Source organism: Laedolimicola intestinihominis (assembly GCF_040096155.1).
GTDB lineage: Bacteria > Bacillota > Clostridia > Lachnospirales > Lachnospiraceae > Laedolimicola > Laedolimicola intestinihominis.
In genome coordinates this window covers 1-57671 of the sequence record NZ_JBBMFE010000009.1, presented here as the reverse complement: position 1 = coordinate 57671, position 57671 = coordinate 1, and the positions used below count along the sequence as shown (strand labels likewise).

The following is a 57671-nucleotide window of genomic DNA, read 5'->3' as shown; positions in this document are numbered from 1 at the left end:
TCTGAAGGAGATGCGCAATTCCGTCAATCGACAGGTGAACTGTGAAACTGCGAACTTGAACAAGACCGTTTCAGCAGCGGTAAAACAGATAGAGGATATCCAATTTATTCAGAGAACCATTGGCTTTGATGAGTTGCCGGAGAATCTGGCAGAGATAGCAGTACTCCGTCTGGAGCAGCCGGAGACGACCTTAAAGGAGCTGGGTCAGATGCTGACGCCGCCCGTAGGGAAGTCCGGTGTGAATCACCGTCTCAGAAAGCTGAGTCTGATAGCAGAGGAGCTAAGGGATCACAAGGAGGAGAATTATTATGATGAAACAGGAAATCACGATTCAGATTCCGGAAGGGCTTGAAGCCAGACCGGTCGCATTGCTGGTACAGGTGGCGAGCCAGTACGGCAGCGAGATCTATGTGGAGAGTGATAACAAGAAGGTAAATGCCAAGAGCATTATGGGTATGATGACCCTTGGACTCTTCGCGGGCGAGACCGTTACCGTTTCTGCGGACGGCGAGGACGAAGAAGAGGCTATAGCCAATATCGAGAAGTTTTTAAGCAGCAAATAATCAGACGATTGTGAGGGACTGCCGGGATTTTCCGGCAGTCCTTGTTTTTTGTCCGGAAATTTGTTATGATGAAACGGATCATACAGTCTGGAAAATCAGACAATTGAAGGAGTTACAGCAGCGATGGACGCGTATACAGGCTTTGCGGAGGTTTACGATCTGTTTATGGACCAGGTTCCCTATGAGAAATGGAGCCGGCGGATCACAGAGATATTAAAAGAATACGGAATTCCGGACGGTCTGGTGTTGGATCTGGGCTGCGGAACCGGCAGCATGACGGAGCTTCTGGCGGATGCGGGCTACGATATGATCGGCGTGGACGCTTCCGAGGAAATGCTGGAGCTGGCCTGTGAGAAGCGCGCCGGATCGGGACACGATATTTTGTATCTTCTGCAAGATATGCGGGAGTTTGAACTTTATGGCACGGTGCGGGCCATCGTCAGCGTCTGCGATTCCCTGAATTATATTACGGAAGAGGAAGATTTACTGCAGGTGTTCCGGCTGGTGTGGAATTATCTGGATCCGGACGGCGTGTTCTTCTTCGACATGAATACCATTTACAAATACAAAGAGATGCTGGGCGAGACCACCATCGCGGAGAACCGGGAGGAGGGCAGCTTTATCTGGGAAAATTATTACGACCCGGAGGAACAGCTGAATCAGTACGACCTGACGCTTTATGTGCAGGATGAGGACGACCGGTATGTGCGGTTTGAAGAGACGCATATCCAGAAGGCCTATGCGCTGGAGCGGGTACTGGAGCTGCTTGAAAAGGCGGGACTGAAGGCGGAGCAGATCTTTGATTCCGACACAGGTGAAGCAGTCATGGAAACGACAGGTAAATTCTGTGTTGTGGCGCGGAAAGCGTAAGAAAAAGAGGAGTAAAATTATGGAAGATTATATTGTAAGAGCAACGGCTGCGGATCACCAGATTCGTGCCTTTGCCATCACATCCAGAGAAATGGTGGAGCAGGCGCGCTCCATTCACAACACCAGCCCGGTGGCTACAGCGGCCCTAGGACGTCTGCTGACAGCCGGAGCCATGATGGGTTCCATGATGAAAGGCGACGCGGATCTGCTGACCCTGCAGATCAAGGGAGCCGGGGCCATCGGCGGCATCACCGTGACAGCGGATTCCAAGGCAAGAGTAAAGGGCTATGTGGATGAACCCATGGTGCTGCTTCCGGCGAACGCAAAGGGAAAGCTGGACGTGTCCGGCGCCATCGGGCCTGGTACCCTGCGGGTGATCAAGGATCTGGGCCTTAAGGAGCCCTATGTGGGAACCGTTGAACTGCAGACTGGCGAGATTGCGGAGGATTTGACCTATTACTTTGCCACATCTGAGCAGGTTCCATCCTCGGTAGGGCTGGGCGTGTTGTTAAATAAGGATAATACGCTTCGCCAGGCAGGCGGCTTTATCATTCAGTTGATGCCCTTTACCGACGACAAGGTCATTGACGCACTGGAAGCAAAGCTGTCCACCATGGATTCAGTGACGAAGCTTCTGGATCAGGGCATGAGCCCGGAGCAGCTTCTGGAGTATCTGCTGGGTGATTTCGGTCTGGAGATTAACGACACCATTCCGGCTTCCTGGTACTGCAACTGCAGCCGGGAGCGGGTGGCAAAGGCCATCGTCAGCATCGGAAGCAAGGACATCCGGGAAATGATTCAGAACAACAAGCCCATCGAGGTGAAATGCCATTTCTGCAATCATGCCTACAAGTTTGATATTGAGGATTTAAAAGAGATTCTGAAAATAGCAAAACGCTAAATAAGGAGAAACTATGAGACACGGGTTTATCAGAACGGCGGCGGTGACGCCGAAGATTCATGTGGCGGACACGAAGGGAAATGGCGCGGAGACCATTAGGCTTGCCAGAGAGGCGGCGGAGCATGGCGCGAAGATCATCGTGTTTCCGGAGCTTGGCATTACCGGCTATACCTGTTCGGATTTATTTTTACAGGAGCTTCTGCTAAAGAGCGCCCGGGAGGAGTTGTTCCATATCGCCAGAGAGACGGCAGATCTGGACGCGCTGATCTTCGTGGGACTTCCCTGGGAGAAGGACGGCAAGCTTTACAATGTGGCGGCGGCTCTCTGCGGCGGACATCTGCTTGGCCTGGTGCCGAAGCTGCATCTGCCTAATTACGGGGAATTCTATGAGCTGCGTCATTTCACACCGGGAAATCAGGAAGTGGAGGACGTGTGGGTTCCCGAGGAGGGAGAGGACGGCGATTATATCAATTTTGGAACGAAGCTGCTGTTCACCTGTGAGGAGCTTCCGGGACTTAGTGTGGCTGCGGAGATCTGCGAGGACGTGTGGGTGCCGAACCCGCCAAGCATCGGTCATGCGCTGGCAGGCGCAACGGTCATCGTGAACTGCTCAGCCAGCGATGAGACCACAGGCAAGAATCTGTACCGGGAGTCTCTCATAGGCGGACAGTCGGCCCGCCTGGTATGCGGATATATCTATGCCAATGCAGGAGAGGGTGAGTCCAGCCAGGATCTGGTGTTTGGCGGTCATAATATCATTGCGGAAAATGGAACGATTCTGGCAGAATCGGAACGATTTACCAGTGAGACCATTTATGCGGAGCTGGATATCGCACGGCTGGTGGGTGAGCGCAGAAGAATGACCACCTTCCGGACGGATAATTCCAGACCCTATGTGGAGGTTGGCTTCCATCTGAAAAGGGAAGATACAGAACTGTCCCGTTATGTAGATCCGGCGCCCTTCGTGCCAGGCAGCGACAGTGACAGACAGCGGCGCTGTGAGGAGATTTTCGCCATTCAGTATATGGGCCTGAAGAAGCGGCTGGAGCATACCCACTGCAAGACGGCGGTGGTCGGTATCTCCGGCGGCCTGGATTCCACTCTGGCGCTTCTGGTTACGGTGAAGGCTTTTGACAGTCTGGGACTGGACCGTTCCGGTATTCTGGGCGTGACCATGCCCTGCTTTGGAACCACAGACCGGACTTACCGGAATGCCTGTGATATGGTAGAAAAGCTTGGAGCGACGCTGAAGGAGGTGGATATCCGCGAGGCGGTGACCATCCATTTCCGGGATATCGGACACGATCCGGATGTGCATGACGTGACCTACGAGAATTCCCAGGCGCGGGAGCGTACGGAGGTTTTGATGAATCTGGCCAACCAGGCGGGCGGCATGGTCATTGGTACCGGCGATATGTCGGAGTTGGCCCTGGGTTGGGCCACCTACAATGGCGACCACATGTCTATGTACGGTGTCAATGCGGGGGTGCCGAAGACGCTGGTGCGCCATCTGGTGCGATATTACGCAGATACCTGTGGGGATGAGAAGCTTTCCGGGGTGCTGCTGGACGTATTGGATACGCCGGTGAGCCCGGAGCTGCTGCCGCCGAAGGATGGGGAAATTGCCCAGAAGACAGAGGATTTGGTGGGTCCCTATGAGCTGCATGATTTTTATCTGTATTACATCTTACGTTTCGGCTTTGAACCGGCGAAGATTTACCGGCTGGCTCAGAAAGCCTTTGCGGACGTCTATGATAAGGAGACCATGCTGAAATGGCTGAAGGTATTCTACCGCAGATATTTTGCCCAGCAGTTTAAGCGGTCCTGTCTGCCGGACGGCCCGAAGGTGGGTTCTGTAGCGGTATCGCCGCGGGGAGATTTGCGGATGCCCAGCGATGCCTGCTCTGCGTTGTGGCTGGCGCAGCTTGAGACCTTAGAGTAGGAAATGAAATTTGAGTTATGTAAACCAAACGATGGGCCGGTATCATAGGCCGCAAATTAAATTCAGGGGAGAAGAACATGGCATTTAAGATTATTACGGATTCGGCAACGGATCTGCCCAAGGAGATTGTCGAGAAATACAAGCTTCATGTGATTCCGACGCCGGTAACCATTGATGGAACGGATTATTTTGACGGCAAGACCATTTTCCCGGAGGATTTCTACCGGATTCAGGCGCAAGGGACTGATATCAAGACCTACCACATCAATCAGTATATGTTCCGGGAGAATTTTGAACCTTACGCCAAGGCCGGGGACGAGGTGCTGTATATGTGCTTCTCTACCGGTATCGCGGGTACTTTCAATGCGGCAAATCTGGCAAAGGAAGAGCTTCTGGAGGAGTATCCGGAGTTTGATCTGACCATCATTGATACCAAGTGCGCCTCTCTGGGCTTTGGTCTGGCAGTGGAGAAAATCCTGCGGATGCAGGCAAATGGCGCGCCGAAGGATCTGATTATTGAGGCAGCGCAGTTTTTCTGTGAGCATATGGAGCATATTGTGACGGTGGAGACGCTGGAATATCTGTATAAGGGGGGCCGGTTGAGCAAAACCTCGGCTGTGCTGGGCGGCGTGCTGGATTTGAAGCCGATCATTGAGGTCAATGACGACGGCGCGCTGGTGGCCATCGAGAAGGTGCGCGGACGGCATAAGTCGCTGAAGCGGTGCGTGGAGCTTGTGGGCGAGCGTGGCGTAGAGCTGGATAAGCAGGTTATCGGCGTGGTGCATGGAAATGATCCGGAGACCTGCGAGAAGGTCAGTGCGATGCTGATGGAGAAGTATCATTGCCGTGGCATCATCAAGTCCTGGGTTGGATGCGCTATCGGTGCGCATACGGGCCCGGGTATCATCGGTATTGTGTTCCTCAGTGCCAGTGAAGAGAAGTATGCGGAATATTTGAAGTAAGACGGACAAAAAGAGAAAATATCCCCCTCGCCGGGGGGATATTTTCTCTTTTCTGGTAGTTTAAGCTCGGGAAATCCCAAGAAAATCTTAAGAATTATCAAACAGAGAACTTAAAAAAGCCTTGTTATAACTATGGATAGACAGTAAAATGTAAGAGTACCATTTTACTGTCTATTCACGTTTCAAGAACGATATGAGGGTGAGAACATGAACAAAAAGAAGAATACAATCCTGGTCTGTGATGATGACAGGGAGATTGTGGACGCGATAGAGATTTATCTGTCCCAGGAGGGGTACCGGATTTTGAAGGCCTACGACGGGGTGCAGGCGGTGGAAATGCTGGAGCAGGAGGATGTGCAGCTGCTGCTGATTGATATTATGATGCCGAAGCTGGACGGCCTGCGGGCGACGCTTAAGATTCGGGAGAAGAGTAGTATTCCGATTATTATTCTGTCAGCCAAGTCGGAGGACGCGGATAAGATTCTGGGGTTGAATATCGGTGCGGACGATTACGTGACGAAACCCTTTAATCCGCTGGAGCTGGTGGCCAGGGTGAAGTCACAGCTGCGCCGCTATACGAAGCTTGGCAATGCGATGGATGAGAATCAGAAGATCTATCAGACCGGCGGCCTGGTTATGAACGACGATCTGAAGGAAGTGACCGTGGACGGTGAGCAGGTGAAGCTGACGCCTATTGAGTATAATATTTTGCTGCTTCTGGTGAAGAATCAGGGTAAGGTGTTCTCCATTAATCAGATTTATGAGAGTATCTGGAATGAAGACGCCATCGGCGCGGATAATACGGTGGCGGTCCATATCCGTCACATCCGGGAAAAGATCGAGATTAACGCGAAGGAGCCCCGCTATCTGAAGGTGGTGTGGGGCATTGGATATAAGGTGGAGAAGCTGTAAATGAAGCGATGGGAATATTCGAAGCTGTGGAAGCTCACGGCGCTGCTATTGAATCAGATTTGCGCGATGGTGCTGGTGCTGTCCGTGGTTGTGTGTACGGTCTATGTGGGCGGCAGCGGCTTTGGATTCGTGGGAAAGGATCAGACCTTTGAGAGCACCGGTTATTATCAGGATGAGGTTTTGGAGCAGATCTACCGCTGCGTCCGGGCTGCCAGCCGGGAGAGTAAGTTTGAGAAAAATGGCGTCTACGACGGCAAGATTCTCGTAGATGTTCAGCAATACGCAGAAAACAGTACCATCGGAAGCGGCGACGTGAAGGACGGAGGCCTGTATTATGAACTGACGGATCTGCTGAACTGGTCTATGGATGGCATGGAGACCGGTACCCTGATGAAGATTACCTACGACGACGGTACCGTAGGCTATCTGTCCAAGGGTTTCACCAATTATACGGAGCAGTCTCTGTACGGTGAGGATGGAACAGAGGTGGCCTCGATCTCTACCGTAAATAAGGGGAACAGTGAAACGTCCATAACCTCCGTACCTGAGGGTGATACAGCGGATGAGACGGATGCGGAGGAATCATCCGCCACATCTGCGATGTCCGAAGAAAATATGGAAGGTTTTGTGGAGGAATTCATTACAGACGGAGAAAGCAGTCCTTTTGATATGATGCAGAGCACTGTCCGCAATGTGGAGCAGCTGGAGGCGGTAGAGGAGCGGTATGGACCGGTGGGCTACGACAGCATTACCGCCTATGCAGAGGCGAAGCGGCTGACCACCGCCCAGCTTCAGGAGATTTATTATGATCTGGAAAATGTACTCCCGGTCATTTACAATGATTATTACGCGTATACGGAGAATCTGGAGCTGTTCAGTCCCAGCATGACCAATATGCGCTATTTTGTCATTCCGAAATCAGTGGAGCAGGTTTCACCGGAGGATTTTTCCGAAAAGATTTCCACTAATATGAAAAGCTTTGGGAAAGAAAAATTTTCCAGCCAGGAGGGGCTGTTGAATTACATTCGTACCTCTTATAAGGATTATCTGATTTATGACAGCTCAGATATGAATTATGAAGCCAGTGGTATGCCGATTTCCTTAAGCGAGCTGAGCAGCTATGTGAAGAGCTATCCGCCTTCCGTGGAAGGGGATTATATTCTGGTGGTAGCTGTGGACTCCGGGTATAAGGCGAGCGATAAGCTGGCCCAGTATAAGAAGCAGTATGAGGAAATCGCGCCGGTGAGCCGGGTGGCAGTCTACGGTGTGATGCTGGGAGCGATTCTGTATCTGCTGAGCATGGTGTATCTGACTTTGGCAGCAGGACGCAGCACTGACGAGGACGGTGAGATTATATTGAACCGCTTTGACCGGATACGGTCGGAGCTGGCGGCGTTGATTCTGATTGTACCGGCCTGGATTATCCTGGTTCTGGTGTCTGTCGGCGTCTCGGTACGGAATCTGGAGATGCCGGAATTCGCCCTGGTGGGTGGGGGCGTGGCCTTTGTGTTGAATGGAATGTTTCTCACCGGTTATATCAGCCTAGTACGCAGAATCAAGGCCCATACCCTGTGGAAGAACAGTATTCTCTACCTGATCAGCAGTGTTTTCGGGGAGATGATGAAGAATCGGAAGACCACCACGAAGACCATGCTTTCCTATGCAGGCTTTCTGCTGGTAAACGTAGTGCTCCTGATAATGGGGGAAATTGGAATTATCCTGCTGGCGTTCTTTGACCTTGGTGTGGGAATTTTCCTGCTCCGGCAGGCGGCTCAGCGGCAGCGGATCCTGGACGGCATCAAACGGATCTCCGCAGGGGAGTTGAACGCGCAGATTCCCACCGACCAGATCAGCGGCGATAATCTGGCTTTTGCGGAGGCAGTGAACCAGATGGGCAGCGGCCTGTCTGCAGCGGTGGAAAAGAGCGTCAAGGACGAGCGTCTGAAATCCGACATGATCACCAATGTGTCCCATGATATCAAGACGCCGTTGACATCAATTATCAATTACGTGGATCTGCTGAAACGGGAGGATATCCAGAATGATCGGGCGAAGAATTATATCGCGATTTTGGAGGATAAGGCCATGCGCCTGAAGCATCTGACCGACGACCTGGTGGAAGCGTCGAAAATCAGCTCCGGCAATGTGAAGCTGGAGCTGAACCGCCTTAATTTCCAGGAGCTGATTCAGCAGACCAACGGCGAATTCAGTGAAAAATTTGAGAATAAAGGTCTGAAGCTGGTGGTGGATATGCCGGAGGAGCCGGTGGTGATCGTGGCGGACGGCCGGAGGCTCTGGCGCGTCATCGAGAACCTGTATAACAATACGGCCAAGTACGCTATGCCGAATACCCGGGTCTACGTGGAACTGACCACGGTGGGGCATATGGTGCGCTTCAGTATCAAAAATATCTCTGAGCAGCCACTGAATATCAACGCCGACGAGCTGACGGAGCGTTTTATCCGGGGAGATGTGGCCCGCAGCACCGAAGGCAGCGGCTTAGGACTTTCCATCGCCCGGAACCTGACGGAGCTTCAGAAAGGAAGCTTCAATATCTATCTGGACGGCGACCTGTTTAAGGCAACGATTATCTTTCCGGAGGCGGAAGAAAAAACGAATAGGGATAAAAGTGAGCGGCTAGTCTGAAAAGACTAGCCGTTTGGTTAGTGTACAAAGAACTTTATTTTCCTGTATAATAAAAAATATTTAGAGAATGCAGGAGGGGATAAAAGTGAAGAAACGAGGACTTTTAAAGAAACTGGGCGCATGGTTTTTGACACTTGTGTTGGCTTCAGGCGTGCTGCTCACGGGGATGACTGCGCAGGCAGAGACGGGATCACCTGCCATGAATGAGCCGGCGGGCGGCGCGGCGGATATTGTGCTGGTGCTGGATGTATCCGGCTCGATGAATGATCCGTTTGGCAGTGAAGACACGACAAAAAGAATAGATGGATTGAAGACAGCTGTAGCGGCGTTGGCGGATGAAATACAAAGTATCAATGGCACAGTGGGCGAAGGCGGTGAGAAGCATCGCGTGGCACTGATTAAGTTTGCCGGAGATAAAAGGGAGGAAATAGGAAATGATGAGTATCAACAGGGCCAATACAAGTATAATAATTCACAGATTGTAAAGCCGCTCACGGATGACATGCAGGCTATCAAAGACGGAGCAGGCGGATTAAAGTCATCCGGAGCAACGAGGGCAGATTACGGCCTGGAGCTGGCAGAGAGATATATTACGGTGCATTCCGACAGACGCCAGATTGTAATTTTTTTTACAGACGGAGGCCCGTCGAGCTTCAGCAATTATGATCCGATGGTTGCCAATGCAGGAGTAGCGGCTGCGAAAAGCATAAAGGACAAGGGAGCGGAGGTTTATACGATTGGGATTCAGAGCGGAGCGGATGCCGGAGAGGTAACGGAGGCAACTTCGGATTCAAATCGGTTTCTGCATGCGGTTTCCAGCAACTATCCCAACGCCACAGCGAATGACAGGGGCAGCTTGGGCGAGCGTACGGGGACGAAAGACTATTATAAGGCAGCAACGAGCACAGCCGGAGTAAAAGAGGCCATGCTGTCTGTTCTGGAGAGTATCGGGTCAGAAGCGTCTCCGGTTACACTCGCCCTGACCGGACAGAAAGACCTGTATGAGGAAAAGGAAAACGAGCTTGCGCCGAAGGAACTGACCGGTGGGGAGTTCCTGTTCCGGCTGGAAGAGGATGTGCCGGAGATCACAGTCCTTTCAGAGGAAAATGCGGAGACAGCCGGTCAGTCCATGCCGATGCCCGCGGCAGGCGGTACTGAGGTTCGAAATACGGCAGACGGAAGCTTTCGGTTTGGTGAAATTTCATTTACAAAGCCGGGAACCTATCGGTATAAGGTGACAGAGGCAAATGAAGGAGCTTCCGGGATAACCTATGACCTTTCTGTGCATCATGTGACAGTGAATGTCAGCTTCTTCGCCGGACAGCTTCAGCTGGAGACAGGCATCAGCAAAGATGGCAGCCAGGAAACGATAGAGAAAATGGTATTCGAAAACCGTTATAAACCGGTGGAAATCAAGCCTGTGGATGTGATCCTGGAAGCAACGAAGAAGCTGGATGGACGGAAACTGAATGCCGGAGAATTCCATTTTGTGGTGAAGGATGAGAGCGGAAACGTGGTGCGCAGGGCAGCCAGTGATGCAGACGGCAAAATCGTCTTTGAGCGGCTGACCTTTAAAGAACCGGGCAGCTATACCTACACTATCAGCGAGGAAAAAGAGCAGCTGGACTATGTGATCTACGACAATACGGTTTATACCTGTACCATAAAGGTTATCCAAAAGGATGACGGTGTACTGGTGGCGGAACTGGATACAGAAGGAAAAGAGCCTGTATTTCAAAACAGTTACAAGGAACCAGTGAAACCAGAGGAGACGAAGAAGACAGAAGAACCGAAGAAAACCGGATCTTCAGGCCATTCCGGCTCATCCGGCAATAAGACACAGACGGCTTCCGTGGCCACCGGTGACCAGAATCCGGTGGAACTGGCCGCAAGCTGTGGGTTCCTGGCTCTTGCGGGACTGGCAGCTGCGCTCGGATATATCCGCAAAAAACGGTACGAATAAGAAAGAATAAGTGAGAAGATAGCTTGCATTCTGTGCAAGCTATCTTTATAATGATAAGAAAATAGTAAGCGTATAATGCAGGAGGAGAAACATGGTTCAATTACTGGAAGGCGGAGCATATCTGCTGAACGGAACAGAGATTATTCCGGATACCAAGGACGCGCAGAGCGTGCTGGAGAGCCAGCTTGGCAGCGTGCCCTCTAAGGAAGAGGCCAGAAAGCAGACCATTGCCTATGGAATTCTGGAGTCACACAATACATCAGGCAACATGGACAAGCTGGAGATTAAATTTGACAAGCTTACGTCCCACGATATTACATTTGTAGGAATCATTCAGACAGCCCGCGCTTCAGGACTGGAGAAATTCCCGATTCCCTATGTGCTGACCAACTGTCACAACAGCCTTTGCGCCGTAGGCGGAACCATCAACGAGGATGACCACATGTTTGGCCTGACCTGCGCGAAAAAATATGGCGGTGTCTATGTACCGCCCCATCAGGCAGTAATCCACCAGTTTGCCCGGGAAATGCTGACAGAGGGCGGCAAGATGATTCTGGGATCTGACAGCCATACCCGCTACGGCGCCCTGGGAACCATGGCCATGGGCGAGGGCGGACCGGAGCTGGTAAAGCAGCTGCTGAACAAGACCTATGACATCAATATGCCCGGCGTGGTGGGCGTGTACCTGACCGGCGAGCCCCAGAAGGGCGTCGGCCCCCAGGACGTGGCGCTGGCCATCATCGGGGCAGTCTTTGAGAAGGGTTATGTCAATAATAAGGTTATGGAGTTCGTTGGAGACGGCGTAGAGAACTTAAGCGCAGATTTCCGTATCGGTATTGACGTTATGACCACCGAGACCACCTGCCTGTCCTCTATTTGGAAGACTGACGACACTATCAAAGAGTTCTACGAAATTCATGGCAGAGCCGGAGCCTATAAAGAGCTGAAGCCCGGCCCGGTGGCATACTACGACGGCATGATTTATGTAGATTTGAGCGCTGTAAAGCCTATGATCGCCATGCCCTTCCATCCCAGCAATGTCTATACCATCGAGGAGGTAAAGGCGAATCTGGGTGATATCCTGCGGGATGTGGAGAAAAAGGCCTTGGTATCCCTGGGCGGCGCGGTGGATTATCATCTGACCGACAAGATCCGCGACGGCAAGCTCTACGTGGATCAGGGTATCATCGCAGGCTGTGCAGGCGGCGGCTTTGAAAATATCTGTGCGGCAGCGGATATCTTAAAGGGCGCAAGCATCGGCCCGGATGAATTTACCTTAAGCGTATACCCGGCAAGTATGCCGATTTACATGGAACTGGTAAAAAATGGATCTGCCGCTGCATTGATGGAGACCGGAGCGGTCCTGAAGACAGCCTTCTGCGGCCCCTGCTTCGGCGCAGGCGATACGCCGTCCAACAACGGCTTCAGTATCCGTCACTCCACCCGCAACTTCCCGAACCGGGAGGGCTCCAAGCTCCAGAGCGGGCAGATTGCGTCTGTGGCGCTGATGGATGCCCGTTCCATTGCGGCCACCGCAGCCAACAAGGGTTACCTGACTGCTGCCACTGAACTGGATGTGAACTTCAGCAGCCCGCGTTACTTCTTTGACGGCAAGATTTACGAGAACCGCGTTTTTGACAGCAAGGGCGTGGCAGATTCGAGCGTAGAGATCAAGTTTGGCCCGAATATCAAGGACTGGCCCGCTATGCCGGCCCTGGCGGAGCATCTGATTCTGAAGGTGGTATCGGAGATTCACGATCCGGTAACCACTACAGACGAGCTGATTCCCTCCGGCGAAACCTCCTCTTACCGCTCCAACCCGCTGGGTCTGGCAGAGTTCACTCTGTCCCGGAAGGATCCGGCCTATGTGGGTCTGGCCAAGGAGATTCAGAAGGCTGAGAAGGCCATCGAGGCAGGAAATTGCCCTGCAGAGGCAGTGCCGGAGCTGAAACCGGTATTTAAAAACCTGAACGCATGGTATCCGGGCGTGGACAAGACCAATGTGGGCGTGGGCAGCACCATCTTTGCGGTGAAGCCGGGTGACGGCTCCGCCAGAGAGCAGGCGGCCTCCTGCCAGAAGGTACTAGGCGGCTGGGCCAACATCGCCAACTCCTACGCCACCAAGCGTTACCGCTCCAATCTGATCAACTGGGGTATGCTGCCCTTCCTGATTGACGAGGGAACCCTTCCCTTTGCCAAGGGAGACTTCCTCTTTATTCCGGAGATCCGCAAGGCAGTGGAAGAGAAGAAAGCTGAGATCCCCGTATACGTAAACGGTGAAAAAGACCGGGAAGTAACCCTGAAGCTGGGCGGACTGACCGATGATGAGCGAGAGATCATTCTGAAGGGCTGTCTGATTAACTATTACAGAGGATAAAAAAAGATAACAGAAGATAGAAAACTCCCTGTGCATTTGTGTGTTGAAACATACGAAATGTACAGGGAGTTTTTTTGCTCTATAGGAAATACCGTGTCACATTAAAGTGTGAAAGCTATGATTCCTATAGAGCAAAAAGCCCCTCCGGGGGATCGCACTGCGGCGGAATGGAATCATGTCGCTTATGCGACCCGCCGCAGGCGGAGAATCCTGCCTTGCAGGATTCTTTCTTATTTCATGAAAGTAAAACAGATTATGAAGTGAAAAAAACAAAAAACACTTCACTGCGAAGCTGAAAAACAAAAAAGTTTGTGCAAATTATATAAAAATAAATACAGGGGATGTGAGAAAAAATCAGGAAAGGGGAACGAAAAATAGAAAAAAGGAGGCAAACTTTACTCCATTTGAAGCGCAGAGTAGAATGAAATCACGAAAAAAGAATGAGAGGCGTGGAGAAAAAAATGCATGAAATAAGCGAAGTTTTAGAGGAATTGTGTAAAACAGTAAAAAGGGTTTCGTATGAAGAGGAGACAGCGGTTGCCTCTGCAATTCAGAAAGCAAAAAGGGTATTTGTAGCCGGTTCGGGAAGAAGCGGGCTGATTGCAAGCTGTTTTGCCATGCGGCTGATGCAAAGCGGAATCACAGCATACAGAGTAGGAGAATGTACGACGCCGGCGATTGAAGCAGACGATCTTCTTCTTATTACCAGTGGCTCGGGTGAAACAGGAGCTTTGGTTAAAAATGCGGAAACAGCAAAGAAGGTTGGTGCAAAGATTGCGCTTATTACCATTTATCCGGAGTCTGCAATAGGTAAAATGGCAGATGTAATTCTGCAGATAGCGGCGTCCAGCAAATTTGATGAGGGGAAAAAATCACATTCTATCCAGCCTATGGGAAGCCTGTTTGAGCAAAGTCTGATGATTTGCTCGGATTACATTATGATGATATTAATGGAACAGCTCGGGCTTACAGGAGAAAGCATGTTTCAGAGACATGCCAATCTGGAATAAACAAAAAAGAAATAAATGTAAAAATGAAGTAAAAAGAAACATAAAATAATTCATATTGAAGTGTGAAAAGTGAAGAATTCTATGTTTTTCACAATAATTCACATAAAATGTTGTGAAAAACAGGATATAACTGGGTAAAATATAAGAAAAAAAGACCGTCTGTTTACTTCAATCCTTTAGATTGATAGTATTGAATTGAAGTTATGAAGCAAAAAAAGGAGCAAAAAAGATGGCAGAGGTAAGTATTTCAGCGCTTGCAGCGGATTTTTTTCATATAGAACGGGATTTAAATAAAATCGAAGAAAGCGGGGCGGACTGGGTCCATGTAGATATGATGGACGGCCATTTCGTGCCGCTGTTTGGCTTTAATCAGCCACAGGTCAGACAACTGACGGACTGGAACAGGGCCTGCGGAGACGTTCATCTGATGGCGGAGCTGACACAGACAATGCTGGAAGAGTGTCTGAAGCTTCCGCTTCAAAAGCTGACACTGCATGTGGAAGCGGCACAGCCGGAGCAGCTGGCGGAGTATCTGCAGCAGATAGAAGCGAAGGGGATTGAGCCGGGGCTGGCGATTGCTCCTGATACGGAGGTGGATAAGCTGCTTCCGTTTTTAACCTATATAAAGGAGATTCTGGTAATGAGCTGCGCTCCGGGCACGGAGGGAGCAGTCTTCCGGGAGACAACCTTTGAAAGAATCCGGGATATCCGCCGGATGTTGAATGAAAAAAAACTGGAATGCGGGATTGCGGTGGATGGCGGCTTAAATGAGGAACGTGCGGTACATTGTATTGAGAGCGGTGCGAACCGGGTAATTATAGGAAGAGCATTTTTTGCGTCGGAAGACAGGAAAGGAATGGTAGAGCGTGTTAGGAAAACATCTGTTGGGAATCTATGAGAAGGCGTTGGCTGCGGAGGATGATTGGTATCAGCGCATGGCAAAGGTGAAAGAGCTGGGCTTTGATTTTATGGAAATCAGCATCGACGAGACGGACGAACGCCTGTCTCGTATCTATGCCGGTGACGAAGAAATCTATCGGATTCAGGATGCAGCCCATAAGGCAGGGGTGTTTATCCAGTCCCTGTGCCTGAGCGTGCATCGTCGTTTTCCGTTTGGAAGCGCGGATCCGGCTACCCGCGCAAAGGCTGCGGAGATTATGGAGAAAGCGTTGGTTTTTGCGGATAAGCTGGGCGTCCGCGTGATTCAGCTGGCAGGATATGACGTATACTATGAGCCGTCCACGGACGAGAGCAAAAAGCGTTATGAGGAGGCTATGTTCTGGGCAGCTTCCCAGGCGGCACGCTACCAGATTATGCTGGGAACAGAGATTATGGATATTGAATTGATGAACTGTATTCGAAAGCATCTGGTGTATGAAAACAAGATACAATCTCCCTGGTATAAGGTATATCCGGATGTGGGCAATATTTCAGCCTGGGGTATCGATCCGCTGGACGATCTGGAGGCCGGAATTCACAGCATTGTGGGCGTACATTTAAAGGATACCCTGTGCAAGACAGCGGACAAACCCGGCGTCTTTAAGGACATTCCCTTTGGCGAGGGCTGTGTAGATTTTGTGGGCTGCTTAAAGAAGCTGGAGGATCTGGGGTACACAGGTCCTTATATGATTGAAATGTGGCATAAAAAGGGACAGGATGACCGGGCTAACGTGCGGGCAGCCAAGGCCTTTATTGAAGAGCAGTATCGCAGAGCCATGGAAGCATAAAGAAAGGAAACAGGAATATGAAATATTTTCTTGGATTGGATAACGGCGGAACGACCACGAAAGCAGCTATTTATGACAGAGAGGGGAAAGAAATCTGCGTAGCTTCTGTGGAAACAAAAATGATCGTACCGGCACCCGGCTTTGTGGAGCGGAATATGGATGAAATGTGGGAAGCAAACTGCACCGTAACCCGAAACGCGCTGGAAAAGAGCGGTATCGATCCCGCAGATATCGCAGGCGTAGGAATCTGTGGCCACGGTAAGGGCCTGTATCTGTGGGGGAAGGACAACCGCCCTTTACGCAACGGTATTATCTCTACCGATAACCGGGCGTGGAAGTATACGGAAAACTGGAGAAAGGACGGTACAGAAAGCGAGGTCGCGAAGCTGTCCTGCCAGAAAATCATGTCTTGCCAGCCGGTAGCCATTCTGGCATGGCTCCGGGATCATGAACCCGAATGCATGGATAAGATTCAGTGGATCTTCGAGGCAAAGGATTATGTACGCTTCCGGCTGACCGGAGAGGCGGGAGCCGAGTACGGCGATTCCTCCGGCGCGAATTTTTTGAATCTGCACACCCGTGATTACGATATGGAGCTTCTGAAGCTTTTTGGTCTGGAGCAGTACCGGGATGCTCTGCCGCCCCTGTGTGAGGCTGCGAAAATCTGCGGCCAGGTAACAGAGGAGGCGGCGGAAAAATGCGGTCTTCTTGCAGGAACCCCTGTCATTGGCGGCCTTTTCGATATTCAGGCCTGCATGCTGGCGGCAAATGTCCTGACCGAGGAAGAACTGTGCATGATCGCCGGAACCTGGAGCGTGGAGCTGTATCTGTCCAAAACTCCGGTTGTTGAGAAAAAATTTCTGGAATATATTAGAAATACATTTTTCCTGCTCCCAGAGTATTATTTAGTTGAGGTGGGAACAGCGGCATCCGCAGGCAATAACGAGTGGTTTGTGCGGGAGCTTCTGCCGGAGCTGAAGGCTCAGGCAAAAGCAGAGGGCCGCAGCATCTATGAAATTATGAACGGCTGGGTGGAGGAAATTCCGGCAAAAGAGCTTTGTCCAATCTTCCTGCCTTACCTGTTTGAAAGTAATGTGCATCCCCATGCAAAGAGCTGCTTCGTGGGCATGACCAGTTTTCACACCAGAAAGCACCTGGTGCGCAGCGTGTACGAGGGAATTGCGTTTACCCACCGGCTGGATCTGGAGCACCTGCTGGTATCCAGGGCGGACAGGCCCAAGGTCATCCGGCTGACCGGAGGTGTGGCAAAATCAAAGGTGTGGACGCAGATTTTTGCAGACGTAATGAATCTGCCTATCGAGATTGTGGATGTCAATGAAACCGGCGCTCTGGGATGCGCCATCGCGGCAGCGACAGCCACAGGCGAATACAGGGACATGAAGGAAGCGGCTTCCAAGATGAGCCGTATTACCACAAGGGTAGAGCCGATTCCGGAAAATGTGGCTATTTACAACAAAAAATATGACTTGTATAGAAAAACAGCCGATGCATTGAATTCTGTCTGGGATGTATACCAGGATTTGGAGGACAACGGGCTGTAAGACAGAGCTGACAGAAGGAGAATTCGCGTGAACGAGCTGATGGTAAAACTGAGATTTCTGATTCCGACCCTGCCGAGGGCGGAAAAAGCAGTGGCGCAGGCGCTACTGGAAAAACCGGAGCTGATTTGTCTGATGACATTGGCAGAGCTTGCCAGAGAAACGGATAGTTCAGATGCTTCGATTATCCGTTTTTGCAGAAAAATGGGCTATTCCGGTTTTTCGGAAATGAAACAGGCCTTTGCCAATGCATTGAATGACAGCAGCATTATGACAGTAGAGGAAATACATAAAGAGGATTCTGTTCTGGACAATTTGCAGAAGGTATATAAAAGCAATATGCAGACTTTGACAGATACTATCCTTCTGGCAGACAAGGAAGCTTATGAAGAGGCTGTACAGGTTCTCCTGAAGGCAAAATCAATTCATTTCTTTGGGACAGGCGATTCTGCAGCGGTATGCCAGTTGTTTTATTTTAAATTCGGCAGATTGGGAATCCCGGGCTCCGCACAGCAGGATCCGGTTATGCAGCTAATGGAGGCCAGTAATCTGGGCCCCGGAGACGTGGCGGTTATCATTTCTTACGAAGGAAAATCGCGTACCGTCCTGAATGCGGCCAAGGTAGCGGATGAACGGGGAGCGACCATTATTTGTATTACAAAAATGAGTAAATCTCCGCTTTTACGGCTTTCGGATATCAGTCTGTTTATTGCCACCAGCGATGTGACAGTGGGAAAGGATATTGTAGCCCGGCGTGTTGCGGAGCAGATGGTTATCGACGCACTGTATCTGAGTGTGCTTGTACGCTCGGATAAGGGCTATGAAAAGCGGTTAAACAGCGCATCTAAATCCTTTGAACTGAACAAGATACGAGGGAAAGGATTTAAATGATAAATTAAATTTTATTATAAGGAGGAGTTATAGAAATGAGTTTGGAGGCATTAAAAAAAGAGGTCTACGAGGCTAATATGGAGCTGGTAGAGAAGCAGCTGGTTATCTCCACATGGGGAAATGTATCCGGGTATGACGAGGAAAGCGGACTGATGGTAATTAAACCCAGCGGCGTTCCGTATAAGGAGCTCAGACCGGATCAGATGGTGCCGGTCGATCTGAATGGAAATGTGGTAGACAGCGACTATGTTCCGTCTACAGACACAGATACCCACATCGAGCTGTATAAGGCATTCAAGGATCAGGGAATCCGCGGTATTGTACACACCCACTCCCAGTTTGCCACCATGTGGGCGCAGATGGGAAAGAATATTCCCTGCTATGGAACCACACACTGCGACTATTTCTTCGGAGATATCCCCTGCACCCGTCTGATGACCACAGAGGAGATTGAAGAGGCTTATGAGAAAAATACCGGAAAAGTAATTCTGGAGGAGTTCGAAAAGAGAAACTGCGTGGAAATGCAGGCAGTTCTGGTACACAGCCATGCGCCGTTTACCTGGGGCAAGACTCCGCACGCTGCAGTGCTGCACGCGCAGGTTCTGGAGTATGTGGCAAAAATGGCAATTTTTGACGAGATTGCGACAGGCGGAAAGTGCGAGCTGATCAAGGATAACATTAAGATGAAGCATTATAACCGTAAATTTGGTCCGAACGCGTACTATGGACAGCACAAGAAATAAGGAGAAGGACTATGAATATCAGAGAATCCGTGGTACATACATTGCGCTGTGAATCCGAAATTATAGCGGAACTGGAAAAAACGGTATCCGAGGAGCAGATCGAAAAAGTCATGAACGCGTTTCTGAACTGTAAGGGTAAGGTGATCCTGACAGGCTGCGGAACATCGGGCACTGCTGCGCAGAAAATTGAACATACCTTAAGCTGCGTGGACTGCCCGGCGCTGTTCCTGTCCCCGGCCAACGCCCTTCACGGCGGCATGGGCGTGGTACAGAAGGATGATATCCTGGTACTGCTTTCCAAAGGCGGCCACACAGAAGAGCTCAATAAGATGATTGCTCCCTGTAAAGAACGCGGCGCGCTTCTGATTGCAGTGACGGAGAATGAAGAATCCTATATGGCAAAGGAGAGCGATCTGGTTCTGAAAATTAAGGTCGAAAAGGAACCGGACGAGTACAACGTGCTGGCCACAGGCAGTATTTTGGCTACTTTGGCAGTGTTTGACGCCATTGCTATCGCGATTTCCCGTATGAAGGGCTTCAGCCAGAAGGGCTTCTTAAAGATCCATCCCGGCGGAGACGTGGGAAAACGCCTCAGCGAAATGAAATAAAACTGCGAAGTAAATACTTCAAAATGAAGCAGAGAAAATGAAAAAACTGTGAAAAATTACTGAAAAAAAGTAAAAACGCATAAAAAAGAGCTGATTAAAAGGACAAAATAGTAAAAAAAGCACTAGAATATTTACTCCAATGCTTCAAACGGCTAGAATGAATTGTAGCAAAAGGAATTCCAAATGCGCGATCGTAATTAAAAAAGGATTAACAAAAGTGGAGGTAAAATTTATGAAATTGAGAAAAGCGGCAGCATTACTTCTTTCCCTGACCATTACATGCTCCCTGGCAGCATGTGGCGGCGCATCCATGGAAGGCGGAAGCACTACAACAGACAGCAGCTCAACCGAGACAACAACAGATGCAGCAGAGAGCAAGGACACAGCAGCTTCCACAGAGGCTACAGAGTGGAAATGGCCGTCTAAGGACGAGCTTTATGTAGGATATTCCCAGGCAGACCTGGCAAGCACCTGGCGTACCGTAGAGAGCGAGGATATGCAGAGAGCAGCAGACGAGCGTGGCTACAAGATCACCATCGTAAACGCAGAGGGCGACAGCGAGCAGCAGCTTTCCGATGTAGAGTCTCTTCTGGCACAGGGATGTAACGTAATTGTAATCACCGCAGTTGACGGAGACGCTATCCAGCCTGCACTTGATAAGTGTAAGGAAAAAGGAGTTCCGGTTATCATGAAGGCGAGAGGCTCCAACGGCACACCGGGCGTTGATTACGTAACCTTCTATTCATCTGACTTCGTAGCTGAGGGCCGGTATGCAGGCGAGTGGGCATATAAGGCTTGCACCGATAAGGGACTGGATACCATTAAGGTAGCAGAGATTCAGGGTATCCTGGGTGGTACCGACGTGCGTGACCGTTCCGATGGATTCCATGCAGTAGCAGAGGAGAAGGGCAATTTTGACTTCGTAGTACAGCAGACAGCAAACTTCTCCCGTACAGAGGCACAGGAGGTAGCAGCGAACGTTCTTCAGTCCACAGGCGGCGACATTGACGTATTCTACTGCCACAACGACGAGATGGCACTTGGTGTATCTCTGGCTTGCCAGTCCGCAGGACTTAAGATTAACGAAGATGTATACATCATTGGTGTAGACGGAATGTATGAGACCTTCGACGCAATCAAGGCCGGAACTATTTCCGCAACCATCACCTGCACACCGAAGTTCGCAGACGAAGTATTCGACGGAATCGAAGCTGGTATGGCAGGCGAGAAGCTGGATACCTTCTATGCTATCGAGGATGTACCGGTAGATGCAACAAATGTAGATGAAAACTACGATTTAGGATTCTAAGAGCTGGTAATCGGCACACCTCTGACGAGGAAAATTTGATGAAAAAGAGACTGCTGTGCTGCAGCAGTCTCTTATCATAAAGAGGAGCGGACGTATGAGCGAAAATATATTGGAAGTACATGGATTGACAAAAGAATTTGCAGGAGTAAGAGCGCTTGACAATATTGAATTTTCCGTAGAGAAAGGTGAAATTCATGCCCTGATGGGAGAAAATGGAGCCGGAAAATCAACGCTCATTAAAATATTAACAGGTCTTTATAAAGCAGATGCCGGCCAGATTATTTTTGACCATGAGGAGAGAAAATTTACGACGGTACAGAGCGCGCAGAAAGCGGGAGTCAGCACCATTTACCAGGAGCTGAACATGATTCCTTATCTGACAGTCAGCGAAAACATTTTCCTGGGACATTATCCTTATAATCAATCAGGAATTGACTGGAAAAAGATGCATGAGGATGCGCAGGCTCTGATTGATGAAGTGGGAATCGATATTGATGTAAAGAAAACCTTAAATAATTACAGTACCGCAAAGCAGCAGATTATTTCCATCATTCGTGCGGTAAACTTCAACTGTAAGCTTCTGATTATGGATGAGCCCACATCTTCCCTGGATACTAACGAGGTAGAAATCCTTTTTGGAATCATGGACAAGATGAAAGCAAAAGGGGTATCCATGATTTTTATTTCCCACAGGCTGGATGAGGTCTATAAGAAATGTGACAGAATCACCGTACTGAAGGACGGCCATTATATGGGCACCTGGAAGACGGAGGAGCTGTCAGAATATGAGTTATTGAAAACTATGCTCGGAAAGAAAGAGGTTAAGCTGGAAAGAACCCTTCCGATCCGTGACTTCAGTGATAAAGAGGACGTCCTGGAGGTTAAAAACCTGATCCGGGTGCCCTATGTAAACGATGTAAGCTTTCATATTAAAAAGGGAGAGATTCTGGGCCTGGCAGGTCTTCTGGGCGCAGGACGTACGGAGACAGCCCGCATTATCTTTGGCTGTGACCATCCAGATTCCGGAGAAATCTATGTGGAAGGCAAGCAGGTAAAGATTAAATCCCCGGAGGACGCTATCAAAGCGGGCCTGGCCTTCTGTACAGAGAATCGCCGTGAGGAGGGTATTTTCCCGGATGTAACCGTACAGAACAATTTGACCATTTGTTCCCTGGATAATCTGACAAAGGGTGGTTTCATCAATTCCAAAAAGAGAAAACAGCTTTCAGACGATTACATTCAGAAGCTTCTGATCAAAACACCCAGTGGGGAGCAGCTGATCAAGAATCTGTCCGGTGGAAATCAGCAGAAGGTTATCTTGTCCCGGTGGATGGCAATTCATCCGAAGCTGATTATCCTGGATGAGCCGACTCGAGGCATTGACGTAGGAGCGAAGGCAGAGATTGAGAAGCTGATTCATGATTTCTCAGCCAACGGTATCAGCGTGTTGTTTATCTCCTCTGAGATGGCAGAGCTTGTCCGCAACTGCGACCGGATTCTGGTACTCCGTGATGGCAAGGCTATGGGTGAATTGTCCGGAGGAGACATTTCGGAAAAGAGTATTATGGAAACCATTGCTACAGGAAAGGAGAAATAAGAGATGACAAAAGAGAAGGGCATCAAGTTCGATTTGGTATTCTTTAAAAAGAATATTGCTCTGATTTTATTCCTGGTGCTGCTGGTTTTTAATATCGTGGCTACGAATAATTTCCTGAGCTGGATTACGTTCAACAACTTTTTTAAACAGGTATCGAGAGTATGTCTCGTGTCTCTGGGTATGTCGCTGGTTATCGCTACCGGTGGTATCGATATTTCCGTAGGCTCTGCCATGGCGCTGGGTTCCGTGCTGGCGGCGTTGGGAATTGTACACCAGTCTCCGGCCTTGATTATTTTTTCGATTTTACTGGTTGTCGCTTTTGGCTGTCTGGCGGGCGTGGCGGTTTCGAAGCTTGCGATTCTGCCCATGGTGGCTACCCTGGCTTTGCGCTATATCATGCGCGGTATGGCAAAGGGAATCAGCGGCGCGGCGAATGTTACCTATACGGCCCCGAACCTGACAAAGCTTTTTACGCAGCCGATATTTGGACATATTCCGGTTCATTTCTTTATCGTAATCATTGCAGTGGCAGTTGTATACATCCTGGTTAATAAAATGAAGCTGGGAGCCAGAATCGAGGCTTACGGCAACAATCCGGTGGCTGCGAGAAACTGTGGTATCAATACAGTGAAAATCGTTATTTTCTGCTACGCCATCACAGGCGCACTGGCCTGGGCGGCAGGTATGCTGGAGGCGGTAGTCGTATCCAGCGCCCATCCGTCTACCATCGGAACGGATATGGAGATCGACGCTATTGCGGCAACGCTGATTGGCGGAACTCCCATTGACGGAGGCTATCCGAACATCATCGGAACCGTATGCGGTACGTTTGTGCTTCAGCTGATTACTATGATGTGCAATATGAACAACGTATCTTATCCGGTAACTCTGATGTTGAAGGCCTGCATTGTTCTGGCGGCTCTGTATTTCCACGGAATAGGAAAGCGCTCAAAATAAGGAGGGAGACAAACATGAACAAGGCAAAATCATTTTTCAGCAATAATATCGCGTTGGTGGGTCTTCTGATTGTACTTCTGGTGGGTGTCTGTGTACAGAGAACCTTCGTCTCACCGGAAAACCTGACAAACCTGCTCCGTTCTGCCAGCCTGATGGGCTTTATCGGAATCGGAATGACCTTTGTGGTACTCTGTGGTTCCATCGATTTGAGTGTGGCTTCGGTATTTGCCCTCTCCGGCTATCTGATGCTGAACCTGTCCCAGTACAATATTGTTCTGGCCTTCGTGGTTCCGCTTCTGGCAGGCGCAGTGGTAGGTCTAGTGAACGGACTTCTGGTTGAGAAGCTTTCGATTCCGGCCTTTATCGCCACCCTGGCGACACAGATGTTTGTCCGCGGACTGGTGCAGATGTTCTGCGATCAGACGACCTACAAGGTAGCAAGTATTCCATTCCCGGTATTGGCTCTTGGCCGGCTGACCTTTAGTAATATAGTTCCGTTGCCGTTGATTCTTTTTATCATCGCTACCCTGATTGCGGCTTATGTATTAAACCGTCGGTTTATCGGACGCTCTATGTACATCGTAGGCGGTAATCTGGAAGCGGCCAATATGATGGGCGTCAGCGTACCGAAGACCATGATTACTGCCCATGTTATCTGTAGCGTGCTGACCTGTATCGGCGGTATGATTTATACCTCCCGTGTAGGCGTAGCCTCTCCGCTGGCCGGAACCGGCTATGAGATGTACGCTATCGCAGCAGTTGTACTGGGCGGCGCGAAGCTGACCGGAGGCGTGGGTAAGGTGTCCGGAACCTTTATCGGAACCCTGATTATGTCCTCCTTCTCCAATATCTTCAGTATGCAGAATGTACTGAGCGCAGTGTGGTCTGACGTAGTAGTCGGTTCTGTACTCCTCATCGTTATTATGGCGCAGGCAATGGTAAGTATTTACAGTAAAGGGAAGAAGAAGGTATAGCCTATGGGACGTCTGGAAGGAAAGGCTGCCCTGATTACAGGAAGCAGCAGCGGCATCGGGTATGAGACAGCAAAGCTGTTCGCGGCAGAAGGCGCTTTGGTTATGGTTATGGGACGAAATGCAGAGCGCTGTGAAGCGGTGGTAAAGGAGATCCGTGAAAAGGGAGGAAAGGCAGAGTATACACTTTGTGACCTCTATGCGGAGGATGCGCCGGAGGTGCTTCTGAAACGGATGAAGGAAGTTTTCGGCGGGATCGATATTCTGGTTAATAACGCAGCCTGGTGGAAGGGACAGCCATTCCTGGAGACGAACCGGGCGGATTTCCGCAAGGGCTTCAGCGATTATATCGAGTCCGTATATTTTTTAAGCCAGGCTGTGTCACAAGATATGATTGATGAAAAAAAGAAGGGCAAGATCATACATATTGCATCTACGGCAGCTTATTACGGAGAGCGAGGCATGAGCGTGTACTGCGCGGCTAAGGCGGCAGTTGTAAATCTGACCCGTGCTATGGCTCTGGAGCTGGGACCCCATGAAATCTATGTCAATGCGGTAGCGCCTGGTACGACCGTGACCAATAACGAGAAACGACCGGCCCATGTGTTGGAGAGCTTCCGCCTGATGGGCGCGCTTCCTGAATTAAACACAGCAGAAAAAATCGCTCCGGCGGTATTATTTCTGGCAAGCGGGGAGAGTGACGGCATTACCGGTGAAACCCTGGCGGTAGACGGCGGCTGCGTGCAGATCCGTATGCCGGAGAAGCTGTATGAGTCACCGATTCTGTTATAAGGAGCTGTGTTATGGACGAAACAAAGCAGGTAAAGCTTCTGGAAACCATGATGGAATTTGATCGTGGAGATCCCATGCGGATCCAGCATTTTTTGAAGGTGTGGGGCTTCGCGCGGCAGATAGGAAAGATGGAAGAACTGGATGAACGGACTCAGGAGATTCTGGAGACGGCGGCTATCGTTCATGACATCGGTATTAAAGTTTGCCTGGAAAAATATGGGAACTGCACAGGAAAGCATCAGGAGGAAGAGGGGCCGGCACTGGCGGAGAAAATGCTGACGGAGCTTGGCTACGACGCAGAATTGATTTCCCGTGTAAGCTTCCTGGTAGGTCATCATCATACTTATACGAATGTGAAAGGAATCGATTATCAGATTCTTCTGGAGGCGGATTTCCTGGTAAATTCCTATGAGGGACAGAAGAAAAGTGAGACGATAGAGGCCTTCTGCAGAAACGTGTTCCGGACGCCCTCGGGCATCCGCCTCTTAAGCCTGCAGAGTGGTCTGAAGCTGGGAGAATAATTATGGACAGAAAAGAACGTTTGAAACAGGTCATGATAGACGAAGCGGAGACGATTCGTAAAGTAGCAGAACGAGTAGATTACAATGTGATGTCCCAGATTACCGAATTGCTGTGCCAGGTAAAGAAGAACAGTAAGAAGGTTATTTTGGCCGGATGCGGAACGGCAGGACAGGCGGCGAAGCGGATTGCCCACACGCTTTCAGTTGTGGAGATTCCCGCATTCTTCCTGTCTCCGGCAGACTCCATCCACGGAGGTCTGGGGGCGATGCAGCAGGGCGATATTCTGATTCTGCTGAGTAAAAGCGGCAATACCCAGGAGATTCTGAATTACATTCCGGCGGCACAGAAAAAGGGCCTGACGGTCATTGGTGTGACAGAGAATGAAAACTCCAAGCTGGGTCAGGCGGTGGATATCGTACTGAAAATTAAAATTGACCGGGAGCCGGATAAATGGGGAATCATCTCCTCTGCCAGCACCCTGGCTTCTATTTCCGCTTTTGATGCCATCGCCTTTACGGCCATGGAGGAAACAGGGTATACAAAGGAAGAGTTTTATCTGATTCATACCGGTGGCGGAGTGGGAGACATCCTGCGAAAAGAACTGTAATAACCGAAAATCCCGGAAAAGAGCGTTGCCCATTCTGCTTTGGATGTGTGGCGCCCTTTTTCTTTACTCTTCTTCTGTATGCACCCTTGGCAGCGTAAAGATAAACTCTGTCCCTACGCCTTCCGTGGAAATGGCGTTGATATGCTCCCCATGGGATGCGATAATCTCTTTCACGATAGACAGTCCCAGGCCGGTGCCCTTTTTGTCTTTGCCCCGGGAGGAATCAGTCTTGTAGAAGCGCTCCCAGATTTTCTTCATGCTGTTCCTGGGAATGCCGACGCCCTGATCCTTTACCGAGATAAATACCTTTTCGTGCCGCAGGGTTGTCTCGATGGTGATGACAGAATTGTCCGGACTGAACTTGATGGCGTTATCCAGAAGGTTGTACATAACCTGCTGAATTTTGCCCATATCTGCGGACACAAACTGCTGTCTGGCGTCGAAGAGCAGTTCCATGGAAATGTGGCGGGCCGTACAGCGGCCCTCAAAGGAGGCTACCGTATCCTTAATGACGGCGTTGATATCGAAATCGGTGATATCCAGCCGGTTTTTCTTAGTGTCAAAGGAATTTAATGTCAGAAGACCGCTGGTCAGCTTGTTCAGGCGCTCCGTTTCCATCAGAACGATACGAAGATATTTTTCCTGCATTTCCGGCGGAATGGTACCGTCCAGAATCGCTTCCACGTAGCCCTTGATGGAGGTCAGGGGAGAGCGGAAATCGTGGGAAATATTTGCCACAAATTTCTTCTGGTATTCGTCGGTCTCACCCAGCTCATGGGCCATATAGTTCAGGGTGGCGGCAAGCTGGCCAATCTCATCCTCCCCGGTAATCTCCAGGGCGTAGGAGAAATTACCCTCTGCGTACTGCCGGGCAGCCGATGTGATTTTCAGCAGAGGACGGTACACGGCGAAGGTAAAGACGCCCAGCACCAACAGGGAAAAGGCGAAAATAAAGAGCAGGGTCATGTAGGTGATATTTAACAGGGCATCCCGCTCCCCGGTCAATACTGACATGGGCAGATGAATCAGCACATAGCCCCGGGGCTTGAAATTGTAGGTGACAGGCGCGGCCACCGAGAGCGTGTTCTCCCGGAACATGCCATAGAAGTCGCCGATCATATAATAATTGCTGCCCATATCCGTCGGATCAAAATCCTCGATGATCGTGGCAGACTCGCTGGAATAGCCGCCGGCGGAATTGACCAGCACCGTGCCGTCCGTGTTCAACAGCCAGATATCAGCGCCCAGATAGGTGCTAAGCGCCTGAAAATGGGAGTGAATCGTATTTAGGGAGCGGGAATCCGCCGCGTCCGAATAATAATTCCGCACGAAATTCGAGGAAATATAATTGGCCTCCCGATACAGATCCTCCGCCTCCTGTCCGGTCAGATAATTCAGCGTCATCTGGGAGCTGAATACTGCGATGGTAAAGAAGCTTAAGAAGCCGAAGATCATATAGGCCAGTATGAATTTCAGGTAAAGAGAGTGCTTCATCATCCGTTATCCTTTGACGTCAAATTTGTAGCCGATGCCCCAGACCGTGGTCAGACTCCAGCTGGGATGATCTCCGATCTTCTCCCGGAGACGCTTGATGTGGACGTCCACGGTACGGGTGTCGCCGATATACTCGTAGCCCCAGATGTGGTCGAGAAGCTGCTCTCTGGTAAACACCTGATTGGGAGAGGAAGCCAGAAAATACAGAAGCTCCAGCTCCTTGGGCGGCATATCCACGGGCCTGCCCTGATAGAGCACGGAATAATTGGTCTGGTTGATGACCAGATCCGGGTATTCCACGATCTTGGCGGCAGGCGCGGAGGTTTCCACAGGCTTCACAGGCTGATACCGTCGGAGCACGGCCTTAACCCGGGCTACCAGCTCTTTGGAATCAAAGGGCTTGATGATGTAGTCGTCTGCGCCCAGCTCAAGGCCGAGAACTTTGTCAAAGACTTCGCCCTTGGCAGACAGCATGATGATCGGCGTGTTGGACTTGGCGCGGATCTCTCTGCAGACCTGATAGCCGTCGATGCCAGGCAGCATCAGATCCAGCAGAATCAGCTGGGGCTTGAAGGTATCGAAAACCTTCAGGGCCTCCTCGCCGTCATTTACAATCATGGTCTCATAGCATTCTTTGGTCAGATACAGAGAAATCAGCTCTGCAATATTGTTATCGTCGTCGACGATGAGAATTTTCTGTTTTGCTACCATTCTTCTACTCCTGTTTAAAGGTTGCAATCGTAACGCCTGCGTCGCCCTCGCCGAACTCGCCCAGGCGGTAGGATTTCACGTATTTGTTGCGCTTTAAGAGTCCCTGTACGGCCTTCCGGAGCGCTCCGGTGCCTTTTCCGTGTACGATGCGAACGGAAGGAAGATGAGCCAGATAAGCGTCGTCCAGATATTTATCCAGATGGGCCAGAGCCTCGTCTACAGTCATGCCGATAAGGTTGATCTCGGTGCTGACGCTGGCAGACTTGCTCATCTTAATCTTGCCTGCGCTGGTGCGCTGGAACTGCTTGGCGGTGATGACAGCCTCCTCCACCAGCTCCAGATCGGTGAGCTTCACCTGCGAACGCAGGATACCCATCTGCACATAGAGATTGCCCCGGGCGTCGGGCAGGGTGCTGACGGTGCCCTGCAGGTTCAGGCTCAGTACCTTTACGGTATCGCCCAGGTGCAGGTCGGAAGCTTTCAGCACCTTCTTCGGCTTCTTTGCCACATCTTTGGCCATGGCCTTCTCGGTCTTCTTCATGCGCTCCCGTAGCTTGGCGCGTTCTGCCTCCATCTCGCTTGCGGAAATGTTAGCCTTGCCAAACTTATGGAAATTCTTCATGGTCTCATCGGCATAATCCTTGGCCTCCTGCAAAACCTGTCGTGCCTGCTCGTTAGCCTCCCGTAAGATGCGGTCGCGCTGGGCTTCCAGCTTCTCCTGCTTTTTCTCCAAGGCTTCCCGGAGAGAGCGGATCTCTTCTTTATGCTCCTGAATCTCCGCCTGCTCCAGCTCGATGGTGCGGCGGCTGCTCTCCAGATCAGATAAGAGATCCTCAAAGCTCTCATTTTGCTCGCTTAAGTGGCCTTTCGCGTCCTCGATGAGGAAGTCGGGCAGCCCCAGCTTCCTAGAGATGGCAAAGGCATTGCTCTTGCCGGGAATACCGATGAGAAGCCGATAGGTGGGGCTTAAGGTCTCCACGTCGAATTCGCAGCAGGCATTTTCCACGCCGTCAGCAGAGAGGGCAAAGACCTTCAGCTCGCTGTAATGGGTGGTGGCCATGGTGCGGATGCCCATTTTATGCAAATGGGACAGAATCGCGATAGCCAGGGCCGCACCCTCGGTGGGGTCGGTTCCGGCGCAGAGCTCGTCGAAAAGCACCAATGAATTTAAAGAAGCCTCGTTCAGAATCCGGATGATATTGGTCATATGGGACGAGAAAGTACTTAAGGACTGCTCAATGCTCTGCTCGTCGCCGATATCTGCGTACACGTTGTCGAAGACGGCCAGTTCAGAATTCTGGGCGGCGGGAATATGGAGTCCGGCCTGTCCCATCAGGGTCAGAAGGCCGGTGGTTTTCAGGGATACCGTTTTACCGCCGGTATTGGGACCGGTAACGATGAGCAGATCAAAGTCCTGTCCCAGACGGATGGTGACAGGGACCACCTTCTTCGGATCCAGCAGCGGGTGACGGCCTTCCTTAATATAGATCTGCCGTTTTTCGTTGAAGCGGGGGCGGGTGGCCTTCATATTTTTAGCCAGCTTGGCTTTGGCGAAAATGAAGTCGAGGGTGGTCAGGATATCGTAGTCCTGGTCCAACTCCTCAGTACAGAACGCGGTCTGGTTGCTTAAGGCTTCCAGTACATGCTCGATTTCCTCCTGCTCCTTCAGGTATAATTCCTTCAAATCATTATTCAGTTTAACGACGGCCATGGGCTCCACGAACAGGGTGGAACCGGTGGAGGACTGGTCGTGAATCATGCCGGGCACCTGGCTGCGGTATTCGGCCTTGACCGGGATACAGTAGCGGCCATTTCGCTGGGTAATGACAGCATCCTGCAGATAAGTCCGCGCGGAGCCATTGACCATGCCGGACAAGGTCGAATGAATCTTGTCGTTGGCCGCCAGAATGGAGCGGCGTACATGGTGCAGGGCAGGGCTGGCGTCGTCGCTTATCTCATCCTCCGAGAGAATACAGCGGCGGATTTCGCCGGAGAGCTGGGTACAGGGCTCCAGCGCGTCAAAAAGTGGATCGAGGGAATCCGGATCTTCCTCCCGTCCCTCATTCTGCCGGGCATACTGCTTCGCCCGGGCCGCTGTCTCCAGAAGAGAGCAGATATCCAGAAGCTCCGGGATATTTAAGGTGCTTCCGATTTCCAGACGCTTCAGGGAAGCGCGTACGTCCCTAGTGCCGGAGAAGCCCACGCCGCCTCTTCGGTATAGTCTTGTGAGCGCGTCCTCAGTCTCCTGTTGTGCGGCCGTAATCGCCGCCAGATCCTGCATGGGGGTAAGTTCCATACAGCGTTTGCGTCCGCCTGCGCTTCCCGCCTCGGAAGCCAGACGCTCAATGATTTTATAAAATTCCAGTGTGTGATAAGCTTTTCTATTCATAATACCCAAAGTATACCGCACTTTGGATAGAATGAAAAGAGGGTTTTTATATGTGGACACTCCTGTAAAAATGTATTAAAATATGGATATCAAGGGTTACAAGGAGGAAGGCCGTTCATGCTTGCATGATAAGGACTTTCTCTTTGGAAGCCGCCGCACATGAGGAAGTAGCGATTTGCGGAGCAAATCTGCGGATTCCGAATGGGCGTAGAATTGCGGGAGCCGTAAGGCGGAGCAATTCGTGATATCCAAGTTTGGGACTCGGTCCCAAACTCTCCTTATTGGCTTCGGAGGGTTTCTATGGCAGAAGAAAGAAAATCAAACGATGAAGAATTTTCCTTTGTAAAAGAAAAGATAAAAAAACAGCCCTTTTACCAGACCAGACGGTTCCGCCAGCTCTGCTACTGGCTGTTGGTGGCGGCTCTGTGCGGCGCGGTGGCCTGCTTCGTGTTCGTGAAGCTTCAGCCGTTTATGGAGCGCGCCCTTGGTAAGGAGGAGAAGACGGAGATCACGATTCCACGGGACGACGAGCCGGACGAGGTGACCCAGGAGCCGACCGGAGAGACAGTTGTGATTACGGAGCCCCAGGAGCTGGAATTGGCGGATTATCAGAAATTGTATACAAAGCTGAAGGCCGTAGCCGGCGAGGTAAATAAGAGCTTAGTGACCGTGACGGCAGCCAGCAGCGACACCGACTGGTTCAACGAGACCTATGAGAGTCGTCGGGAGATCAGCGGTCTTCTGGTGGGCAATAACGGCGTGGAGCTTCTGATTCTGACGCCTTACGAGCCGGTGAAGGACGCAAGCAAGCTTCAGGTCACTTTTGTGGATGGAAAAAGTCAGGATGCGGTCCTGAAGAATTATGACCGGGTAACCGATATGGCTATTGTGAGCGTGAATCTGGCAGCGGTGGACGAGGGCACCATGGAAGTGGTAAAAATCGCGGATCTGGGCAGCTCCAAGAGTGTGAAGGCGGGCGACAGCGTCATTGCCGTGGGCAGTCCCGCAGGCTTTGCCGGTTCCCTGAAATTCGGCAATCTGGTGGCGCCGGGCCATAAGACCAGCGTTATCGACGGCGAATACCGGCTTCTGATTACCGATATGGAGCGTTCCGACGGCGGTACCGGCGTGCTGGTGAATCTGGACGGACAGGTCATCGGCCTTATTGAGGACACCTATCTCCATGCATCCAATGAACGAGCCCTGACGGCCTATGCCATTTCCGATATGAAGGCAGTCATTGAGCATCTGTCTAACAGCCAGGATCTGGTGTACATGGGCATCAAGGGCAGCCAGGTAACGGCGGAGATCGCGGAGAGCCAGGGCATTCCCACGGGCGTCTACGTGTCCGATGTGGAGCCGGATTCCCCGGCCCTGAACGGCGGTCTGCAGGCGGGCGATGTGATCATCGAGATCAGTGGGAAGGCTGTTGCGAGCGTGACGGAGATTCAGGAAATGCTGCTGAAATTCTCCAAGGATCAGGTGATCCAGGTGAAGGTCATGCGCCAGGGCAAAGAAGAATATAAAGAAATTGCGTGCAGTGTGAAGCTGGATGTGTTAAAATAGTGCGTTGAATGAATGTACGGAACAGCTACGGACAGTTACGAATTTATGAGGAGAGTATGAAAGATGAAATATATTGAGACTATCCGGGAAGGCGAGCGCATTTCCGGTATCTATCTGTGCAAGCAGCGTCAGTCTGCGGTTACAAAAAATGGAAAAACATACGAAAACCTGATTCTGCAGGATAAGACAGGCACGGTGGACGCCAAGATCTGGGATCCCAATTCTCAGGGGATCGATGATTTTGAAGCGATGGACTATATTGATATTATGGCGGATGCCACCAGCTTTCAGGGCGCGCTGCAGCTGAACGTAAAGCGCGTCAGAAAGGCCCGGGAGGGCGAGTACAATCCGGCGGATTACCTGCCGGTCAGCGAGCGGGATATAGAAGAAATGTATCAGGAACTGATGGGCTACGCCAATCAGGTGCAGGAACCCCATCTGCGGGCGCTCTTAAAGAGCCTGTTCGTGGATGATGCGGAATTTATCAAGGGCTTCAAGTTCCATTCCGCGGCCAAGACCGTGCATCATAGCTTCGTGGGCGGCCTGTTGGAGCATACGTTAAATGTAACGAAGCTCTGCGAGTATTATGTACAGAATTATACCTATCTGAACCGGGATTTATTGTATACAGCAGCCATGTGCCACGATATCGGCAAGGTCTATGAGCTTTCCGAGTTTCCGGAAAATGATTACACAGATGAGGGACAGCTGCTGGGCCATATCGCCATGGGCAGCGAGATGGTAGCCGAGCGGGCGCATCAGATTCCGGGCTTCCCAAAGAAGCTGGAAAATGAATTGAAGCACTGCATCCTGGCCCATCACGGCGAGCTGGAGTACGGCTCCCCGAAGAAACCGGCTCTGGCCGAGGCTATGGCGCTGAATCTGGCGGACAATACAGACGCGAAGATGGAGACCATGAAGGAGATCTTCAAGGCAGCAGGTACCAATATGGGCTGGCTTGGTTACAACCGGTTCTTCGAGTCTAATCTGCGTAAGACGGAGGTTTAAGTTGAAAAAGAACGATTTGGTGGAAGTGACAATCGAATCGATGGGAAGCGCAGGAGAGGGGATAGGCAAAATGGATGGCTATCCCCTTTTTGTAAAAGATACCTTTCCCGGAGATAAGGCGCGGGTCAGTCTGACGAAAGTAAAAAAGACCTATGCTTTTGCGAGGCTTGTAGAGCTTCTGGAGCCGTCTCCCGATCGGGAGGAGCCCCGGTGCGCCCAGCACCGACGCTGCGGCGGCTGTCAGATTCAGGGGCTTTCTTATGAAAAACAGCTCTTATATAAAGAAGAAAAGGTGCGCGAGGATCTAAAGCGCCTGGGTGGTTTCATCGATCCCCCGGTGGGTCCGGTCCTGGGCATGGACGAGCCCTACCGCTACCGCAATAAGGCCCAGTTTCCATTCGGAAAGGACAAGGAGGGCCGTATCGTGACCGGCTTCTACGCGGGCCGCACCCACAGCATCGTGCCGGAGACGGACTGTGCTCTGGGAATCCGGGAGAATCAGACTATATTGAAAATGATTCTCGATTTTCTGAATGAGCATCACATCGAGCCGTACGATGAGAATACCGGAAAGGGACTTTTGCGCCATGTGCTGATCCGGAAAGGCTTCGCCACCGGCGAAATTATGGTAAGCCTGGTTATCAATGGCCGAAAATTTCCGCAAATCGAGAAGCTGGCGGACCGCCTCTTTATGATTCCGGGCATGACCAGTCTGACCCTGAATGTAAATCAGAAGAACACCAACGTGATTTTGGGCGATGAGATCATTCCGGTACGCGGTCAGACCTATATCACGGACAAAATCGGCGATATCAGTTATCGGATTTCGCCCCTGTCCTTTTACCAGGTAAATCCGGTGCAGACCGAGAAGCTGTACCGTACCGCTCTGGAATATGCAGGCCTATCCGGTCAGGAGACGGTCTGGGAGCTCTACTGCGGCATCGGAACCATTTCCCTGTTTCTGGCCCGGAGCGCGAAAAAGGTCTACGGCGTGGAAATCGTGCCCCAGGCCGTGGAGGACGCGAAGCACAACGCCGAGCTAAACGGTATCTCCAATGTGGAATTTTATCTGGGCAAGGCAGAAGAGGTTCTGCCTGAGAAATATGAAAAAGAAGGCATTCACGCGGACGTTATTGTCATCGATCCGCCCCGGAAGGGCTGTGACAGCGCCTGTCTTGAGACCATGCTTGCCATGGCCCCGGAGCGCATTGTCTATGTGAGCTGCGACCCGGCCACCTTCGCCCGGGATCTGAAGCTCCTCTGCGCGGACGGAAGCTATGAGCTTACGAAGGTGCAGCCGGTGGATATGTTCCCGCAGACGGCGGGAGTGGAGAATGTAGGGCTTCTGGTCCGCAGGAAATAAAAAGGACGGGATAGGACACTTCATAAGGGGTGCGCTATCCCGTTCACTGTTTTAGCGATCTTCCATCCGCGTCCCGCACTTGGGGCAGTACGCGAAATCTTCCTCTGTCTCATACCCACAGGCCGGGCAGACGTGACGGCATGGTGGATTCTGCCAGCCGCGATAGCCGTTGGTTCCGCGCTGGATCAGAGTCATGTCCTCCGGGCGGATATCTACGGGTTCCCCACGCTGAATCCGTTTTCCGATCTCCGGATCCAGCACATACAGACTCTGGCAGCAGGTGGTCTGTACGTAGTACTTTTTACTCCATTTAAAAATCGGAATGAAAAACAGGCTCAGACACATATAGGTTATGTAAACCTGATACCGCCCATAGCTTCCGCAGGCCCCGCAGATATAGGGTCCGAAGCTTCCCAGATCCTTCTGTTCCTGGTTGATTCCACAGATAAAAAACATGGTTTATTTTGTCCTTCCATAGTAGTTTTGAAAAATAATCATCCAATTCCGCCCAGCACGATTCCCAGGATCAGCACCAGAAAACAAATCGGTACATAGAGATATTTGCAGATCGGATAAAACCATTTGGCAAAGGGGTGCTTTCGACCCTTGTTGACTTCATTTTCCACATACTGCTTTCCGAACACCCAGAACAGCATGATTCCGGCCAGGCCTGCGCCCAGGGGGCAGATGTAGATGGACAGCAGGTCCATCCAGTTGGAGACGATACCCTGGATGAGCAGGGATACCACGGCGCCGATGCCGGCGATGATGCAGCAGGACGGAATTCGGGAAAATCCGGTCTTTTCCTGCACTGTGGCAATGGGGGCTTCGTAGAGATTCATCAGCGAGGTCATGCCGGCCAGAAATACCGCGGTGAAGAAAATAATCGCGATGAGCCAGCCGCCCGGCATGGAATGGATAAGATGGGGCAGGAAAATGAATAAAAGCCCCGGACCGCCCTGGTTGAGCTGTGCGCCGGTGGTTGCCATAGCCGGGATAATGACCAGTGCAGCCAGCATGGCAGCCATGGTATCAAAAAAAGCTACCCGGCCGGCAGAAGCAGGAATATCCTCTTCATCCGAAAAATACGATCCATAGATCAGCGTACCGTTTCCGGCCACGGACAGGGAGAAAAATGCCTGCCCCAGGGCGAAAATCCAAGTGGTCGGGCTGGCCAGTGCCTTTGGGTCTACGCGGAAAATATACTGATAACCTGCCGCGGAACCCGGCTGAAAGGACACATAAACGCCCAGTATGATGAACAGCACGAAAAAGATCGGCATCATAACCTTGTTGGCCTTTTCGATACCGCTTCCCACACCGAACATCAGGATGATCATGCAGATCAGGAGCGCCAGAATCTGCCAGAAGTTATTGCCCCAGGCAGAGGCCATGCTGCCAAAGTTAGCGGCAAAACCGTCGATATCGCCGGCAGCCAGGGTCGCCCCGGTAAATGTACCAACCATGTATTTTAAAATCCAGCCCATGACAACGGTATAGCCGATGGCCATAGCGAATGCGCCCAGAACCGGAATCCAGCCAAGGGTCTCGCCGATTTTCCGCCTTCCTTTTGTCTCACAGGCCATGCCGAAGGCATCGATGGGCCCGGAGCGGGTACCCCGTCCCAGACACATTTCCCCGATGACGCCGGTGGAACCGATTAAAATGACGAAAATAAAATAGGGGATCAGAAAAGAACCGCCCCCATATAAGGATACTCTGGTCGGAAACATCCAGATATTGCCCATTCCCACTGCAGAGCCGATGCAGGCCAGAATAAAGCCCCACTGGCTGTTAAAGGATTCCCGTTTTTTCATGAACACTTCTCCCATTCATAAATGATAAAACCAGTATAACATGAATTGGAAAAACAGGGAAGCTTCTTTCCGGGTGGACTTGCAGGACATTTCCCGTCATGCTACAATAGAAATACGATTTTTTATAGAAGGAGAACGCAATGGCAATCGCAAAAGAACTTGTGCTTTATTATACACCGGAGAAATCCGACGCGGATCGGCTCTTAAAGGGCGTACTGGTGCGCATGGGCATCCGGATTCGCAACATCACGCCGGAACAGACAGCCGAAAAGGTGGGGGCGCTGGCCGGGCTGCCCGGATATGAGGAGCAGGAGAAAGCCACGGATGCGCCGGTGATTCCGGAAAAGCTTCTGGTGCTGCATGGCTTTGGACAGCGTCGGCTGCAGGAGCTGCTTGGAGGTCTTAGAAAGGCCAAGGTGCCGCCGATTCCCATGAAGGCTATGGTGACAGAACACAATGCGGACTGGCCCCTGTATGAGCTTTATCAGGAAATCCGGAAAGAGCATGAAATGATGACCGAACAAAAGGAGAGTAAATAAATGGAAAAAGAAGCATTTCAGAAGCGTCTGGAGGATCTGGGCGAGCTGGCAAAAATCAATAACAACCGTCTCAGTACCGACGCAGTAAAGACGTTTTTGAAGGATATGGATCTGACCGAGGAGCAGTATGACCTGGTATTTGCTTATCTGGCGTCCAAAATGATTACCGTGGAGGGCTATGTGCCTGCGGCGGACCAAAAGGAGGGCACGCCGGAGCTTTCTGAGGAGGAACAGACCTTTTTGACTCAGTACGAGGAGGATTTGAGTTACCTGAAGACAGTGGAAGAAGAGGCATTACTGGAGCTCTGCCGGGAAGTGGAGGAGAGCGGAGACAATGACGCAAAGGCGCGTCTCACCGAACAGCTGCTTCCGAGGGTAGTGGAGACTGCAAAGCATTACGCGGGCCGGGGACTTCCCATCGGCGACCTGATTCAGGAAGGCAATATCGGTCTGATGCTGGCACTGGAGACTCTCGGACTCCGGGAAGAGAGCGTATCCGCTCTGGATTATCTGAAAGAAGAGATCGAAAAAGCAGTCAGCGAAGCGCTGGAGGATCAGCAGACGGAGAAATCCGCAGGCGAGCTGATTGCGGATCGTTTAAATGAGCTCAGCGACGGTATCAAAGAGCTGTCCGGCGAGCTGGAGCGTCAGGTCTCTGTGGAAGAACTGTCCGCGTTTATGGATATGCCTGTGGAAGAGATCGAGGATCTGTTGAAGCTGGCAGGAGAGGGAACCGGCGACGGTGAAAGCACAGAAGAGCAGAAATAATCATCCAATATTATGCGACAAAAAATGGGCATCCCTGATGGAATGCCCGTTTTTAGATCCGAAAGATGTCTTTTCTTTTGTATCGAAACAGCTTAAGCTACAACGACAACGTTGGTAGCCTGCGGTCCACGATTACCCTCGGTTACATCGAAAGTAACGGACTGGCCTTCCTCCAGAGTCTTGAAGCCATCAGCAACGATGCCGGTGAAATGTACGAATACATCCTCGCCTGTCTCAGAGTTGGTGATGAAGCCGTATCCCTTTGTTCCGTTGAACCACTTAACAGTACCCTTGTTCATAAAATGAAGCCTCCTAATAAATATAGAAAATATAATGTATGTTCCCATGTTGTCCGAAAACAAAAAATCACATGTTTTTGTAAAGCATCAAAGTGAACGATGACTTACAAAAACATGTGAATCAATCCTCTTCGAAAATACATTTGAACGTAGATATTATATCCTGAAAATGGCGGAAAGTCAAGAATTATTTGGTATAATCACATAAGAAACATGCATTTCCTACTAAAAAACTAAGTATTGAAAAAAAGAGGATTCTATAGTATGCTTATAAAAATACCGCAGTCCGGAAAACGGCTGTGGAGGTATGAAAATGATGATAAATGCAGGGGGTAAAAGCATGCAGAATACAGCAGAACAGAAACTGGAAAATTTGAAGGCTTATCTGCGGGAGCTGGGAAGTGTGGTCGTGGCCTTTTCCGGCGGCGTAGATTCCACCTTCTTATTGAAGGCAGCCCATGAGGTGCTGGGCGACAAGGCCATTGCTGTGACGGCGCAGTCCTGCTCCTTTCCGAAAAGAGAGCTGACAGAGGCCAAGACATTTTGCAAAAAAGAGGGTATCCGCCACATTATCTGCGAATCCGAGGAGCTTGAGATAGACGGATTTTCCAAGAATCCGCCCAATCGCTGCTATCTGTGCAAGCGTGAGCTGTTTGAGAAAATGAAGCAGCTGGCGGCAGACAACGGTATTACATACGTGGCAGAGGGTTCTAATATGGACGACAATGGCGACTACCGCCCGGGACTCCAGGCCATCGCCGAGCTGGATATCAAGAGCCCGCTGCGAAAAGCGGAGCTTACGAAGGCAGAGATTCGCGAGCTTTCCAAAGATATGGATTTACCCACCTGGGATAAGCCGTCCTTCGCCTGTCTGGCGTCCCGTTTCGTGTACGGCGAAAGCATTACCAAAGAAAAGCTTGCCATGGTAGAGAAGGCCGAGCAGCTGCTTCTGGATTACGGTTTCCGTCAGGTGCGCGTCCGTATTCACGACAATCTGGCCCGCATCGAGGTGCTGCCGGAGCAGTTCGACAAGCTGATGGAAGAGAAGGCCCGCGCCGATGTGGTGGCGAAGCTGAAGGAGTACGGATTCCTGTACGTGACCATGGATCTGGCAGGATACCGGATGGGAAGTATGAATGACGCGCTGGAAAAGTGAGTTTACATAAGATTGGGCATGGCAGCGTGAGCCATGCCCTTAAATTTTGCTGTTTTTAAAGCTGGAAGGCCGGAAGTATCTGTGCTAAAATGGGAACATGCAAAAGAGAAAATAGAGATAAGATTTTAAATAAAGGAGAAACAGGAACATGCAGGAAATTAAATGTCCCAACTGCGGCGAGGTCTTCGTGGTGGACGAATCCGGCTATGCTCAGATCGTGCAGCAGGTCCGGGACAAAGAATTCGATAAAGAACTGCGCCGTCGAGAGGAGGAGCTGGCCGGAAAGCAGGAGAGCGAGCTGCGCCTCCTGAAGCTGGAACAGAAGCAGGAATACGACGCTGCTTTAGCGAAGAAAGAGACAGAGATTCAGAAGCTGGACCGTCTCATCGCCGAGCTGCGGGCTCAGATCTCCGGTACGGAGACCGAGAAAAAGCTGGCTGTAGCTGAGGTCGTAAGCGAAAAAGACAGGGAGCTTTCGGAGAAAACCACCGAGATCACCGCTCTGAAAAGCCAGCTTGCCAACAAAGCCACGGAAAATGAGCTGAAGGAGCAGGCTCTTCAGAAGCAGTACGAGGAAAAGCTGAAAATGAAGGACGAGCAGATTGAATACTACAAGGATTTCAAGGCTCGCCAGTCCACGAAAATGATCGGCGAAAGCCTGGAGCAGCACTGTCTGAATCAGTTTAACGCCCTGCGTATGACCGCGTTCCCGAATGCTTATTTTGAAAAGGACAACGACGCCCGCACCGGCAGCAAGGGCGACTTTATCTTCCGGGAAGCCGCGGACGGTGTGGAATTCATTTCTATCATGTTCGAGATGAAAAATGAGATGGATGAGACGGCCACCAAGCACAGGAATGAGGATTTCTTAAAGGAGCTTGACAAGGATCGCCGGGAGAAAAAGTGCGAGTACGCCGTGCTGGTTTCCCTGCTGGAGATTGACAACGAACTCTATAACAACGGTATCGTGGACGTATCCTACCGCTATGAGAAAATGTATGTAATCCGCCCTCAGTTTTTTATTCCCATGATTACGCTGCTTCGAAACGCGGCGCTGAACTCCCTCCAGTACCGCCGGGAACTGGAGCTGGCCCGTCATCAGCAGGTAGACATCCTGCGCTTTGAGGAGAATATGAACACCTTCAAGGAGGGCTTCGCCCGCAATTATCGCATTGCCAGCGATAAGTTCAAGACGGCTATCGACGAGATTGACAAGACGATTACCCATCTGCAGAAGACGAAGGAAGCCCTGCTTTCCTCTGAAAATAACCTGCGCCTGGCCAATAATAAGGCCGAGGATCTGAGTATCAAGCGACTGACGAAAAATGCGCCTACGGTGAAGGCTATGTTCGATGAATTAAAAAAAGAAGAAACAGAATAATTTGAACGGTTGACATAACACAAAAACCGCTCCCCGGGTAATCAGACCTGTGAAGCGGTTTTGTTTTCCTGAAAATTCTTTCTATATAAGATTATTTCTCCGCATCCTGCAGATACTTCTTGATCGCCGCGAAGCTCTCCTCGCTGATATCGTGCTCCATCCGGCAGGCGTCTTCCACAGCCACATCCTGGGATACGCCCAGGCTGATGAGCCAGTTGGAAATGACAGAATGGCGCTCATACACAGTTGCCGCCAGCTTCAGGCCTTCTCCGGTCAGGGAAAGATAGCCCTCCTCGGAAACATTTACATAGTTCTTCTGGCGTAGATTCTTCATGGCCACGCTGACGCTGGGCTTGGAATAGCCGAGCTCATTGGCCACGTCGATGGAACGCACCTGGGCTTTGTGCCTGCTTAAGATAAGGATTGTCTCCAGATAATCCTCTACCGATTCCTCGGATTTATGCCGCTGATAATTCATATAGTAGTAATCTCCTTCTCCATACTCAGGATTTATTTCCTGAAATTCACGTATTTATAATATTTAAAGTTTAACATTTTGCCGAAAGAAAGGCAAGCATTTAATCGGAATGTAAAAGATAGGATTTATCAGGTGGTTTCCCGGCGTATTCCGGCGTATTTTCAAAGAAAATGCTTGACATGCTTAGGGTTGGCATGATATGATATCAGGGCGAATGGAAGTAGGCCTTTTTTTTATGCCTAAAAAACGACAGTTTAGATATGCCGGCATGCGTATCGAGGCTGTTCAGCAAGCAAAAAATAAGCGGAGGTGGAAGTCGTGCGCGTAAAGATCACATTGGCATGTACGGAGTGCAAACAGCGTAACTACAACATGACAAAAGAGAAAAAGAATCATCCGGATCGGATGGAGACCAACAAGTACTGCAGATTCTGCAGAAAGCACACACTGCACAAAGAAACAAAATAAGATGCAGGAAAGGATAGTGGGACGATGAGCGAAGCAGCAGAAAAGGCCACTAAGAGCACCAATAAACCGAAGAAAAGCTGGTTCAAGGGTCTGAAAGCCGAGTACAACAAGATTGTATGGCCGGACAGAAAGACCGTGATAAGACAGACCGTAGCCGTAGTGCTTACATCGATTGTCCTGGGAGTTGTAATTAAGCTTCTGGATATTATCCTGTCTTATGGAATCGATATGCTGATTAGTTTATAGGAGTGAGAAAATGGCAGAGGCAAACTGGTATGTAGTTCATACCTATTCCGGATACGAGAACAAGGTTAAGGCCAACATTGAGAAAACAATTGAAAACAGACACCTGGAGGAGCAGATTCTCGAAGTGAGAGTTCCGCTGCAGGACGTAGTTGAGATGAAGAACGGTGCCAGAAAACAGGTTCAGAAGAAGATGTTTCCGGGCTATGTTCTGATTAACATGGTGATGAATGACGACACCTGGTACGTTGTGCGCAATACCCGTGGTGTGACCGGCTTTGTCGGACCGGGATCAAAACCGGTACCTCTGACAGAAGAGGAAATGCGGCCGCTCGGAATCCAGTCTGAAAATGTCGTAGTAGATTTCAAGGAAGGCGATACCGTTACGGTTACAGGCGGCGTATGGGCCGACACGGTAGGAGTTATCCAGGATATCAATCAGGGTAAGCAGTGCGTAACCATCAACGTGGATCTGTTCGGCAGAGAAACGCCGGTCGAGATCAGCTTTTCAGAAATCAAAAAGATGTAAGGTATTACATCAGAACACGAAACTATCAAATGTAGAAGCATGTGGGAGGGAGAAACCCAAATGCCCGCAATTACCACAAGGAGGTGCCTAAAATGGCAAAGAAAGTAACAGGTTATATTAAATTGCAGATTCCTGCTGGAAAGGCAACACCGGCTCCGCCTGTAGGTCCGGCTCTCGGACAGCACGGCGTGAACATCGTAGAGTTCACAAAGCAGTTCAATGCTAGAACCGCAGATCAGGACGGAATGATTATTCCGGTTGTTATCACAGTTTACGCAGACAGATCTTTCAGCTTCATCACAAAGACTCCGCCTGCAGCAGTTCTGCTGAAGAAGGCATGCAAGATTCAGTCCGGTTCCGGTGTTCCGAACAAGACTAAGGTTGCTACCATCAGCAAGGCTGAGCTTCAGAAGATCGCTGAGCTTAAGATGCCGGACCTGAACGCAGCAAACGTTGATTCCGCGATGAGCATGATCGCAGGAACCGCTCGCAGCATGGGCATCGTTGTTGAGGACTAATCGAAACTGTTATAGCAAATGTTGTACGTGGGAGGGAAAACCCTGAATCCCGCAATTACCACCAGGAGGTTATTTAATATGAAACATGGAAAGAAGTATGTTGAGGCTTCTAAGCTCTACGACAAACAGACTCAGTATGATAGAGATGAGGCAGTAGCTATCGTAAAGAAGCTTGCTACCGCAAAATTTGATGAGACCATCGAGGCTCACATCCGTACAGGTTGTGACGGACGTCATGCAGATCAGCAGATCCGTGGCGCTGTTGTACTTCCGCACGGAACCGGTAAGACTGCACGTGTGCTGGTATTCGCAAAGAACGCAAAGGCAGATGAGGCACTGGCAGCAGGTGCAGATTTCGTTGGAGCAGAGGAACTGGTTCCGAAGATCCAGAACGAAGGATGGCTTGATTTCGACGTAGTTGTAGCTACCCCGGACATGATGGGCGTTGTAGGACGTCTGGGACGTGTACTTGGACCCAAGGGTCTGATGCCGAACCCGAAGGCCGGAACTGTAACTATGGACGTTACCAAGGCAATCCAGGAAATCAAAGCTGGTAAGATTGAGTATCGACTGGACAAGACTAACATTATCCACGTGCCGATTGGAAAGGCTTCCTTCACAGAGGAGCAGTTAGCGGACAACTTCCAGACGCTGATCGATGCAATCAATAAGGTTAAGCCGGCAGCTGTAAAGGGCCAGTACCTGAAGAGCGTAACCATCGCTCCGACCATGGGACCGGGCGTAAGACTGAACACAGCAAAGCTTGGTTAATCAAAAAAATTGGTTGACATTCATAAAAAGATATGCTATGCTTTCATAGCATGTAACACGACCCGAAGACAGCAGGTGCCGCAAGGCATAAGTTGAATACGCCTGCCGAGGACGATATGCATTCACTTTGAATGATTTTTCGAAACCTCTCTGTCTTCCCGGCAGAGAGGTTTTTTGTATCAGGAATTCGACAAAAATCGATTCCTTCGTATATCGGGTTGGTGAACACATAGACTAATAAGGAGGTACACCACTCATGGCAAAAATCGAGCTGAAGAAACCGGTTGTAGAAGAGATTTCTGCAAATATCGAAGGTGCTCAGTCCGTTGTTCTTGTTCAGTACTGCGGTCTGACCGTAGAGCAGGATACAAGACTTCGTAAAGAGCTCAGAGATAACGGAGTTATCTACAAGGTTTACAAGAATACGATGATGAACTTCGCATTCAAGGGAACAGATTGTGAGAGCCTTGCTCCGCAGCTGGAGGGCCCGAACGCAATTGCTATCTCCAAGACAGATGCAACTGCTCCGGCACGTATCCTTGCTAAGTTCGGCAAAGAGGCACCGGCTCTTGAGATCAAGGGCGGTATCGTAGAGGGAACATACTACGACGCAGCTGGCATGGCTGAGATCGCAAAGGTTCCGTCAAGAGAAGAGCTTCTTGGCAAGCTGCTTGGCAGCATCCAGTCTCCGATTACAAACTTTGCTCGCGTTCTGAATCAGATCGCAGAGTCCAAGGCGGAGGCATAGGCTGTGAGTACTTAATGAGTGCGTAGCACGAATTTAGTACGAACGCCCACTTGGACACTTAATGAGCGCAAGCCGAAGGCACAGCGCGAATTTAGTGACCATGGTGATTCCACTAACAAAAAACGAATTTTAAAATGAAAAATCAGGAGGAAAATAAAATGGCAAAGTTAACTACCGCTGAGTTTATCGACGCTATCAAAGAGTTATCCGTATTAGAGCTGAACGAGCTGGTAAAGGCTTGTGAGGAAGAGTTTGGTGTATCTGCAGCAGCAGGTGTTGTTGTAGCAGCAGCTGGCGACGGCGCAGCAGCAGCTGAGGAGAAGGATTCCTTCGACGTAGAGCTGACAAGCGCTGGAGATTCCAAGGTTAAGGTTATCAAGGTTGTTCGTGAGGTAACTGGTCTGGGTCTGAAGGAAGCTAAGGACCTGGTAGACGGCGCACCGAAGGTACTGAAAGAGGGCGTTTCCAAGGCAGAGGCTGATGAGCTGAAGGCTAAGCTTGAGGAGCAGGGAGCTACTGTAACTCTGAAATAAGTTTATGAAGACTTATAGAGCCGGGTGGAGTAATCCGCCCGGCTTATTTTAACCTTGTGCGGTCAGGATTGCCGGTAAAAAATATCAACAAAAATATTGACCAAAATCCATAAATCTATTCAAAATCATTTTCGAAAAAAATCTCCAAAACATACAAAAAAAGCTTGACACCTATACCTCTTTATGGTATCATGTAGGATGCACTATTGTGGTGAGCTAGGCTCTGAATTCATTTTGCGTTTTTGTGCAAAATGACGAAAATAGTAGCTAACTTCCATATTAAATAAGGGGTGAACGTCAATGGAAAAGAACAGAATACGTCCGGTCGCAACCGGTAAGAACTTCAGAATGAGCTATTCCAGGCAGAAAGAAGTCCTGGAGATGCCGAACCTCATTGAGGTCCAGAAGGATTCCTATGATTGGTTCCTTCGGGAAGGTCTTCGAGAAGTGTTCGATGACATCTCTCCCATCGCCGATTACAGCGGACATCTGAGTCTGGATTTTGTAGACTTCACGCTCTGTACCGGTGAGGATGAGCTGAAATATACCATCGAAGAATGCAAGGAAAGAGATGCGACATACGCAGCTCCCCTGAAGGTAAAAGTACGTCTTTATAATAAAGAGACAGATGAAATCAATGAACACGAGATTTTCATGGGTGACCTGCCGCTGATGACGGAGACAGGTACATTCGTGATCAACGGCGCAGAACGTGTTATCGTCAGCCAGCTCGTACGTTCCCCTGGAATTTACTATGCGATTGATCATGATAAATTAGGAAAAGGCCTTTACTCCTGTACCGTTATCCCGAACCGTGGTGCATGGCTGGAGTATGAGACAGATTCCAACGATGTATTTTATGTACGTGTAGACCGAACCAGAAAGGTTCCGGTAACCGTTCTGGTTCGTGCGCTGGGTTATGGAACAAACCCGGAGATTATCGATCTGTTCGGCGAGGAGCCGAAGATCCTGGCAACTCTGGCCAAGGATACCGCAGAAAGCTACCAGGAGGGTCTGCTGGAGCTGTATAAGAAGATTCGTCCGGGCGAGCCGCTGGCGGTAGACAGCGCAGAGAGTCTGATCATGAGCATGTTCTTCGATCCGAGAAGATACGATCTGGCCAAGGTTGGACGTTATAAGTTTAATAAGAAGCTTCTGCTTCGTAACCGCATCACAGGTCATGTACTGGCGGAAGATGTGGTAGATACACAGACCGGAGAGATCCTGGCTGAGGCCGGTACCGAGGTAACCCGCGAGCTGGCAGACGAGATTCAGAACGCGGCAGTACCGTTCGTCATGATTCAGACCGAGGAGCGCGACGTACGTGTCATTTCCAGTATGATGGTAGACCTGCGCCACTATGTGGACGTGGATCCGGAAGAACTGGGTGTTACAGAATTAGTATATTATCCGGCTCTGAAAAAGATACTGGAAGAAAATGAAAGCATCGAGGATATCAAGGAAGCAGTTAAGCGCGAGATCCACGATCTGATTCCGAAGCATATTACCAAGGAAGACATTATTGCTTCCATTAACTATAACCTGCATCTGGAGTATGGCATCGGTAATGAGGACGATATCGACCATCTGGGCAATCGTCGTATCCGTGCGGTAGGCGAGCTGCTTCAGAACCAGTACCGCATCGGTCTCTCCAGAATGGAGCGTACCGTACGCGAGCGTATGACCACACAGGATCAGGACAATATTACACCGCAGTCCCTGATCAATATTAAGCCGGTCACTGCAGCAGTGAAGGAGTTCTTCGGATCTTCCCAGCTGTCACAGTTCATGGACCAGAACAACCCGCTGGGCGAGCTGACACATAAGCGTCGTCTGTCCGCACTGGGACCGGGCGGTCTGTCCAGAGATCGTGCGGGATTCGAGGTTCGAGACGTACATTACTCCCATTACGGAAGAATGTGCCCCATCGAGACCCCTGAGGGACCGAACATCGGTCTGATCAACTCTCTGGCATCCTATGCAAGAATTAACGAGTATGGATTTATTGAGACTCCGTACCGTAAGATTGATAAAGCAGATCCGAAGAATCCGCGTGTCACAGACGAAGTAGTCTACATGACCGCAGACGAAGAGGATAACTATCATGTAGCACAGGCAAATGAGCCGCTGGACGAAGAGGGACACTTCATTCATAAGAATGTATCCGGTCGTTACCGTGAGGAGACCCAGGAGTACGAGCGCTCCATGTTCGATTATATGGACGTGTCTCCGCGAATGGTATTCTCCGTAGCTACGGCGTTGATTCCGTTCCTGCAGAACGATGACGCGAACCGTGCGCTGATGGGATCCAACATGCAGCGTCAGGCCGTACCGCTTCTGACCACAGAGGCTCCGGTAGTCGGAACGGGCATTGAAGTTAAGACCGCAGTCGACTCCGGTGTGTGTGTGGTAGCAAAGCATGACGGTGTGGTAGAGCGCTCCGTATCCAATGAGATCACCATCAAGTGTGACGATGGAACCAAGGATGTATACCGTCTGACCAAGTTCTCCCGAAGCAACCAGAGCAACTGCTACAACCAGAGACCGGTTGTATTCAAAGGCGACAAGGTAAAGAAGGGCGACGTAATTGCGGATGGTCCTTCCACCTCCGGCGGAGAGCTGGCTCTCGGTAAGAATCCGCTGATCGGATTCATGACCTGGGAAGGTTACAACTACGAGGACGCCGTACTTCTTAGCGAGCGTCTGGTAGAGGATGATGTATACACCTCTATTCATATCGAGGAATATGAGGCAGAGGCCCGTGATACCAAGCTGGGACCGGAAGAGATCACAAGAGACGTTCCGGGCGTGGGCGACGACGCGCTGAAGGATCTGGACGAGCGCGGAATTATCCGTATCGGCGCTGAGGTCCGCGCAGGCGATATTCTGGTAGGTAAGGTTACTCCCAAGGGAGAAACTGAGCTGACCGCAGAGGAGAGACTGCTGCGTGCCATCTTCGGTGAGAAGGCCCGCGAGGTGCGTGATACCTCCCTGAAGGTACCCCACGGCGAGTATGGTATCGTCGTAGACGCGAAGGTATTTACCAGAGAGAACGGCGATGAGCTGTCTCCGGGTGTAAATCAGTCCGTTCGTATCTACATTGCTCAGAAGCGTAAGATCTCCGTAGGAGATAAGATGGCAGGCCGTCACGGTAATAAGGGTGTCGTTTCCCGTGTACTTCCGGTAGAGGATATGCCGTTCCTGCCGAACGGACGTCCGCTGGATATCGTTTTGAACCCCCTGGGCGTACCGTCCCGTATGAATATCGGACAGGTCCTGGAGATTCACTTAAGCCTGGCTGCCAAGGCCCTTGGCTTCAATGTATCCACACCGGTATTCTCCGGCGCGAACGAGAGCGATATCATGGATACACTGGATCTGGCAAATGATTATGTAAACCTTCCGTTTGATGACGCAGAGGCGGCTGAATGGAAGGAAAGAGGCGAGGAGACCACAGCAGACGGAAGACCGTGGAGTGGTGAGACCTTCCTCGGCATTCACGGCGAGGAACTGCATCCGGAGGTAACACAGTACCTGGATGAGAACCGTGAGCATAGAAAGCTCTGGAAGGGTGTTCCCATTTCCAGAGACGGTAAGGTGCGGCTGCGTGACGGACGTACAGGCGAGTACTTTGACGGCGCTGTAACCATCGGTCACATGCATTACCTGAAGCTGCATCACCTGGTAGATGATAAGATTCATGCCCGTTCCACAGGACCGTACTCCCTGGTTACTCAGCAGCCGCTGGGTGGTAAGGCACAGTTCGGTGGACAGCGTTTCGGAGAGATGGAGGTGTGGGCTCTGGAGGCCTATGGCGCATCTTACACCCTGCAGGAGATTCTGACCATGAAGTCTGACGACGTTATCGGACGTGTGAAGACCTACGAGGCCATTATCAAGGGCGACAATATTCCGAAGCCGGGTATTCCCGAGTCATTCAAGGTACTTTTGAAAGAGCTTCAGTCTCTGGGACTGGATGTTCGCGTACTGCGGGATGACAATACAGAGGTCGAGATCATGGAGACCAGCGAGTACGGTGACAGCACCGATATCCGCTCCATCATCGAGGGAGACCGCCGCTTCAAGGATGATGAGGATTCCTATGGCGATTACGGCTTCAGCAAGCAGGAGTTTGCCGAGGACGGAGAACTGGTTGATATCGAGGAGGAGCCGGACGATTCAGATGAGGATTTCTCTGATTTCGACGGAGATTTTGAAGAAGAATAAGGAAGGGAGTGCCATTCATGCCAGAAACAACGAATCAGGCTGTATACCAGCCGATGACATTTGACGCGATTCGTATCGGACTTGCGTCCCCGGAGAAGATCCGGGAGTGGTCCAGAGGCGAGGTTAAAAAGCCTGAAACCATCAATTACAGAACCCTGAAACCGGAAAAAGACGGCTTATTCTGTGAACGAATCTTCGGACCCAGCAAGGACTGGGAGTGCCACTGCGGAAAGTACAAAAAGATTCGCTATAAAGGCGTAGTCTGCGACCGTTGTGGAGTAGAGGTTACAAAGTCTAACGTCCGCCGTGAGCGTATGGGCCACATCGAGCTGGCCGCTCCGGTGTCTCATATCTGGTACTTCAAGGGCATTCCCAGCCGTATGGGACTGATCCTTGACCTGTCTCCGCGTACATTGGAGAAGGTTCTGTACTTTGCGTCCTACATCGTACTGGACGCAGGCGATACCGAGCTGCAGTACAAGCAGGTATTGTCTGAGAAGGAGTACCAGGATATGCGCGAGAAGTATGGCAGCCGCTTCCGCGTAGGTATGGGCGCAGAGTCCGTAAAGGAGCTTCTGCAGGCCATCGATCTGGAAAAGGAGTCTGTGGAACTGAAGGCAGGCCTGAAGGATGCCAGCGGACAGAAGCGTGCCCGTATCATCAAGCGTCTGGAGGTCGTAGAGGCCTTCCGCGAGTCCGGTAATAAGCCGGAGTGGATGATTCTGGATGCGGTTCCGGTTATTCCGCCCGATCTGCGACCCATGGTACAGCTGGATGGTGGACGTTTCGCTACCTCTGACCTGAACGACCTGTACCGCAGAATTATCAACAGAAATAACCGACTGACCCGCCTTCTTGAGTTAGGTGCGCCGGATATTATCGTCCGCAACGAGAAGCGTATGCTGCAGGAGGCTGTAGACGCCTTGATCGATAACGGACGTCGTGGCCGTCCTGTCACCGGCCCGGGCAACAGAGCCCTGAAGTCTCTGTCTGACATGCTGAAAGGTAAGTCCGGACGTTTCCGTCAGAACCTGCTGGGTAAGCGTGTTGACTATTCCGGACGTTCCGTTATCGTCGTAGGTCCGGAGCTGAAGATTTATCAGTGCGGTCTTCCGAAGGAGATGGCCATCGAACTGTTCAAACCCTTCGTTATGAAGGAACTGGTACAGAACGGTACCGCGCATAATATCAAGAGCGCTAAGAAAATGGTAGAGCGTCAGGTACAGCCGGAGGTATGGGATGTACTGGAAGACGTCATCAAAGAGCATCCGGTTATGCTGAACCGTGCTCCTACCCTGCATCGTCTTGGTATCCAGGCCTTCGAGCCGATTCTGGTAGAAGGTAAGGCTATCAAGCTGCATCCGCTGGTTTGTACCGCGTTCAACGCGGACTTCGACGGAGACCAGATGGCAGTGCACCTTCCCCTGTCCGTAGAGGCGCAGGCGGAGTGCCGTTTCCTGCTGCTCTCCCCGAATAACCTGCTGAAGCCGTCTGACGGCGGTCCCGTAGCCGTACCGTCCCAGGATATGGTCCTTGGTATCTATTACCTGACCCAGGAGCGTCCGGGAAGTGAAGGCGAAGGCAAGTTCTTCAAGAACCTGAACGAAGCCATCCTGGCTTATGAGAATAAAGTCATCCGTCTGCAGTCCAGAATCAAGGTCCGCGTAACCAGAACCCTGGCTGACGGAACTGAGATGACCGGTATCGTAGAGTCCACGCTGGGCCGTTTCCTCTTCAACGAGATTCTGCCGCAGGATCTGGGCTTTGTAGATCGTACTGTTCCGGGCAATGAGCTGGTACTGGAGGTTGATTTCCACGTAGGCAAGAAGGGTCTGAAGCAGATTCTGGAGAAGGTTATCAATACCCACGGAGCCACCAGAACCGCAGAGGTACTGGACGATATCAAGGCGATGGGATACAAGTATTCCACCCGTGCGGCTATGACCGTATCCATTTCCGATATGACCGTGCCGCCTGAGAAGCCGGAGCTGATCAAGAAGGCACAGGATACCGTAGATAAGATTACACGTAACTACAAGCGTGGTTTGATTACCGAGGAAGAGCGTTATAAGGAAGTTGTTGAAACCTGGAAGGATACCGACGCTATCCTGACCAAGGCACTGCTGGACGGTCTGGATCGTTACAACAACATCTACATGATGGCTGACTCCGGAGCCCGTGGTTCCGATAAGCAGATCAAACAGCTGGCCGGTATGCGTGGACTGATGGCGGATACCACCGGTCACACCATCGAGCTTCCTATCAAGTCTAACTTCCGTGAGGGTCTGGACGTTCTGGAGTACTTCATGTCAGCGCATGGAGCTCGAAAGGGTATGTCCGATACCGCTCTGCGTACCGCGGACTCCGGTTACCTGACCCGTCGAATGGTAGACGTATCTCAGGATTTGATTGTCCGTGAGGTTGACTGCTGCGAGGGCAAGGGTGAAATCCCGGGCATGGTAGTAAAGGCCTTTATGGACGGCAAGGAAGAGATCGAGAGCCTGCAGGATCGTATTACCGGACGTTTCGCCTGTGAGACTGTATACGACAAGGACGGCAATGTCATCGTCAAGGCAAATCATATGATTACCCCGAGACGTGCAGCCGCTATTATGAAAAATGGCGTGGATAAGGACGGCAACCCCATTGACAGCCTGAAGATCCGTACCATTCTGACCTGTAAATCACACATCGGTGTGTGCGCGAAGTGCTACGGCGCGAACATGGCAACCGGCGAAGCTGTACAGGTAGGTGAGGCAGTTGGTATCATCGCTGCTCAGTCTATCGGTGAGCCGGGTACACAGCTGACCATGAGAACCTTCCACAGCGGCGGTGTCGCAGGTGGAGATATCACACAGGGTCTTCCCCGTGTCGAGGAGCTTTTTGAGGCCAGAAAGCCGAAGGGACTTGCAATCATCACTGAGATTGCCGGAACCGTTACCATTCTGGATACCAAGAAGAAGCGCGAGATTCAGGTGACAGGCGAGGACGGCGAGTCCAAGGTATACCTGATTCCCTACGGCTCCCGTATCAAGGTACAGGACGGCCAGGTACTGGAGGCCGGCGACGAGCTGACGGAAGGTAGCGTGAACCCCCACGATATCCTGAAGATCAAAGGCGTACGTGCCGTACAGGATTACATGATCCGCGAGGTTCAGCGTGTATATCGTCTGCAGGGTGTAGAAATTGCCGACAAGCATATCGAGATGCTGGTACACCAGATGCTGAAGAAGATTCGTATCGAGGACAACGGAGATTCCGATTTCCTGCCGGGTACTCTGGTAGATATTCTGGAGTTCGAGGATGCCAACGAGCGTCTGCTCGCAGAGGGCAAGCAGCCCGCAGAAGGAAAGCAGATTATGCTTGGTATCACCAAGGCATCTCTGGCTACCAACTCCTTCCTGTCCGCTGCATCCTTCCAGGAGACCACCAAGGTTCTGACCGAGGCTGCTATCAAGGGTAAGGTTGACCCGCTGATTGGTCTGAAGGAGAATGTACTGATCGGTAAGCTGATTCCTGCCGGAACCGGTATGAAGCGTTATCAGAATGTAAAACTGGATACCGATATGGACGAAGAGGCTGAGCTGGACTTCGACGAGGACATCGATCTGGATGAAAGTCTGGAGCTGACTGAGGACGGAGCTGAGGATGAGGCTGCTGTAGAGGCAGAGGAGACCGAGGAGCCGGTTGAGTTATAAGAGCCTGTATCAGAGATAAAGGATGCATTAGAAAACTGCTGTTTCACGAAAATGTGGGACAGCAGTTTTTTTAAATGCAATAAAAAACGCACCCGCCCGGTTTCCCACTGGAGCCAGTGGAAAAACGGGGGATGCGAGAATGTTTGGAATTATTTCCCGGGCAGGATGTCAGTCTACATAATGAATCCAGTTGGAATTCTCGGAAATATGATGTATCTGGAAGGACGGATGCTTCAAAAGCAGTACGCCGTTGACGCCGATAACTGCGATGAGCACACCTGCCAGGAAAGCCGGATGCATTACATGAACGCCGAACAGGATGGAAGATACATTTGCTGTGACAATGCCTGCAAAGGTAATCAGATGCATAACTTTTTCAATCGTAGATTTTGTTCTCATAATAAACACCTCTCTATAGTTGACAGTATAGGAGGTGTTTGTTAGGTTTCAGGTGTATTTGTGTAAAGAGATTGTAAAGCTTCCGAAAAAAATCAGAGAAGGCTTACAAAGCTTAATGGCCGAGGATCAGGGCGAAATAGCCCCAGTCCCAGAGGGGATCTTCAAAGCTGTTTTCCAGGTATTCGAAAATGTCTTCTTCATTGTAGCCGGTCATACGGTTCAGGATGACGATGTAGCTTCGGACCGTCTCGTAGGAAAGTGGCTGCCTGCCACCCTGAAGCCAGGCCAGGAACAGGCTGTGGCGGATGACGGCATAGGTCAGGACGATCCATTCCAGATGGAGAAGCAGTGTCGTGAGCGTGAGGTCGCTGCCGGGGAGCAGGAAACCGGAGTAGAGCTCATTTTCCAGGTAATGGAACAATAAGGGGCGCCAGGCGGTGAAATCCTGTCGGAATGCGTCCCAGTCACGGAGCAGTTCTTCTTCGTCGCAGCCTTCGGAAAGTTCCTCTGTCAGCCGGATAATCGGTTCCAGATAGCCGGAATACAGGCCTTCCTTCCGGTAATTCACGGCCAGATCCTGTAAAAGCTCGTTGCACTCGTCCAGGGTGTCCAGGGGCGGCAGATCGATATTGGAGATGGCGTCGCGGAGTTGTGCGCGGGAACTATCGGAAAAGTATTCGGTGATATGGGCGTCGTCCAGAGTATCAATCCGGTTCAGTTCCTGAAGGATATAGGAGAGCTCCAGCAGGGCCTGCTCCGGGGTATCCTTTTCCGGCGCCCGGTGGCTTAAATCCAGCAGACGGATGCTCTCTGAACGCAGACGGAACAGAAGTCGGGTTCGTTCGGAGGGCAGCTCTTCCGGCATCGGCTCCGGAAAGGTAAGCCCATCCATTTCCCGCCAGATATCCAACACCGCCGGACAGGCAGCCATCAGGCTCTCTTCTTCATGGGTGCGGAACTTCAGAATCTCCCGGGGAAAATCCTGGCAGGTCCTGGAAAGTACTGTGTCATCATAGGTGCATACAAGTTTACATAACTTATCTGAATTTAAAAACGGACATTTGTGTTCCGGGGTCAGTCCGATGACCCGTTCGCCGTCTTTGTGTATAGTATAAGCATTCAGATTTTTCTTCTGTTCCTCCACATCAGCCGGGGGAGCCAGCTTCTTCCAGCGCCTGGCGGTGTCGTCATCCACAGCGATTTTCCATTCCTGACAGCAGGTAATGGGACAGGCTCCGGCGATGCAGGTAAAATGTTCATAGTAATCAGGACATAATCGTTTCATAGAAAATTCTCCCAGATAAATGGATGGCTCACCGGTTCCTTCCGGCAAAACTCAGGATCAATGCTATCATAAACAGAAAGCGAATACAAGCAGTTCCTGAGCAGATAGAGGCTGCATCGAAGCGTGAGATGATGAACGTCAGTTTTTCTGTGAATGAGATATTGCATTTCCCCAAAAATCTGTGTAACATAACAGATAAGAAGGGCTTTAAGAAAAGACAGAAAAGCAACGGGAGAGATAAAAGTGAAAAAGAATAAATACGAAATCGACATGTGCAACGGCACCCTGATGGACAAGCTGATCGTGTTCGCGGTGCCGCTGATGATTTCCGGTGTGCTGCAGCTGATGTTCAATGCGGTGGATATTATCGTGGTGGGGCAGTACAGCGGAAGCCAGTCTCTGGCGGCGGTGGGATCTACCACGGCGCTGATCGCAATTTTCACGAACCTATTTATCGGCATTTCTCTGGGAGCCAATGTGCTGGCGGCCCGGTTCTACGCGGCGGGTCGGGACCGGGAGATGTCGGAGACGGTTCATACATCCATTTTGGTGGCGCTGCTCAGCGGTGTGGCCATGGCATTTGTGGGCGTGGGAATGGCCCGGTGGGCGCTGGAAGTGATGGCGACGCCTGATGATGTGATTGATTTATCTACGCTCTACATGCGGATTTATTTTCTGGGCATGCCATTTTTTATGCTGTATAATTATGGTGCGGCGATCTTACGTGCCGTGGGAGATACCAGGCGGCCTTTGCTGTTCCTGATTGTGGCAGGTGTCGCCAATGCGGTGTTGAATGTGATTCTGGTGGTAAAATTCCACATGGCTGTGGAGGGAGTAGCTATTGCGACGGTAGTGTCCCAGCTTATTTCCTGCATTCTGGTGCTGCGCTGCCTCTATCGGTCGGAGAGCAGTTATCAGCTGAGGTTTTCGAAGCTGCGGATGAACGTGTCTTATCTGGTGCAGATTTTCCAGGTGGGTATCCCGGCGGGCATCCAGAGCGTGGTCATTAATTTCTCCAACGCCATGCTCCAGTCCTCGGTAAACTCCTTCGGATCCACAGCCATGGCGGGCTACACAGCGGCCAACAACCTGCTGGGCTTCCTCTACGCGTCGGTGAATTCCGTCACTCAGGCCTGTATGAGTTTCACCAGCCAGAATTATGGCGTGGGGAAATTCAAACGGATGGATCGGGTGTTGATTGACTGCGCGCTTATCTCAGTGGTGTTCGCGGGAACACTGGGAACGATTTTTTATGTATTCGGACCGGAGATTTTACAGATTTATACAAAGGATCCGGATGTTATCAAAGCTGGAATGGAAATTATTTCCATTACAACGATTCCCTATTTTCTGTGCGGCATCATGGATCTGTTCCCGGGCGCCATGCGCGGTATGGGGCGGTCGGGCGTACCGATGATTTTGTCGATTATCGGTACGGTTGGAACCAGAATCGTCTGGATCTACGGGATCTTTCCGCTGCATCGGTCCTTGTTCGTACTATTTATTTCCTATCCGGGATCCTGGCTGATTACGATTGCCATGCAGGTGATCTGCTTCTTTATCGTGCGAAAACAGGAGCGGGAGCGTTATATGTAAGATGGAAGATAGACAAGACGGATTTTATCGTATATACTGGATAGAAGTTACAGGGAAAATAAAAGGGAAAAAGAGAAAACGATCATGTTATTGGTGAAAAATGCAGAGGTCTATGCTCCGGAATATCTCGGGAAAAAGGATGTGTTGATCTGTGGCAGAAGGATTGAACAGATTCAGGATACGATCGGAGCACTCCCGGTGGAGTGCCGGGTGTTGGATGCGGCAGGCAAGCTTCTTACGCCGGGACTTATCGATCAGCATGTCCACATTACAGGAGGCGGAGGAGAAGGAAGCTTCCATACGCGGACGCCGGAGCTTCAGCTTTCAGAGCTGGTGAAGAACGGTATCACAACGGTGGTAGGACTTCTGGGTACCGATGGAATCACAAGGAGTGTGGATAATCTCTATGCGAAAACAAGAGCTCTCTGTGAAGAGGGCGTGAGCGCCTATATGCTGACGGGCGCTTACGGATATCCGAGTCCGACGATTACGGGAGAAATCGAACGGGATATCGTATTTGTGAAAGAAGTGCTCGGTGTAAAACTGGCGATTTCCGATCACCGGGCGCCGAATGTGACAGAAGATGAACTGATTCAGATTGCAAGTAAGGCCAGAGTGGCCGGTATGCTCAGTGGCAAGCCGGGCATGGTGACGCTGCATATGGGTGACGACAAGGCGGGATTGAAGCCGGTATTTCGGGCACTCAGGGAAAGCTCCGTTCCGGTTCGGATCTTCCGCCCTACTCATGTAAACCGCAATGACGCACTGTTGGAGGAAGGCTATCAGCTGCTGGAGGAAGGCGGTTATGTGGATCTGACCTGTTGTATGCATACGACTCCGGGTGACTGTATTCTGGAGGCAAAGAAGCGCGGACTTCCCACAGAGCATATCACCATCAGCTCTGACGGGCACGGAAGCTGGTCCAACTATGCGGAGGATGGTACACTTCTGGAGATTGGTGTATCCGGCGTGGACGCGATTCGAAAAGAGATTTTGTATATGGTGAAGACGCTTGGAATGCCATTGGAGGAGGCGCTTCCCTATGCTACCAGCCAGGTGGCGGAAGGACTGGATCTGCTGCCGGAGAAGGGCGTAATTCGACCGGGCGCGGATGCGGATATTCTGCTTTGGGAACCGGATTTGACGCTGGATACCTTTGTGGCAGGCGGCGAGATCTTTATGAAAGACGGAAAAGTTGTAAAAAAAGGAACCTATGAATAGGTGAAGGAAGGCAGAAAGAGCGGGGGGATAGCCCCGC

At 50.8% G+C, this 57671-nt stretch carries 51 protein-coding genes and 1 other annotated feature (1 of these 52 running past the window's edge); of the genes, 42 read left to right on the top strand and 9 right to left on the bottom strand.

Going from position 1 to position 57671, the window contains the following annotated elements; all coding sequences use genetic code 11:
• From whiA to WMO29_RS10395, 24 genes are all read left to right on the top strand, one after another.
• Positions 1 to 352, top strand: the 3' portion of a protein-coding gene (gene whiA, locus WMO29_RS10510) for a DNA-binding protein WhiA (protein ID WP_349164741.1). Its footprint begins 587 nt before the window's first position; 352 of the gene's 939 nt are visible here — the last part of the coding sequence; the start codon falls outside the window, past its left edge; its stop codon occupies positions 350 to 352.
• Positions 309 to 563: an HPr family phosphocarrier protein gene (locus WMO29_RS10505; protein WP_349164740.1), complete on the top strand. Its 255-nt coding sequence runs from the start codon at positions 309 to 311 to the stop codon at positions 561 to 563. Before whiA ends, WMO29_RS10505 begins: the two co-directional genes overlap by 44 nt.
• A gap of 123 nt (positions 564 to 686) precedes the next feature.
• Complete coding sequence (locus WMO29_RS10500; protein WP_349164739.1) at positions 687 to 1433, top strand: class I SAM-dependent DNA methyltransferase; 747 nt, start codon at positions 687 to 689, stop codon at positions 1431 to 1433.
• Positions 1434 to 1452: 19 nt separating this feature from the next.
• Positions 1453 to 2334, top strand: coding sequence for an Hsp33 family molecular chaperone HslO (gene hslO / locus WMO29_RS10495; protein ID WP_349164738.1), 882 nt, complete (start codon positions 1453 to 1455; stop codon positions 2332 to 2334).
• A 13-nt stretch (positions 2335 to 2347) separates the two neighbouring features.
• Positions 2348 to 4276, top strand: coding sequence for an NAD(+) synthase (locus WMO29_RS10490; RefSeq protein ID WP_349164737.1), 1929 nt, complete (start codon positions 2348 to 2350; stop codon positions 4274 to 4276).
• Between the two features lie 77 nt (positions 4277 to 4353).
• A complete protein-coding gene (locus tag WMO29_RS10485; protein ID WP_349164736.1) occupies positions 4354 to 5238 on the top strand; it encodes a DegV family protein in 885 nt (294 codons plus the stop codon).
• Positions 5239 to 5445: 207 nt separating this feature from the next.
• Positions 5446 to 6150 carry a response regulator transcription factor gene (locus WMO29_RS10480; RefSeq protein WP_349164735.1) on the top strand — a complete coding sequence of 235 codons (705 nt, stop codon included), beginning with the start codon at positions 5446 to 5448 and terminating at the stop codon, positions 6148 to 6150.
• Positions 6151 to 8796: a sensor histidine kinase gene (locus WMO29_RS10475; RefSeq protein WP_349164734.1), complete on the top strand. Its 2646-nt coding sequence runs from the start codon at positions 6151 to 6153 to the stop codon at positions 8794 to 8796.
• Between the two features lie 85 nt (positions 8797 to 8881).
• Entirely contained in the window at positions 8882 to 10759 is a 1878-nt protein-coding gene (locus tag WMO29_RS10470; RefSeq protein ID WP_349164733.1) for a Spy0128 family protein, read from the top strand.
• Between the two features lie 91 nt (positions 10760 to 10850).
• Positions 10851 to 13136: a hydratase gene (locus WMO29_RS10465; protein ID WP_349164732.1), complete on the top strand. Its 2286-nt coding sequence runs from the start codon at positions 10851 to 10853 to the stop codon at positions 13134 to 13136.
• 449 nt (positions 13137 to 13585) lie between these two features.
• Positions 13586 to 14146 carry a 6-phospho-3-hexuloisomerase gene (hxlB, locus tag WMO29_RS10460; protein ID WP_349164731.1) on the top strand — a complete coding sequence of 187 codons (561 nt, stop codon included), beginning with the start codon at positions 13586 to 13588 and terminating at the stop codon, positions 14144 to 14146.
• Between the two features lie 229 nt (positions 14147 to 14375).
• Complete coding sequence (locus WMO29_RS10455) at positions 14376 to 15044, top strand: ribulose-phosphate 3-epimerase (RefSeq protein WP_349164730.1); 669 nt, start codon at positions 14376 to 14378, stop codon at positions 15042 to 15044.
• A complete protein-coding gene (locus tag WMO29_RS10450) occupies positions 15013 to 15873 on the top strand; it encodes an L-ribulose-5-phosphate 3-epimerase (protein WP_349164729.1) in 861 nt (286 codons plus the stop codon). Before WMO29_RS10455 ends, WMO29_RS10450 begins: the two co-directional genes overlap by 32 nt.
• Before the next feature lie 17 nt (positions 15874 to 15890).
• Positions 15891 to 17435, top strand: a complete 1545-nt coding sequence (locus tag WMO29_RS10445) for an FGGY-family carbohydrate kinase (protein ID WP_349164728.1) — start codon at positions 15891 to 15893, stop codon at positions 17433 to 17435.
• A 27-nt stretch (positions 17436 to 17462) separates the two neighbouring features.
• On the top strand, positions 17463 to 18323 hold the full coding sequence (locus WMO29_RS10440) for an SIS domain-containing protein (protein WP_178039347.1): 861 nt from the start codon (positions 17463 to 17465) through the stop codon (positions 18321 to 18323).
• 35 nt (positions 18324 to 18358) lie between these two features.
• Positions 18359 to 19066: an L-ribulose-5-phosphate 4-epimerase AraD gene (araD, locus tag WMO29_RS10435; protein ID WP_349164727.1), complete on the top strand. Its 708-nt coding sequence runs from the start codon at positions 18359 to 18361 to the stop codon at positions 19064 to 19066.
• An 11-nt stretch (positions 19067 to 19077) separates the two neighbouring features.
• Positions 19078 to 19674: an SIS domain-containing protein gene (locus WMO29_RS10430; RefSeq protein ID WP_349164726.1), complete on the top strand. Its 597-nt coding sequence runs from the start codon at positions 19078 to 19080 to the stop codon at positions 19672 to 19674.
• Positions 19675 to 19906: 232 nt separating this feature from the next.
• Complete coding sequence (locus WMO29_RS10425; RefSeq protein ID WP_178039346.1) at positions 19907 to 20983, top strand: substrate-binding domain-containing protein; 1077 nt, start codon at positions 19907 to 19909, stop codon at positions 20981 to 20983.
• A gap of 94 nt (positions 20984 to 21077) precedes the next feature.
• Positions 21078 to 22580: a sugar ABC transporter ATP-binding protein gene (locus WMO29_RS10420; RefSeq protein WP_349164725.1), complete on the top strand. Its 1503-nt coding sequence runs from the start codon at positions 21078 to 21080 to the stop codon at positions 22578 to 22580.
• 3 nt (positions 22581 to 22583) lie between these two features.
• Positions 22584 to 23537 carry an ABC transporter permease gene (locus WMO29_RS10415; protein ID WP_178039344.1) on the top strand — a complete coding sequence of 318 codons (954 nt, stop codon included), beginning with the start codon at positions 22584 to 22586 and terminating at the stop codon, positions 23535 to 23537.
• A 14-nt stretch (positions 23538 to 23551) separates the two neighbouring features.
• On the top strand, positions 23552 to 24511 hold the full coding sequence (locus tag WMO29_RS10410) for an ABC transporter permease (protein ID WP_349164724.1): 960 nt from the start codon (positions 23552 to 23554) through the stop codon (positions 24509 to 24511).
• Positions 24512 to 24514: 3 nt separating this feature from the next.
• Entirely contained in the window at positions 24515 to 25300 is a 786-nt protein-coding gene (locus tag WMO29_RS10405) for an SDR family oxidoreductase (RefSeq protein WP_178039342.1), read from the top strand.
• Positions 25301 to 25311: 11 nt separating this feature from the next.
• Positions 25312 to 25821, top strand: a complete 510-nt coding sequence (locus tag WMO29_RS10400) for an HD domain-containing protein (RefSeq protein ID WP_349164723.1) — start codon at positions 25312 to 25314, stop codon at positions 25819 to 25821.
• Between the two features lie 2 nt (positions 25822 to 25823).
• Positions 25824 to 26429, top strand: a complete 606-nt coding sequence (locus WMO29_RS10395; RefSeq protein WP_349164722.1) for an SIS domain-containing protein — start codon at positions 25824 to 25826, stop codon at positions 26427 to 26429.
• Between the two features lie 63 nt (positions 26430 to 26492).
• Here the strand turns inward: WMO29_RS10395 and WMO29_RS10390 are convergent, their stop codons facing one another.
• From WMO29_RS10390 to WMO29_RS10380, 3 genes are read right to left on the bottom strand one after another with little or no spacing between them, the layout of a single operon-like run.
• Positions 26493 to 27923, bottom strand: a complete 1431-nt coding sequence (locus WMO29_RS10390) for a HAMP domain-containing sensor histidine kinase (RefSeq protein ID WP_349164777.1) — start codon at positions 27921 to 27923, stop codon at positions 26493 to 26495.
• Between the two features lie 6 nt (positions 27924 to 27929).
• The gene (locus WMO29_RS10385) at positions 27930 to 28634 is read right to left on the bottom strand and encodes a response regulator (RefSeq protein ID WP_349164721.1); all 705 of its coding nucleotides are present in this window, start codon (positions 28632 to 28634) and stop codon (positions 27930 to 27932) included.
• 4 nt (positions 28635 to 28638) lie between these two features.
• A complete protein-coding gene (locus WMO29_RS10380; RefSeq protein ID WP_349164720.1) occupies positions 28639 to 31023 on the bottom strand; it encodes an endonuclease MutS2 in 2385 nt (794 codons plus the stop codon).
• Positions 31024 to 31323: 300 nt separating this feature from the next.
• Between WMO29_RS10380 and WMO29_RS10375 the strand changes: the two genes are divergently transcribed.
• The 3 genes from WMO29_RS10375 to rlmD all read left to right on the top strand — a co-directional run bounded on the left by WMO29_RS10375 (position 31324) and on the right by rlmD (position 34960).
• The gene (locus tag WMO29_RS10375) at positions 31324 to 32589 is read left to right on the top strand and encodes a PDZ domain-containing protein (RefSeq protein ID WP_178039337.1); all 1266 of its coding nucleotides are present in this window, start codon (positions 31324 to 31326) and stop codon (positions 32587 to 32589) included.
• A gap of 63 nt (positions 32590 to 32652) precedes the next feature.
• Positions 32653 to 33597, top strand: coding sequence for an HD domain-containing protein (locus WMO29_RS10370; RefSeq protein WP_178039336.1), 945 nt, complete (start codon positions 32653 to 32655; stop codon positions 33595 to 33597).
• A gap of 1 nt (position 33598) precedes the next feature.
• Positions 33599 to 34960 (top strand): 23S rRNA (uracil(1939)-C(5))-methyltransferase RlmD, encoded by a 1362-nt coding sequence (gene rlmD / locus WMO29_RS10365; RefSeq protein ID WP_349164719.1) that lies wholly within the window; start codon positions 33599 to 33601, stop codon positions 34958 to 34960.
• A 51-nt stretch (positions 34961 to 35011) separates the two neighbouring features.
• On the opposite strand, the gene WMO29_RS10360 is transcribed toward rlmD, so the two are convergent.
• Both WMO29_RS10360 and WMO29_RS10355 read right to left on the bottom strand, forming a co-directional pair.
• On the bottom strand, positions 35012 to 35416 hold the full coding sequence (locus tag WMO29_RS10360) for a zinc ribbon domain-containing protein (protein WP_349164718.1): 405 nt from the start codon (positions 35414 to 35416) through the stop codon (positions 35012 to 35014).
• 38 nt (positions 35417 to 35454) lie between these two features.
• Positions 35455 to 36777, bottom strand: a complete 1323-nt coding sequence (locus WMO29_RS10355) for a sodium-dependent transporter (protein WP_349164717.1) — start codon at positions 36775 to 36777, stop codon at positions 35455 to 35457.
• Between the two features lie 140 nt (positions 36778 to 36917).
• Between WMO29_RS10355 and WMO29_RS10350 the strand changes: the two genes are divergently transcribed.
• Together WMO29_RS10350 and WMO29_RS10345 are read left to right on the top strand one after the other, a co-directional pair.
• On the top strand, positions 36918 to 37316 hold the full coding sequence (locus WMO29_RS10350; protein WP_178039332.1) for a DUF3783 domain-containing protein: 399 nt from the start codon (positions 36918 to 36920) through the stop codon (positions 37314 to 37316).
• A complete protein-coding gene (locus WMO29_RS10345) occupies positions 37317 to 38084 on the top strand; it encodes a sigma-70 domain-containing protein (RefSeq protein WP_349164716.1) in 768 nt (255 codons plus the stop codon).
• Positions 38085 to 38176: 92 nt separating this feature from the next.
• Here WMO29_RS10345 and WMO29_RS10340 read toward each other — a convergent pair whose 3' ends face one another.
• Positions 38177 to 38383: a cold-shock protein gene (locus WMO29_RS10340; protein ID WP_178039330.1), complete on the bottom strand. Its 207-nt coding sequence runs from the start codon at positions 38381 to 38383 to the stop codon at positions 38177 to 38179.
• Between the two features lie 340 nt (positions 38384 to 38723).
• On the opposite strand from WMO29_RS10340, the gene larE reads away from it, so the two are divergent.
• On the top strand, positions 38724 to 39539 hold the full coding sequence (gene larE, locus WMO29_RS10335) for an ATP-dependent sacrificial sulfur transferase LarE (RefSeq protein ID WP_349164715.1): 816 nt from the start codon (positions 38724 to 38726) through the stop codon (positions 39537 to 39539).
• A gap of 148 nt (positions 39540 to 39687) precedes the next feature.
• Positions 39688 to 40920 (top strand): DUF2130 domain-containing protein, encoded by a 1233-nt coding sequence (locus tag WMO29_RS10330; RefSeq protein ID WP_349164714.1) that lies wholly within the window; start codon positions 39688 to 39690, stop codon positions 40918 to 40920.
• Positions 40921 to 41011: 91 nt separating this feature from the next.
• Here the strand turns inward: WMO29_RS10330 and WMO29_RS10325 are convergent, their stop codons facing one another.
• Positions 41012 to 41398 carry a metal-dependent transcriptional regulator gene (locus tag WMO29_RS10325; RefSeq protein ID WP_349164713.1) on the bottom strand — a complete coding sequence of 129 codons (387 nt, stop codon included), beginning with the start codon at positions 41396 to 41398 and terminating at the stop codon, positions 41012 to 41014.
• 318 nt (positions 41399 to 41716) lie between these two features.
• Here WMO29_RS10325 and rpmG point away from each other — a divergent pair, with 318 nt between their 5' ends.
• From rpmG to rpoC, 9 genes are all read left to right on the top strand, one after another.
• Entirely contained in the window at positions 41717 to 41866 is a 150-nt protein-coding gene (rpmG, locus tag WMO29_RS10320; RefSeq protein WP_158361839.1) for a 50S ribosomal protein L33, read from the top strand.
• A 24-nt stretch (positions 41867 to 41890) separates the two neighbouring features.
• Entirely contained in the window at positions 41891 to 42112 is a 222-nt protein-coding gene (gene secE, locus WMO29_RS10315) for a preprotein translocase subunit SecE (RefSeq protein WP_178039326.1), read from the top strand.
• Between the two features lie 10 nt (positions 42113 to 42122).
• A complete protein-coding gene (nusG, locus tag WMO29_RS10310) occupies positions 42123 to 42638 on the top strand; it encodes a transcription termination/antitermination protein NusG (protein ID WP_178039325.1) in 516 nt (171 codons plus the stop codon).
• Positions 42639 to 42730: 92 nt separating this feature from the next.
• Positions 42731 to 43156 carry a 50S ribosomal protein L11 gene (gene rplK, locus WMO29_RS10305; protein ID WP_178039324.1) on the top strand — a complete coding sequence of 142 codons (426 nt, stop codon included), beginning with the start codon at positions 42731 to 42733 and terminating at the stop codon, positions 43154 to 43156.
• Between the two features lie 78 nt (positions 43157 to 43234).
• Positions 43235 to 43927 carry a 50S ribosomal protein L1 gene (rplA, locus tag WMO29_RS10300; protein WP_158361835.1) on the top strand — a complete coding sequence of 231 codons (693 nt, stop codon included), beginning with the start codon at positions 43235 to 43237 and terminating at the stop codon, positions 43925 to 43927.
• A 44-nt stretch (positions 43928 to 43971) separates the two neighbouring features.
• Positions 43972 to 44112: a sequence feature (ribosomal protein L10 leader region), on the top strand.
• A 71-nt stretch (positions 44113 to 44183) separates the two neighbouring features.
• Positions 44184 to 44675, top strand: coding sequence for a 50S ribosomal protein L10 (rplJ, locus tag WMO29_RS10295; RefSeq protein ID WP_178039322.1), 492 nt, complete (start codon positions 44184 to 44186; stop codon positions 44673 to 44675).
• 158 nt (positions 44676 to 44833) lie between these two features.
• Positions 44834 to 45208 carry a 50S ribosomal protein L7/L12 gene (gene rplL / locus WMO29_RS10290; RefSeq protein ID WP_178039321.1) on the top strand — a complete coding sequence of 125 codons (375 nt, stop codon included), beginning with the start codon at positions 44834 to 44836 and terminating at the stop codon, positions 45206 to 45208.
• Positions 45209 to 45508: 300 nt separating this feature from the next.
• Positions 45509 to 49435, top strand: a complete 3927-nt coding sequence (gene rpoB, locus WMO29_RS10285; protein ID WP_349164712.1) for a DNA-directed RNA polymerase subunit beta — start codon at positions 45509 to 45511, stop codon at positions 49433 to 49435.
• Between the two features lie 17 nt (positions 49436 to 49452).
• The gene (rpoC, locus tag WMO29_RS10280) at positions 49453 to 53133 is read left to right on the top strand and encodes a DNA-directed RNA polymerase subunit beta' (RefSeq protein WP_349164711.1); all 3681 of its coding nucleotides are present in this window, start codon (positions 49453 to 49455) and stop codon (positions 53131 to 53133) included.
• A gap of 168 nt (positions 53134 to 53301) precedes the next feature.
• Here the strand turns inward: rpoC and WMO29_RS10275 are convergent, their stop codons facing one another.
• Both WMO29_RS10275 and fliB read right to left on the bottom strand, forming a co-directional pair.
• Entirely contained in the window at positions 53302 to 53532 is a 231-nt protein-coding gene (locus tag WMO29_RS10275; RefSeq protein ID WP_349164710.1) for a hypothetical protein, read from the bottom strand.
• A gap of 112 nt (positions 53533 to 53644) precedes the next feature.
• Positions 53645 to 54817, bottom strand: coding sequence for a flagellin lysine-N-methylase (gene fliB / locus WMO29_RS10270; protein ID WP_349164709.1), 1173 nt, complete (start codon positions 54815 to 54817; stop codon positions 53645 to 53647).
• Positions 54818 to 55087: 270 nt separating this feature from the next.
• On the opposite strand from fliB, the gene WMO29_RS10265 reads away from it, so the two are divergent.
• Positions 55088 to 56413 (top strand): MATE family efflux transporter, encoded by a 1326-nt coding sequence (locus WMO29_RS10265; RefSeq protein WP_349164776.1) that lies wholly within the window; start codon positions 55088 to 55090, stop codon positions 56411 to 56413.
• 84 nt (positions 56414 to 56497) lie between these two features.
• Entirely contained in the window at positions 56498 to 57634 is a 1137-nt protein-coding gene (iadA, locus tag WMO29_RS10260; RefSeq protein ID WP_349164708.1) for a beta-aspartyl-peptidase, read from the top strand.
• Positions 57635 to 57671: the final 37 nt, after the last annotated feature.

Excerpts from the sequence above, each read along its gene's own strand:
- WMO29_RS10505 (WP_349164740.1), top strand. The coding sequence starts at position 309 with ATGATGAAACAGGAAATCACGATTCAGATTCCGGAAGGGCTTGAAGCC.
- WMO29_RS10500 (WP_349164739.1), top strand. The coding sequence starts at position 687 with ATGGACGCGTATACAGGCTTTGCGGAGGTTTACGATCTGTTTATGGAC.
- hslO (WP_349164738.1), top strand. The coding sequence starts at position 1,453 with ATGGAAGATTATATTGTAAGAGCAACGGCTGCGGATCACCAGATTCGT.
- WMO29_RS10490 (WP_349164737.1), top strand. The coding sequence starts at position 2,348 with ATGAGACACGGGTTTATCAGAACGGCGGCGGTGACGCCGAAGATTCAT.
- WMO29_RS10485 (WP_349164736.1), top strand. The coding sequence starts at position 4,354 with ATGGCATTTAAGATTATTACGGATTCGGCAACGGATCTGCCCAAGGAG.
- WMO29_RS10480 (WP_349164735.1), top strand. The coding sequence starts at position 5,446 with ATGAACAAAAAGAAGAATACAATCCTGGTCTGTGATGATGACAGGGAG.
- WMO29_RS10475 (WP_349164734.1), top strand. The coding sequence starts at position 6,151 with ATGAAGCGATGGGAATATTCGAAGCTGTGGAAGCTCACGGCGCTGCTA.
- WMO29_RS10465 (WP_349164732.1), top strand. The coding sequence starts at position 10,851 with ATGGTTCAATTACTGGAAGGCGGAGCATATCTGCTGAACGGAACAGAG.
- WMO29_RS10455 (WP_349164730.1), top strand. The coding sequence starts at position 14,376 with ATGGCAGAGGTAAGTATTTCAGCGCTTGCAGCGGATTTTTTTCATATA.
- WMO29_RS10445 (WP_349164728.1), top strand. The coding sequence starts at position 15,891 with ATGAAATATTTTCTTGGATTGGATAACGGCGGAACGACCACGAAAGCA.
- araD (WP_349164727.1), top strand. The coding sequence starts at position 18,359 with ATGAGTTTGGAGGCATTAAAAAAAGAGGTCTACGAGGCTAATATGGAG.
- WMO29_RS10430 (WP_349164726.1), top strand. The coding sequence starts at position 19,078 with ATGAATATCAGAGAATCCGTGGTACATACATTGCGCTGTGAATCCGAA.
- WMO29_RS10425 (WP_178039346.1), top strand. The coding sequence starts at position 19,907 with ATGAAATTGAGAAAAGCGGCAGCATTACTTCTTTCCCTGACCATTACA.
- WMO29_RS10420 (WP_349164725.1), top strand. The coding sequence starts at position 21,078 with ATGAGCGAAAATATATTGGAAGTACATGGATTGACAAAAGAATTTGCA.
- WMO29_RS10415 (WP_178039344.1), top strand. The coding sequence starts at position 22,584 with ATGACAAAAGAGAAGGGCATCAAGTTCGATTTGGTATTCTTTAAAAAG.
- WMO29_RS10410 (WP_349164724.1), top strand. The coding sequence starts at position 23,552 with ATGAACAAGGCAAAATCATTTTTCAGCAATAATATCGCGTTGGTGGGT.
- WMO29_RS10405 (WP_178039342.1), top strand. The coding sequence starts at position 24,515 with ATGGGACGTCTGGAAGGAAAGGCTGCCCTGATTACAGGAAGCAGCAGC.
- WMO29_RS10400 (WP_349164723.1), top strand. The coding sequence starts at position 25,312 with ATGGACGAAACAAAGCAGGTAAAGCTTCTGGAAACCATGATGGAATTT.
- WMO29_RS10395 (WP_349164722.1), top strand. The coding sequence starts at position 25,824 with ATGGACAGAAAAGAACGTTTGAAACAGGTCATGATAGACGAAGCGGAG.
- WMO29_RS10390 (WP_349164777.1), bottom strand. The coding sequence starts at position 27,923 with ATGAAGCACTCTCTTTACCTGAAATTCATACTGGCCTATATGATCTTC.
- WMO29_RS10385 (WP_349164721.1), bottom strand. The coding sequence starts at position 28,634 with ATGGTAGCAAAACAGAAAATTCTCATCGTCGACGACGATAACAATATT.
- WMO29_RS10380 (WP_349164720.1), bottom strand. The coding sequence starts at position 31,023 with ATGAATAGAAAAGCTTATCACACACTGGAATTTTATAAAATCATTGAG.
- WMO29_RS10375 (WP_178039337.1), top strand. The coding sequence starts at position 31,324 with ATGGCAGAAGAAAGAAAATCAAACGATGAAGAATTTTCCTTTGTAAAA.
- WMO29_RS10370 (WP_178039336.1), top strand. The coding sequence starts at position 32,653 with ATGAAATATATTGAGACTATCCGGGAAGGCGAGCGCATTTCCGGTATC.
- WMO29_RS10360 (WP_349164718.1), bottom strand. The coding sequence starts at position 35,416 with ATGTTTTTTATCTGTGGAATCAACCAGGAACAGAAGGATCTGGGAAGC.
- WMO29_RS10355 (WP_349164717.1), bottom strand. The coding sequence starts at position 36,777 with ATGAAAAAACGGGAATCCTTTAACAGCCAGTGGGGCTTTATTCTGGCC.
- WMO29_RS10350 (WP_178039332.1), top strand. The coding sequence starts at position 36,918 with ATGGCAATCGCAAAAGAACTTGTGCTTTATTATACACCGGAGAAATCC.
- WMO29_RS10345 (WP_349164716.1), top strand. The coding sequence starts at position 37,317 with ATGGAAAAAGAAGCATTTCAGAAGCGTCTGGAGGATCTGGGCGAGCTG.
- WMO29_RS10340 (WP_178039330.1), bottom strand. The coding sequence starts at position 38,383 with ATGAACAAGGGTACTGTTAAGTGGTTCAACGGAACAAAGGGATACGGC.
- larE (WP_349164715.1), top strand. The coding sequence starts at position 38,724 with ATGCAGAATACAGCAGAACAGAAACTGGAAAATTTGAAGGCTTATCTG.
- WMO29_RS10330 (WP_349164714.1), top strand. The coding sequence starts at position 39,688 with ATGCAGGAAATTAAATGTCCCAACTGCGGCGAGGTCTTCGTGGTGGAC.
- WMO29_RS10325 (WP_349164713.1), bottom strand. The coding sequence starts at position 41,398 with ATGAATTATCAGCGGCATAAATCCGAGGAATCGGTAGAGGATTATCTG.
- secE (WP_178039326.1), top strand. The coding sequence starts at position 41,891 with ATGAGCGAAGCAGCAGAAAAGGCCACTAAGAGCACCAATAAACCGAAG.
- nusG (WP_178039325.1), top strand. The coding sequence starts at position 42,123 with ATGGCAGAGGCAAACTGGTATGTAGTTCATACCTATTCCGGATACGAG.
- rplK (WP_178039324.1), top strand. The coding sequence starts at position 42,731 with ATGGCAAAGAAAGTAACAGGTTATATTAAATTGCAGATTCCTGCTGGA.
- rplA (WP_158361835.1), top strand. The coding sequence starts at position 43,235 with ATGAAACATGGAAAGAAGTATGTTGAGGCTTCTAAGCTCTACGACAAA.
- rplJ (WP_178039322.1), top strand. The coding sequence starts at position 44,184 with ATGGCAAAAATCGAGCTGAAGAAACCGGTTGTAGAAGAGATTTCTGCA.
- rplL (WP_178039321.1), top strand. The coding sequence starts at position 44,834 with ATGGCAAAGTTAACTACCGCTGAGTTTATCGACGCTATCAAAGAGTTA.
- rpoB (WP_349164712.1), top strand. The coding sequence starts at position 45,509 with ATGGAAAAGAACAGAATACGTCCGGTCGCAACCGGTAAGAACTTCAGA.
- rpoC (WP_349164711.1), top strand. The coding sequence starts at position 49,453 with ATGCCAGAAACAACGAATCAGGCTGTATACCAGCCGATGACATTTGAC.
- WMO29_RS10275 (WP_349164710.1), bottom strand. The coding sequence starts at position 53,532 with ATGAGAACAAAATCTACGATTGAAAAAGTTATGCATCTGATTACCTTT.
- fliB (WP_349164709.1), bottom strand. The coding sequence starts at position 54,817 with ATGAAACGATTATGTCCTGATTACTATGAACATTTTACCTGCATCGCC.
- WMO29_RS10265 (WP_349164776.1), top strand. The coding sequence starts at position 55,088 with ATGTGCAACGGCACCCTGATGGACAAGCTGATCGTGTTCGCGGTGCCG.
- iadA (WP_349164708.1), top strand. The coding sequence starts at position 56,498 with ATGTTATTGGTGAAAAATGCAGAGGTCTATGCTCCGGAATATCTCGGG.